Annotated in this window: 46 protein-coding genes and 1 pseudogene (2 of these 47 cut by a window edge); 21 read left to right on the forward strand and 26 right to left on the reverse strand. The window is 31.0% G+C overall.

Annotated elements, in window-relative coordinates; all coding sequences use genetic code 11:
• Window positions 1-824, forward strand: partial view of a hypothetical protein gene (locus tag AW729_RS00955; protein WP_112123316.1) — the end only. It extends 1435 nt beyond the left edge of the window; 824 of the gene's 2259 nt are visible here — the last part of the coding sequence; its start codon lies off the left edge, out of view; its stop codon occupies window positions 822-824.
• A 137-nt stretch (window positions 825-961) separates the two neighbouring features.
• On the opposite strand, the gene AW729_RS00960 is transcribed toward AW729_RS00955, so the two are convergent.
• The 3 genes from AW729_RS00960 to AW729_RS00970 form a co-directional block, all read right to left on the reverse strand.
• A complete protein-coding gene (locus tag AW729_RS00960; protein ID WP_162685704.1) occupies window positions 962-1324 on the reverse strand; it encodes a hypothetical protein in 363 nt (120 codons plus the stop codon).
• Between the two features lie 78 nt (window positions 1325-1402).
• On the reverse strand, window positions 1403-2218 hold the full coding sequence (locus AW729_RS00965; RefSeq protein WP_112123318.1) for a hypothetical protein: 816 nt from the start codon (window positions 2216-2218) through the stop codon (window positions 1403-1405).
• Between the two features lie 135 nt (window positions 2219-2353).
• On the reverse strand, window positions 2354-4801 hold the full coding sequence (locus AW729_RS00970; RefSeq protein ID WP_112123319.1) for an Ig-like domain repeat protein: 2448 nt from the start codon (window positions 4799-4801) through the stop codon (window positions 2354-2356).
• Window positions 4802-5384: 583 nt separating this feature from the next.
• On the opposite strand from AW729_RS00970, the gene AW729_RS00975 reads away from it, so the two are divergent.
• From AW729_RS00975 to AW729_RS00985, 3 genes are all read left to right on the forward strand, one after another.
• Complete coding sequence (locus AW729_RS00975) at window positions 5385-5708, forward strand: hypothetical protein (protein WP_112123320.1); 324 nt, start codon at window positions 5385-5387, stop codon at window positions 5706-5708.
• 491 nt (window positions 5709-6199) lie between these two features.
• Window positions 6200-6430: an AbrB/MazE/SpoVT family DNA-binding domain-containing protein gene (locus AW729_RS00980; RefSeq protein ID WP_112123321.1), complete on the forward strand. Its 231-nt coding sequence runs from the start codon at window positions 6200-6202 to the stop codon at window positions 6428-6430.
• Window positions 6431-6433: 3 nt separating this feature from the next.
• The gene (locus tag AW729_RS00985; protein WP_112123322.1) at window positions 6434-6823 is read left to right on the forward strand and encodes a type II toxin-antitoxin system VapC family toxin; all 390 of its coding nucleotides are present in this window, start codon (window positions 6434-6436) and stop codon (window positions 6821-6823) included.
• Window positions 6824-6883: 60 nt separating this feature from the next.
• On the opposite strand, the gene AW729_RS11735 is transcribed toward AW729_RS00985, so the two are convergent.
• The 4 genes from AW729_RS11735 to AW729_RS01005 all read right to left on the reverse strand — a co-directional run bounded on the left by AW729_RS11735 (window position 6884) and on the right by AW729_RS01005 (window position 13963).
• Window positions 6884-6976 (reverse strand): hypothetical protein, encoded by a 93-nt coding sequence (locus AW729_RS11735; protein WP_394339576.1) that lies wholly within the window; start codon window positions 6974-6976, stop codon window positions 6884-6886.
• A 768-nt stretch (window positions 6977-7744) separates the two neighbouring features.
• Window positions 7745-10459: a right-handed parallel beta-helix repeat-containing protein gene (locus tag AW729_RS00995; RefSeq protein ID WP_112123323.1), complete on the reverse strand. Its 2715-nt coding sequence runs from the start codon at window positions 10457-10459 to the stop codon at window positions 7745-7747.
• A gap of 255 nt (window positions 10460-10714) precedes the next feature.
• Window positions 10715-12325 (reverse strand): BCCT family transporter, encoded by a 1611-nt coding sequence (locus AW729_RS01000; RefSeq protein ID WP_112123324.1) that lies wholly within the window; start codon window positions 12323-12325, stop codon window positions 10715-10717.
• 627 nt (window positions 12326-12952) lie between these two features.
• Window positions 12953-13963, reverse strand: coding sequence for a DUF4013 domain-containing protein (locus AW729_RS01005; protein ID WP_112123325.1), 1011 nt, complete (start codon window positions 13961-13963; stop codon window positions 12953-12955).
• A gap of 294 nt (window positions 13964-14257) precedes the next feature.
• Between AW729_RS01005 and AW729_RS01010 the strand changes: the two genes are divergently transcribed.
• Together AW729_RS01010 and AW729_RS01015 are read left to right on the forward strand one after the other, a co-directional pair.
• The gene (locus AW729_RS01010) at window positions 14258-14986 is read left to right on the forward strand and encodes a hypothetical protein (protein ID WP_112123326.1); all 729 of its coding nucleotides are present in this window, start codon (window positions 14258-14260) and stop codon (window positions 14984-14986) included.
• A gap of 378 nt (window positions 14987-15364) precedes the next feature.
• Window positions 15365-16003: a 4'-phosphopantetheinyl transferase superfamily protein gene (locus AW729_RS01015; protein WP_112123327.1), complete on the forward strand. Its 639-nt coding sequence runs from the start codon at window positions 15365-15367 to the stop codon at window positions 16001-16003.
• Between the two features lie 24 nt (window positions 16004-16027).
• Here the strand turns inward: AW729_RS01015 and AW729_RS01020 are convergent, their stop codons facing one another.
• The 3 genes from AW729_RS01020 to AW729_RS01030 all read right to left on the reverse strand — a co-directional run bounded on the left by AW729_RS01020 (window position 16028) and on the right by AW729_RS01030 (window position 18831).
• On the reverse strand, window positions 16028-16327 hold the full coding sequence (locus tag AW729_RS01020; protein WP_112123328.1) for an STAS domain-containing protein: 300 nt from the start codon (window positions 16325-16327) through the stop codon (window positions 16028-16030).
• A gap of 222 nt (window positions 16328-16549) precedes the next feature.
• The gene (locus AW729_RS01025) at window positions 16550-17176 is read right to left on the reverse strand and encodes a stage II sporulation protein M (protein ID WP_112123329.1); all 627 of its coding nucleotides are present in this window, start codon (window positions 17174-17176) and stop codon (window positions 16550-16552) included.
• 431 nt (window positions 17177-17607) lie between these two features.
• The gene (locus AW729_RS01030; RefSeq protein ID WP_112123330.1) at window positions 17608-18831 is read right to left on the reverse strand and encodes a nucleotide sugar dehydrogenase; all 1224 of its coding nucleotides are present in this window, start codon (window positions 18829-18831) and stop codon (window positions 17608-17610) included.
• Window positions 18832-19323: 492 nt separating this feature from the next.
• Between AW729_RS01030 and AW729_RS01035 the strand changes: the two genes are divergently transcribed.
• The 5 genes from AW729_RS01035 (at window position 19324) to AW729_RS01055 (ending at window position 23147) form a co-directional block, all read left to right on the forward strand.
• The gene (locus tag AW729_RS01035; RefSeq protein WP_112123331.1) at window positions 19324-19971 is read left to right on the forward strand and encodes an HAD family hydrolase; all 648 of its coding nucleotides are present in this window, start codon (window positions 19324-19326) and stop codon (window positions 19969-19971) included.
• Complete coding sequence (locus tag AW729_RS01040; protein ID WP_112123332.1) at window positions 19949-20581, forward strand: HAD family hydrolase; 633 nt, start codon at window positions 19949-19951, stop codon at window positions 20579-20581. Before AW729_RS01035 ends, AW729_RS01040 begins: the two co-directional genes overlap by 23 nt.
• 347 nt (window positions 20582-20928) lie before the next feature.
• A complete protein-coding gene (locus tag AW729_RS01045; RefSeq protein ID WP_112123333.1) occupies window positions 20929-21648 on the forward strand; it encodes a hypothetical protein in 720 nt (239 codons plus the stop codon).
• The gene (locus AW729_RS01050) at window positions 21630-22268 is read left to right on the forward strand and encodes an IS200/IS605 family accessory protein TnpB-related protein (protein ID WP_162685705.1); all 639 of its coding nucleotides are present in this window, start codon (window positions 21630-21632) and stop codon (window positions 22266-22268) included. The genes AW729_RS01045 and AW729_RS01050 overlap by 19 nt, the downstream gene beginning before the upstream one ends.
• 432 nt (window positions 22269-22700) lie before the next feature.
• Complete coding sequence (locus tag AW729_RS01055; RefSeq protein WP_112123335.1) at window positions 22701-23147, forward strand: hypothetical protein; 447 nt, start codon at window positions 22701-22703, stop codon at window positions 23145-23147.
• Window positions 23148-24183: 1036 nt separating this feature from the next.
• On the opposite strand, the gene AW729_RS01060 is transcribed toward AW729_RS01055, so the two are convergent.
• From AW729_RS01060 to AW729_RS01085, 6 genes are all read right to left on the reverse strand, one after another.
• Window positions 24184-24540: a HEPN domain-containing protein gene (locus tag AW729_RS01060; protein ID WP_162685706.1), complete on the reverse strand. Its 357-nt coding sequence runs from the start codon at window positions 24538-24540 to the stop codon at window positions 24184-24186.
• Window positions 24533-24838 (reverse strand): nucleotidyltransferase domain-containing protein, encoded by a 306-nt coding sequence (locus AW729_RS01065; protein ID WP_112123337.1) that lies wholly within the window; start codon window positions 24836-24838, stop codon window positions 24533-24535. The genes AW729_RS01060 and AW729_RS01065 overlap by 8 nt, the downstream gene beginning before the upstream one ends.
• A gap of 921 nt (window positions 24839-25759) precedes the next feature.
• Complete coding sequence (locus AW729_RS01070; protein WP_112123338.1) at window positions 25760-26182, reverse strand: type II toxin-antitoxin system VapC family toxin; 423 nt, start codon at window positions 26180-26182, stop codon at window positions 25760-25762.
• 1 nt (window position 26183) lies between these two features.
• A complete protein-coding gene (locus AW729_RS01075; RefSeq protein ID WP_112123339.1) occupies window positions 26184-26414 on the reverse strand; it encodes an AbrB/MazE/SpoVT family DNA-binding domain-containing protein in 231 nt (76 codons plus the stop codon).
• 240 nt (window positions 26415-26654) lie between these two features.
• A complete protein-coding gene (locus tag AW729_RS01080; RefSeq protein WP_112123340.1) occupies window positions 26655-27395 on the reverse strand; it encodes a hypothetical protein in 741 nt (246 codons plus the stop codon).
• 1050 nt (window positions 27396-28445) lie between these two features.
• Entirely contained in the window at window positions 28446-28886 is a 441-nt protein-coding gene (locus AW729_RS01085; protein WP_112123341.1) for a hypothetical protein, read from the reverse strand.
• Window positions 28887-29075: 189 nt separating this feature from the next.
• Here AW729_RS01085 and bsh point away from each other — a divergent pair.
• From bsh to AW729_RS01100, 3 genes and pseudogenes are all read left to right on the forward strand, one after another.
• Window positions 29076-30082 (forward strand): annotated as a pseudogene (gene bsh, locus AW729_RS01090) (choloylglycine hydrolase).
• An 812-nt stretch (window positions 30083-30894) separates the two neighbouring features.
• Window positions 30895-31662, forward strand: coding sequence for a nitroreductase family protein (locus AW729_RS01095; RefSeq protein WP_112123342.1), 768 nt, complete (start codon window positions 30895-30897; stop codon window positions 31660-31662).
• 351 nt (window positions 31663-32013) lie between these two features.
• The gene (locus AW729_RS01100; RefSeq protein WP_112123208.1) at window positions 32014-33474 is read left to right on the forward strand and encodes a transposase; all 1461 of its coding nucleotides are present in this window, start codon (window positions 32014-32016) and stop codon (window positions 33472-33474) included.
• A gap of 90 nt (window positions 33475-33564) precedes the next feature.
• Here AW729_RS01100 and AW729_RS01105 read toward each other — a convergent pair whose 3' ends face one another.
• The 5 genes from AW729_RS01105 to AW729_RS11110 all read right to left on the reverse strand — a co-directional run bounded on the left by AW729_RS01105 (window position 33565) and on the right by AW729_RS11110 (window position 36227).
• The gene (locus tag AW729_RS01105; protein ID WP_112123343.1) at window positions 33565-33972 is read right to left on the reverse strand and encodes a pyridoxamine 5'-phosphate oxidase family protein; all 408 of its coding nucleotides are present in this window, start codon (window positions 33970-33972) and stop codon (window positions 33565-33567) included.
• Between the two features lie 423 nt (window positions 33973-34395).
• Window positions 34396-35031, reverse strand: a complete 636-nt coding sequence (locus AW729_RS01110; protein WP_112123344.1) for a queuosine precursor transporter — start codon at window positions 35029-35031, stop codon at window positions 34396-34398.
• Between the two features lie 320 nt (window positions 35032-35351).
• On the reverse strand, window positions 35352-35639 hold the full coding sequence (locus tag AW729_RS01115; protein ID WP_112123345.1) for a hypothetical protein: 288 nt from the start codon (window positions 35637-35639) through the stop codon (window positions 35352-35354).
• 11 nt (window positions 35640-35650) lie between these two features.
• Window positions 35651-35926: a DUF1874 domain-containing protein gene (locus AW729_RS01120; protein WP_112123346.1), complete on the reverse strand. Its 276-nt coding sequence runs from the start codon at window positions 35924-35926 to the stop codon at window positions 35651-35653.
• A gap of 163 nt (window positions 35927-36089) precedes the next feature.
• A complete protein-coding gene (locus AW729_RS11110) occupies window positions 36090-36227 on the reverse strand; it encodes a hypothetical protein (protein WP_162685707.1) in 138 nt (45 codons plus the stop codon).
• Between the two features lie 479 nt (window positions 36228-36706).
• On the opposite strand from AW729_RS11110, the gene AW729_RS01125 reads away from it, so the two are divergent.
• The 4 genes from AW729_RS01125 to AW729_RS11590 all read left to right on the forward strand — a co-directional run bounded on the left by AW729_RS01125 (window position 36707) and on the right by AW729_RS11590 (window position 43501).
• On the forward strand, window positions 36707-37294 hold the full coding sequence (locus AW729_RS01125; protein ID WP_162685708.1) for a restriction endonuclease subunit S: 588 nt from the start codon (window positions 36707-36709) through the stop codon (window positions 37292-37294).
• A complete protein-coding gene (locus AW729_RS01130) occupies window positions 37284-38582 on the forward strand; it encodes an N-6 DNA methylase (RefSeq protein ID WP_162685709.1) in 1299 nt (432 codons plus the stop codon). The genes AW729_RS01125 and AW729_RS01130 overlap by 11 nt, the downstream gene beginning before the upstream one ends.
• Window positions 38583-38994: 412 nt before the next feature.
• Complete coding sequence (locus AW729_RS01135; protein ID WP_112123349.1) at window positions 38995-43101, forward strand: Ig-like domain repeat protein; 4107 nt, start codon at window positions 38995-38997, stop codon at window positions 43099-43101.
• A 277-nt stretch (window positions 43102-43378) separates the two neighbouring features.
• Entirely contained in the window at window positions 43379-43501 is a 123-nt protein-coding gene (locus AW729_RS11590; protein WP_257791399.1) for a hypothetical protein, read from the forward strand.
• A 722-nt stretch (window positions 43502-44223) separates the two neighbouring features.
• On the opposite strand, the gene AW729_RS01140 is transcribed toward AW729_RS11590, so the two are convergent.
• The 5 genes from AW729_RS01140 to AW729_RS01160 form a co-directional block, all read right to left on the reverse strand.
• Window positions 44224-44928: a 2Fe-2S iron-sulfur cluster-binding protein gene (locus AW729_RS01140; RefSeq protein ID WP_162685710.1), complete on the reverse strand. Its 705-nt coding sequence runs from the start codon at window positions 44926-44928 to the stop codon at window positions 44224-44226.
• A 2-nt stretch (window positions 44929-44930) separates the two neighbouring features.
• Window positions 44931-46607 carry an FAD-binding protein gene (locus tag AW729_RS01145; protein WP_162685711.1) on the reverse strand — a complete coding sequence of 559 codons (1677 nt, stop codon included), beginning with the start codon at window positions 46605-46607 and terminating at the stop codon, window positions 44931-44933.
• A 21-nt stretch (window positions 46608-46628) separates the two neighbouring features.
• Window positions 46629-47192, reverse strand: a complete 564-nt coding sequence (locus tag AW729_RS01150; RefSeq protein WP_112123352.1) for a hypothetical protein — start codon at window positions 47190-47192, stop codon at window positions 46629-46631.
• A gap of 1 nt (window position 47193) precedes the next feature.
• Window positions 47194-47769 (reverse strand): CDP-alcohol phosphatidyltransferase family protein, encoded by a 576-nt coding sequence (locus AW729_RS01155; protein WP_112123353.1) that lies wholly within the window; start codon window positions 47767-47769, stop codon window positions 47194-47196.
• Window positions 47770-48380: 611 nt separating this feature from the next.
• Entirely contained in the window at window positions 48381-52985 is a 4605-nt protein-coding gene (locus AW729_RS01160; protein ID WP_112123354.1) for an Ig-like domain-containing protein, read from the reverse strand.
• 488 nt (window positions 52986-53473) lie between these two features.
• Between AW729_RS01160 and AW729_RS01165 the strand changes: the two genes are divergently transcribed.
• From AW729_RS01165 to AW729_RS01170, 3 genes are all read left to right on the forward strand, one after another.
• Entirely contained in the window at window positions 53474-53893 is a 420-nt protein-coding gene (locus tag AW729_RS01165; RefSeq protein ID WP_112123355.1) for a hypothetical protein, read from the forward strand.
• 947 nt (window positions 53894-54840) lie between these two features.
• The gene (locus AW729_RS11115) at window positions 54841-55017 is read left to right on the forward strand and encodes a hypothetical protein (protein WP_162685713.1); all 177 of its coding nucleotides are present in this window, start codon (window positions 54841-54843) and stop codon (window positions 55015-55017) included.
• A 679-nt stretch (window positions 55018-55696) separates the two neighbouring features.
• Window positions 55697-57671 carry the start of an Ig-like domain-containing protein gene (locus tag AW729_RS01170; protein WP_112123356.1) on the forward strand. The gene runs 2579 nt beyond the window's last position, so the window shows 1975 of its 4554 coding nt (coding positions 1-1975); the start codon lies at window positions 55697-55699; its stop codon lies beyond the right edge, outside the window.

A 57671-nucleotide genomic window follows, 5' to 3' on the forward strand; every position in this document is an offset into this window, starting at 1 on the left:
TAAAAAACGTGCTAATAGAAAACAATAACATCACTAGCAATGCTGATTATGCTCTTATAATTAATAAAACAGTAACAAATGTGACTATACAGTATAATTATTTAAGATCAGCTAATGGTGAGGGTATTAATGCTATATCCATAACATCCACGGATACAGATTCAATTATCATTAGAGATAACCCTTCTTCTCTATCAGATAACAATGTGAATATTCAATTAAGTGATACTGAATTAATTCCGGGGAAAACTACTGTGTTTACCGTGCAATTGTTTGATAATAAATTTAATAAGATAAATGTTGGAAAAGTGGTATTTAAAATCAATGGTAAAACAGTTAAAGATGCCAATGGTAAAGTTATCTATGCAAAAGTAGTTAATGGAACAGCAAGTGTTGCTTATGATGTTCCAAAAACTTTTGTAGATAAAAATGTAACTATCCTTGTTAAATATGTGGGATCTTCCAAATATAATTCTACACAAATCGAAAAAACTGTTTATATTGATAAAAAAGAAGTGAAATTGAATGTTGAGATTAATGATAATGTTCAAGAAACTTCAGTAATATCCTTAAAAGCAACTATTGAAAGTCTTGACAATTATACTGTTAATGAAGGTATAATAATATTTAAAATAGATGGTAAAACAGTTAAAGATGCCAATGGTAAAGTTATCTATGTAAAAATAGTTAATGGAGTGGCATCAATTGAAAATTATGATATATCTTCATTAAAAATAGGTACTCATGAAATTTATGCAATATATAATTCAATGTTATATGGAAAAATAGAATCCACTGCAACAAGTTTCAATGTAACAATTTAATAAAATTACCTTTTTTTTTATTTTTTTAAATAAAATCCTACACTATATTCTCTTATTTTAATCCTAATTACTTATGTAAATTTAGATATATAATTGAAAAAGGGATAAAGTAATGTTTTTTAAAAAAAATAAGGGGTTTATTTCATTTTATGATCAACATTATCTCCATGATAATCATAATAATGACCATTTTTATAAGTTACGGCACGTTTGTATTTACCATTCATCACAACCCAATTTCCACTATCATCTGGTGGTGCTAAAGTATTTCCTTTTGAATCTAATATGGAACTTCCTTCACCTGATGCCCGTGAAGATTGTTTGCTAGTTGATGATTTTTTAGTAGAACTTTGTATTGGTTTTTGACTATTTTTACTATCATTAATAGATGAATTATTGCTATCATTTTGGGTGCTATTGGTATTGTTTACACTTATGTTTTCCACGGATGTATTATTAGATTTGTTTTCTACATTTTTATTGAAATAATTACTTCCCATTATAAAAATCGTTAATAATAGAAGTATGACTATAATTATTATTGTTATCATCCTTTTATTTCTTATATAAATCACCTTTTAGTATGTCACATTTTTTGAATAGACTATTTGATCATGTTTTAAATCTTTAACTACTATTTCTGCTTTTATAGGCATTTTTGCATCCTTTTGACCATAATAATGTGAATCTAGTTGATATGTCTGGTTTTTCTTGATTTCACTTTTAATTCCGCTATCATAAGTTTCACTTATTTGAGTTCCAAGTTCATCATACCAATATGTTTTAACGGAAACACTATCAAATGTCTCGGAAGAAGTTAATTTACCGGTTATATTGACTTGGGGGTATCCATATTCTGATGTAGTTACAGCATTCAAATCAGTTATATTTATAGCATTAGCCCGGTCATTTACTTCCATGTCCGATACAACAGTAATGGATAAAGATAACAATATTATCAATATTAATGAGACAATTGGAATAAGTTTTAAGTTCTTTTCAGGAACTTTTTTTATTTCTTTAGGTTCATCTCCAAAAAAATGACTATCTGAGTCTATCAAATTTGTATTATCCGATTTATCTTTCTCATAATAAGCTAAAATTAACGCTAAAGCAAAGAAAACAAATGGGTAAATCCCTGTATAATGGCCCAATATCAATCCTATAATGGCAATAATATATAATGCAAGAGTAATTTTATAATCCTTATTAAATAGAATAATTCCTAATACTGCTATCAAACTAGCGACTATTATTGCAATTATTTTTAAGAGGTAACTATTTGTAATTTGATTAAAACTTAATGAGATGATTATTGATCGGAATATAAATATAATACCTATGATTATTGCAAGATAATTTAAATTATATCTTTTAAAATCGCTGACTTCCATATTAAACCTCCTAATTTTTTTTAATATAATTATAGTATATAACATTTTGAATATAAATAATTAATCTTAAAATAGATGAAGCAAAATAAATAACCAATAAATAAGTTGTCTTTAAAAAAAGTTATATGATGAAGATTAAGTCTCTCCACCATTATAATCATATGGTTCATACATTTTGACCCATTCTTTAGCTATTGGATTATATCTATATCCATCATACCATAACGATTTTTCTTCATCAGTTTTTTTACGGTATGTCGCGGTTACTTTTAATGGAGTATAACCGGATATCAATTCATGTGATAAGTATTCTTCTGAAAAATCTGTAAACTCTCTTGCGATTATATTTCCATTAGAATTCTTGAAATAGAACGTCGCATTTAACAGTAGATTCTGTGCTTGACCATCTATGCCCATATAGATGTCCTCAACATATACATATGCTCCTTGTGGCCATTGCCAGTCTGGTCTATATTCATAAAATGATCCGAATCTATCAGTATAAACAAGTATTTCATCAGATTTATCTTTATAGAAGTTTAATGTTAGGTTATATGTCTTCATTACAGTAAATGTATTTGAATTGGTACTTGTCAGATAGTTTTCATTTCCGGTTACAGTTGCTTCGACAGTATTTGTTCCGACTTTGGTGGTTTTATAGTTGAAAGTGTAATAACCATATTTATCTGTTTTTAAGTTGAATCGTTCGTTATTTATTTTGATTGTAATGTTGGCGTTTGCTATCATATTGTTTCTATCATTCATAACTCCACCGGATACTGTAATATATTCTCCTAATGATATGATATCTGGGAATGAATCTATAAATACAGATGATTCTCTCTTAAATACAGTGAATGTTTTTGATTTACTCACAGGGTTGTAGTATTCTGTTCCATTAAATTTGACTGTTATGTTGTTTTGTCCTGCCTTTTTTGTACAATAGATGTAGTGAAACTCTCCATATTCATCTGTTCGTGTGTAGTATGTTTCACCGTTGATGTTTAATATAACTCTAGTTAGTTTAAGTCTATTGTTGTCTTTATCTCCTAGATATCCATCAATTTCAGTATTTTCATCATAGTTTACATTCTTTACGGTATAATCTATTGTTGTAGGCATGTGTATAACCGTGAATGTTGTTTTATTGCTTGTTTGAAGGTAATTGCTGTCTCCATCAAACGTTACTGTAATGCTATTGGTTGCTACTTTGTTTGTCTTATTTGAATATTTGAAATTTCCTTGGTTATCCGTATTGATTTTAATTGTTGCTCCGTTGAAGTTAACCGTGAGTGTTTTGTTGTTTAACACTTCATTTGATTTGCCTATAATTTTACCTGTAAGAGTTACATTCTTATTAAATTCTACTTTATCTATGGAATCCAGTTTTATCTGTGTGTCTTGTTTTATTATGTTGAATCTATTTGTGGTATTTCTACCGCTTTTGTATGCTAGTCTGTCCTGTGTTACAACTTCAAGTGTGTTGTATTTGTCCTGTAATGGTAATGGGGTATTTTTTATGTTTAGTTTTCCATTTGTCGAGTAGTAGTACATTGCTTGTGTTCCATTTTTTAGGCTTACTCCATTTATTTTAATTATGCACTTGTTTGGCCCTGATACATAGTTTCCAAGGTAATCCCTGATTGATGTGTTAAGGGAGAGTTGATGTTTTTTGTTGTCGATTGTCACGTTGTCTATCGTGATTGTTATTGGTGATCTTTCAACCTGGAATGTACTGGTGTTTCTTATGTTTTCCTGATAGTTTTTATTGTAGAATCCAGCGAGTATAGTATGATTTTTAGGTGTTAATGTCTGTGCATCTGTTACTCCTGATAATCCAAGTGGTATTGTGTAATTTGTTATGGCTACTCCATTGGTGACTTTTGTTTTCAGTACTTCGCCCGTGGAGTTTTTAAGCGTTAATCCGTTTACTTTAAAGTATACGTATTCGTCCTCGAATGGGATTAGCTTTGTAGTTTTTTGATTGTTTGTAATGTCATAGATCTGTGCCTTAAGCGTTAGCTTTTGTCCCTGTTTTATTGTCTTTACATTGCTTGATACGATTATGGATGCATCTCTTTGCTTGATTTGTACTTTGGCTGTGTTGCTGCGTGAAGAATCATATGTATTTGTACCTGAGTATACTGCCGTTAGGTTCTGTGCATATCTCATACTTAGGTCTGCTGTTACGTTGACTGTTGCTAAGCCCTTTATCACATTTACCTTGAGTGGATTATCGGAGCCAGTTAACTTTTTATTGTCTTTAAGTGTTAATCCGTTTAATTTAAACAGTACATATCCCTCGTTGACTTTTTTGTTATTTGAATCATATACCTTTGCATTTAATTCAAGTGTTTCACCTATTGTACCATTGTTTTTTGTTACTGTTGTTTTTGTAGGAGTTTTTATCTCTTCTTTTTTATTAGTTTTATATTCCTTTGTCATATCGTGTTCTAAATGATTATCAGCGTCTTTTATGACTTCTGATGTTGGGATATCATTGGATATTTCACTGGCATATGAAATGCCTGTTAATATGACTATTAGTATTGTAAATAGGAATATTTTGTGAATAATTTTCATTTTGATTTTTCACCACCTCTTTTTCTTGTATAAATTATATATGCATAGCTTATATTTATATTGATGTTACAATCTTATTTTTCTTTATTATTCTTTATTTTGGATTTTTATTTAAATCCATTGGATTAAAACATGAGTTTTTTTTCATGGGATAAATTTAAAGTATATGTCTTTTGTCACGTATTAAGCTTTTTTATCTAAGAACTTTCGTTATTGTTGTTATTTTGCTTCTATGATATTTTATTATATGTTATATTGGTTATTTAACTGTATACTCTAATTTAATTGATATATGATTCTATATTGGATTGAAAACTGCTCTAAAAATGCATGTCTGTCTAGGAGTATATGATTTATCTATGCCGCTGATAAAGGAGCAGCACTATACTCTAATGGTAAGTTTTTCAGATACTCAAACAACATATTCACAAATAACCAGGCAAAAACAGGCCAAAGCGTATGTGTCGAAGGACCATATTACAGTTTATTCAGTGGATGGGACAATAACACCTATGAAAACAATTCATATTTAGACTATGGTGGAAATGCAGATTATACAATAAAACCTCATATTATAAGAGGTATGATAAAAATAGTTTCAATAAATCCTATCAAAAGTCCAAATAAAAAAACCATAATAACAAGCAACAACAAAGAAATACCAATAACAAACAACCAACTAACCCTTGGAGTACTAAACCAGATATTCAACCAAAACTTCACAAATGGACACCTACTTGTCTACATTGATGGAAAACTAGTCTTCAACGCTACAACAACAGACGACCTATCACAACTAATCTACAACCTACTTGATTTGTTAAGTGGAAATCATGAAATCAAGGTAGAATTCACTGATAATGAAAATCAGACAAACACTTTCAAGGAAAATATTAATATAGAATAATAATTCTTTTATTAATTCATTCCCCTCTTTTTTTTGATTTTTAATAGTGTGTGAGGCAATTATGAGAGTTTAACATAATCATCCCGATTATCCACAGAAAATTTTATTATTATCTTTCTAATTTTTAATTTAAATCTATTAATATTTTATATTATCTTTTTATTTATCTTCTTGTATTTAATTATCATTTTTTTTAATATAATAGAGTGTTCGAAATTCAATCCAACAAACAAAACTTTATTTCCAGTATAAGTAAAAATTTTGACTTGTTTTTTTTAATTTAAATGCTATTTTTCACTAAATATTAAGGTGTATAATTGTCATATAGTTTCTTAGTATTTGTAACTATCTTTGTATATATTGTTATTATCCTCATAACAGTACTTTTTATTTTTTGTTATTATTATTTTAATATAATTTTTTTTAATAATAATTTTTAAATAGTTGGAATTATATAATATAAGTAATTAAAGTATAGGTGGGTATGTGTTATGGTAATGACAAAAATAAGTAAAGGTTATAAAATAACTATTCCACGTGTTATTCGTCGTGAATTAAACATTAGTGAAGTTGATAACATTGAATGGAAAATTAATGAAAATATGAATATTGAATTAATTCCACATAAAAAGAAGTCAATGATGGATTTAATAGGGATAATAAGTGATGAAGAGTTGGATGCTGTAGAATCCTGTGAAAAAGCATCAAAAGGAGAATTATAACAAATGATACTGGTTGATAGCAATTATATGATAGCTTTAATGAATAATAAAGAAAAAAATCATAAAAGGGCAGTAGAATTAGCATCCAGAGTAGATAACGATGAAAAAGTAATGCCAATATTAATGTTGTCTGAAGCTGTAACAAGTATAGGAAGTCGAAAAAAAGGTAAAGAAGCTAAATTATTATATGATACATTGATTGATAATTTTGAAATATATTTTCCAACATTTAATGAAATAAATACTGCAATGCAGTGTGTACTTAAATATGATGGTACATTAGCTTTAGCCGACTGTTTAGCTATACTTATTATGAAAAAAAGAGGAATAACTGAAATAGTTTCATTTGATGATGATTTTGATAAAGTAGAAGGAATTGTACGAATTCATTAACAGATCCTTTCTCTTTCTTATGCAACAAGTATTGTCTTTAATTTCGTTCTCATTTAATTCTTATTTAATTAGTCTCCATACTTGTTCAATTGGATTTAAATGTGGTGAACGGATGGATAAAAAAGTTAAATCAATATTTAATATTTTTGCAATTCTTGCTATGAATTTGGATTTATGTGGTTTAAAATTATCTAAAACTAATTTTTATGGTTTTTTAAGCTTTTAATTTCTTTTGATTTTTAAATTCATGTAATAGCAGTTCTATTATTTGTCCATCTTTGTTTCTTCTTTTAGTTATATTGCTCAACAGTTGGTTTTTACAGTTTTTTCTAATTTTATCTGCTAATTTGTCGGTAGTATCATTTTTGTTGTAACGTTTAATACATTGATTTTAGTTTTTCCTGCCGTATCTAATAATATCTTAAAAGAAGTAATAAAATTTATCATTTTAGTTTGCTAATATACTATAATTTAATATTTTTTTGGATAGATTTGCATGTTCTCTATCCTTTTTGCTATTTACAGTTTTTTGTGGGAACGTTTTGGTTTTGTGGGTTCAAAATAGGATATATGTTTGTGGGAACAATACTGATTTGTATGTACAAAATATTTAAATGTGTTCTTCTAACTGTTATATGCCTGTATATGTGTTAAATATTTATTCAGATACTCCTGATGATTTTACTGTTTACAATACAATATCACCCAGTATATACTATCTTATCGACACTACTAAAGATATTAAAAATACGTATCCTGGAAACTAAAAGAACAAGCAAATAATAAGACAATAATTATTTCAATTAAAATGATGAACAAACAATTAATTATGGAATAAGTATCATAAACAAGATATGATATATTTAGGAGTGTTTCACATTATCAGAATACCAAAAAAAGGGTAAAAAATGGGGGGATAAGTTAATTTGCCACTCTGATAGTAGTGGTAGTGTTACGCTGGCTTTTATATGCCAGTCTGTCCTGTGTTACTATCTCGATTGTCTTATAGTTATTGTATGCAGGTATGTCAATGTTGTTAATCTTCAGGATACCATTGGTTGAATAGAAATATAATGGCTGAGTAGCATTTTTAAGGCTTACACCATTTATTTTAACCACGCACTTGTTGGGACCTGCCACAATGTTGCCTAGATAATCCTTGATGGTAGCAGTAAGTGACAGTTTGTGTGTCTTGTTGTTTACCGTGGCATTTGCTATCGTTATGGTGATATTTGACCTTTCAACCTGGAAAGTGGATGTGTTTCTTATGTCCTCGACATAATTCTTGTTGTAGAAACCTGCCAGTATGCTATGATTCTTAGGTGTCATGGTCTTGCCGTCGGTTACACCGGATAATCCAAGCGGTACAATGTAGTTTAAAGTTGCAACGCCATTTACTATTTTTGCCTTAAGCATGTTGCCTTTGGAGTCCTTTAATGTGATACCGTTTACCTTGAAGTAGACGAATTCATCCGCATATTTGACGATATTGGTACTTCGTGTACCGCCGGTTGTGTCATAAATCTGTGCTTTAAGTATTAATGTCTGTCCCTGCTTTATAGTTTTAACGTTACTTGATACTACTATCATGGCAGTTCTTGGCTTAATCTGTGCTTTTGCCTGACCGCTATCGGATTTGGCATAAAGTGTTGATCCGACATAGCTGGCTGTTATCTGTGAGATACTTTTCATGCTTATATCGGCTGTTATAGTGGTTGTAGCAACCCCATTTGACACGTATACCTTAAGCGGATTGTTTGAACCGGTAAGCTTGCCGTTATCTTTGATTGTAACGCCGTTTAGCTTGAAGATTACATTACCACCCTCAACGTTGGTGTTGGCATTGTCCTTCACGGTCGCCTTAAGGGTAATCCTGTCACCTATAAATCCGCTTACCGCTTGAACTGTTGTGGTCGTACTTACAGCTTTAAGGCTATCTTCAAATCTGTTGTTTGTAATTACACCATTGTTTCCGTTATTTTCTATCGTGGATGGATACCTGGTTCCATAGTAGTTGACGTTACCGCTTGAGGTTACGCCTCTGCCATAGTTGTTGACGTTGTAACCTACATCACTGGATGGGTTGGCCGTGAAGTTATTGTATCTGATTTTGAAATTGTTGCCGTCATTGTATATTGCCGAACCGCTTTCTGCCCTGTTTTTAATGAATTTATTATAGCATACATCAACTGATGAACTGTTGATATATATTGCTCCTCCAATGTTTGCAAGGTTATTGTTGAATGTGTTAAGTCTTATGGTGGTATTTTTGGCATTTTCTATTGATATTGCTCCTCCATATCCATCATATTCATTGGCATTGTTTGACTCGAATACGTTGCTTGAGATGACCGTGTTTGCACTGTTATACAGGCATATTGCACCACCCTTGTATGCTCCGAGGCTCTTTTTAAACAGGTTGTTTGTAGCTGTCAGGCTTCCTTCGCTTTGAATTATTCCACCCCAGCCGAGCACTTCATTATTGTACGTTTTGGAATTGACGATTGTCAGGGTACCCTTGTTGTATATTATGGCGTCTCCACATGCATTATCTGTTATTGAACAGTTGTTTATGGTTGTCTTGTAATTGTTTGCTATCAGTGAATCTTCAAAGAATTTGTTGTTGGTTATCAATGAATTTGCAATGGATAGTTCTGCTTGATTGGCCCTGTTATAAATTATAATTCCATGGCCTTCGGCGTAGTTGTTGTTGAATTCACAGTTGTTGATGGTGGCCTTCTGCAGGTTAAGTATTGCCGCACTGGCGCGTGCTTCATTGTTTTTAAATATTGTATCTGTTACTGTTAATTCCTTCTGATTGTATATTGCCCCACTATCTGTTGCCGTGTTATCGGTTATTTTTGAATTCCTGACTATCAGGGTTCCGATGTTGTAGATTGCACTGCCGTTTTTTGCATTGTTGGATTGGAAGTTACTGTTTGACACGGTTAATGTCTGTCTGTTGTATAATGCAGATCCTGTGTTTCCCTTGATGTTTATAAAGCTACAGTTGTCTACAATCATGTTTTGATAGTTGTTTATTATTGCATAATAATCGCCCGTGTATTTGATTACGTTTGAGTTTTTAAACACACAGTTTTTGATACTTAGATTTCCATGGTTTGAAATGATTGATTTGACGCTCATCCTGTCAAAGGTTATATCAGAGAAGGTTACTCTATGTCCGTTTGCTACTTGGAATACGTGGCTGTCATCCATTGCCTTTGATTCTCTTGTAAGAACGGTCTTATCATTTGATGTGATGGTAATGTTCTTGTAGAATATGTCCTGTGTTGTTGCTGCAAGAACATACTTATCTCCGGATAGGACGATCTTGTCATTATCCGCTGATACGCTTATGGCCTTCTGGAGTGAACGGTATGGCTTGTCGCTTGTACCAAGTCCGGTCGTGTCATTACCTGTCCTCTGGTTTACTATTATCTCCTTGTTTTGTGCTTGTTTAATGCTCTTATCATCCTTTACTATTGGGTTATGATTTGCTACTTCACTACTGTCCGTACTGTCTACGGGACTTGTATCGTCACTAATTGCTGTGCTGTTGTCAGTAGCACTTACAACTCCCATTATAAATACGAGCAATAATAGAAGTAATGTTATCTTATTAACATTCCTCATTTTATACTTTCCTCCATTGTCTTTTTGTTATTATTGAAAGTATGATTATTATTATGTTCCTTTTGATATTAATTTTATACTATTTGATTAGGAAAATAAGGATTCCGTTTTTACATTATAATATTATTTACTAAAAAGAGTTTAATTCGTTTTTTAAGATTAAATATTAATCTACACGGCTTATGTTTTTAGAAGATTACATGTCGTGTAATGTAAAGTTAAATAATTTAAAAAAAGTAAAAATGATGGGGTTTACTATCCATCTTCTGAAGGGACATCCTCATCTTCTGAAAGGTTATCCTCGTATGACTTGAACGGGTTGTCCTTGGTAGGATGCGTTTTTGCCTTTACGGTCAATCCCATTTCATCCTTCTCATATATAAGTTCCCTGAATACCGAAACCACTATCAGTGCCAGTATAATTGAAAATGGAAATGCCGTGATTATAAGTATGTTCTGAAGTGCATCCAGTCCACCATTTATAAGAAGTATCGTTGCAATACTTGCCAGTATCACTCCCCAAATAATCTTGGTCCTGTTTGATGCATTTTCATTTCCGTTCTCGGATAATATTGCCAGCACTACCGTAGCCGAGTCAGCCGATGTTATAAAGTATATGATGACCAATATTATTGCTATAACCGATAATATAATGGATAACGGGTATTGGTTGAATACTCCAAAAAGCATCTGATCAACAGACATGCCGATGATTGGATTTCCGGGTGTTGCTATATCCATTGCCAGTGTTCCGAATACTGAAAACCATATGAATGAAAACAGTGAGGGTACCAGTAAGATATATGTTAGAAATTCCCTGATGGTTCTTCCCTTTGATATGTTTGCAATGAATACTCCTACAAACGGAGACCATGAAATCCACCATGCCCAGTAATAAACCGTCCAGGTTTGGACCCAATCCTGTTGGGCTAAAGTACCTGATGCGGCAGTTCTGAAACTCAAACGGATAAAGTCATTCATGTAAGCACCAATGCTTTCAATAAAGAAATTTGCAATATCCAATGATGGACCTATTGATAGGGCAATCAACATCAGCAGAATAGCCAGTAGAATGTTTGTATTGGATAAAATTTTAACTCCCCTGTTTATTCCCGAAACAGCCGATGATAAGAACAGGACTGTTGCTATTGCTATGATTATGATTTGGACATTAATTGACTGGATTACTCCAAACAAATAATTCAATCCACTGTTAATTTGAACAGCACCCAAACCTAGTGATGTTGCAACACCCACAACGGTTGCAAATATGGTAAGGGCATCAACTACGTAACCTAATTTTCCTTCAGTATACTTACCGAACAATGGCTTTAAAGTCGATGATATATTGGGAACTTCCTTTTTCCTGTATTTGAAGTATGCTATGGCCAATGCAACCATACCATAGACTGCCCATGCGGAAATTCCATAATGGAAAAATGAATATTTCAATGCATCAAGCATTGCCTGCTGTGAATAAAGGCTTGCTTCAGGTGCACTTACCGCATAAAGGGATAATGGCTCGGTAGCTCCATAAAATACCAATCCTATACCCATACCTGCCGAAAACAGCATGGCTATCCATGAAAATGTTGAATATTCCGGCTTTGAATCAGGATCTCCCAGCCGAATCTTACCCATAGGATGAAATATTACAACTATGCTTATTACCACACACAGGAATACTACCATCAGATAAAACCATCCGAAGTGTATTCCCAGAAATTCCCTGATAAATGTGGTCGTTTGTCTGAAAGATTCTGGAAATGTCACTGCTAAAATCATTATAAACAGGAACGGTATGACTGCCAGCCATAGAACCGGTTTATTAATGTTGTCTGTCTGTTTAATGTTACCCTCTCCCATTGGAATGTATTATATATTATACACTGCCTTTTTTTTTAAGCATAAAACGTATTCGAATTGAAATAGTGATTAAAATTTATTACTTGATTATGAATAAACATATGAAATCACTATAAAAATTGGAAAATATTCATAGTGTCTTCTATAATAGTCTATTTGAATAACATCTAATAAATAGTCTATGATAATTGATTTAATCTAAAACGTCGTCTACATTCTTTTTATGTAAAAAAAAATGGATGTGTGAAGAGTTTTTTTAATGAATGGATATATATCTTTAACGGGCTTGTCATATATGATGAAAACTGAATCCATATATGCAGATATTTTTTAAAAAATTTTAACTATTCCTATAATTCAAAGTATTTCTTCAATGGCATTATTGAAGAGTTATGTTGAAAAACAATAATATTTTTTGAAATCCCTGTTTTTTCAAACATTAACTTATTTGTTATTCATTTATTTGCTTTTGAAAAAGATGATATATAAATTGGATAAATGATTTCATTTCAAATGTTTGGATTGTTTTTAAGAAAAATAATGTGAGTGTTGAATAAACATTTTGTTTGAGAAATTCTTACCTATAACTAGATTTGGGGGGTAAGGTAGAAGGATTTAATCATCCTCCTATAACTGCTTTCCACAGTTTCCACAATGTTTTGCATCCTCTGGGTTTGCAAATCCACATGCAATACAGGTTTTTGTAGGCACCTGATTGGATGAATTCTGATTGCCATAGTCCAATGGATTACTTTCTTGTTGATTGTTTTGCATTTGATTATCCTGCGGATAATAATTTGCTTCCTGATTATACTGTTGATTATCATAGTTCTGCTGGTTGTATTGCTGGTATTGATTTTGTCTTTCAAACTGTTTGTTAAAGAGTAATCCATTACATCTTGCACTGAATAACATTAGATACGTGTATAAAAATCCGATAGTAATGATGTTACCAATAACCGGAATAAATGAAACAAAACTACCTAATAATGACACTATAAAACCACAAACTGCTATAATTAATGCCATTATGAATAAATTTAACAATCCTATCTGTTTAGCTATATTCCAGATATTATCTATCTGCAATGATTGGCTTATACTATTTGTTCTAGCCAGCGTACCTAGAATTACAGGCATCAATAATGAAATGATAAATATTACTACATAAAATACTATTGTAATAATAACTACTATTACAGCAATTGCAGATTCACTTGCGTTACTCATTAAAGCAGCAAATAAGAATACTACAACAAGGTATATTACAATAGGTATGAGAACATAGATTAATATGGTAATAAAACTTTTAAAACCCATAACCAAATCATTTTTCACGTCAAGTTCTGGTAAACTGTTATTATGATTAATGGTATTTTTGATAACATCCAATGAAATACCTGAATCTAACAGAGCAACCACTATAAGAACTACAAGTAGTAAAATAACAGATAACCCTGTAGTCATGTAAATTAAATCTGAAATATTATTAGGTTGGAGTAAATAACCCATACCCAGCAGGGTTATTAATCCTATGAGCAATCCAAGTATAATATTAGGTATTGCAAGTCTTATGAATCTATTTGTATCATTTATAGGATAATATATAGCATCTTTAACAATATCTTCAAGGTCCATAACTTTTTCCTCCTATATAATTGTTGATAATTAATGCTTTGTAATTTATAACTTTATATATTTTACTTTTCTTAGAATCCCGTTATGTTTCAAGAAGAAATCAACTAATTATTTCTTGCATATTGTATTATCATCCTCATTTGCCATTTTTTTTTATAGGCGAGGTTATATGTCAATAGATAATTCGCCTATTTAATCGATTTGATTTTAATTATTTCCAATATTATAACTCCAATTGTTTACATACATTAATAAATACATCCTATAATAAAACAATAATTAGAGGTAGATACTATGAGACAAAATATCAAATTACTCATGATAGCAATTGTAATAATCGCATTGCTGGCTACAATAGGTGCATATATAGCATTAACACCTCAATATGAGACTATTGATGTCAATGGATATAAATTGGAAGTACCTAAGAGTGACGTGAATATTACAAGCGTAAATGACAATTTTAAAATATATGATGATAAGAAGGACAACATTACAATCAAATCCTATGCAATAAACAATGTCAACGAATCAAACTATACGGGAGCATTGGAGATAACAGAACAATTAAACTCGGACAAGGGACAAAACTGCACATACAATAACATAACACTACGCAATGATAGTGGTAACTACACCTACTTTGATGTAAACGACTATCAGATAATAGAAATAACAAGCAATAACCTGGATTCCATAACTCATCTTGTAAAAAGCATTAACAAAACCGAGATAAAGCCACAAGGTAATGTGACAATTAATCTAAAAAATATTACTAACGACACGTCTAATGATACTGATTCACAGACATATACCCAAACCAAGAAGACAACTGCAAAGAAAACCACAAGTTCTAACACTAAAGCATCAAGTAGTTCAAAATCAAAGTATACCGATGATGAAGTGTATGATGTTGTTATACCGGGTACTGGTGGAAAAACAACTAAAGCAAGAAGGACAGGTTTAACTGAGTATGGTAATCGATATGAAGAGGTTGGAACAGGTAAGGCTATATATGTTTAAACCTTTTCTTTTTCTTATTTTTATAACGACAATTGATTTTGATTAAATTAGTATCCAAAAATAGTAATAAATAGGGGATTAAATTATATGTTATGTTCGGTTACGGTTTTTAATGAACATCTTTACTGGGAGTTCATTTTTTAACAATCCGAATTATCTGATGAAGATAACAACTACTTTTTTGGGGGATTGTGATTTTTTTAAATCCATTAAATACGGATAAATTATTTTAATTTAGTATAATATAACTATCATATATATTTTCTAAAAAAAAATACTTTGATTAGAAGATAATGAGTATACATACCTAATCGGACATACAACTAATCAATGATAAAATAATTTCTTTTTAGTAACTTACTTGAAGGTCATAAAAAAATGATAAAGATTGCATATTCCAATGTCAAGAAACTGGATTTGAAAAAGGCTTATCCTTTTACATCACCCGATAGGCAAAAAAAGATTTCAAGATACCGATTTGATAAGGATAAAAAACTAAGTTGTGGTGCATACCTTCTCTTAAAAAAACTATTGGATGAGATAAACATCACAGATGCCATATTCAAAACAAAAAAATATGGAAAAGCCTACATCAGCAATTACCCGAATATCCACTTTAACCTATCACACAGCGGCAAATATGTAGCATGTGCAATAGCCGACACTCCCATAGGTGTGGATATAGAATACAACGATTGCGAGATTGACTTGAACATAGCAAAACACTACTTTTTTAACAGTGAATACAAAAGAATAATCGAATCGGAAAATCCTTCAAATGAATTCTTCAAATACTGGGTTCTTAAGGAAAGCTACATGAAATATACAGGACTGGGATTTCACTTAAGTCTTGACTCCTTTGAAATAATCATGGAAAATGATGATATAAAACTTAAGGATGATAAAAACAATATAAAATTCAACTTGTTTGATGTGGATAATTATAAACTGGCATTTGCATCAAATCAATGCACAAATAAAATTAGGGAATATGATATAAGTGAGTTATATCATTAATAATCTTTTTTTTAATATTCTTCTTTATTGTATGTCAAGTATCTTATCAAAACCGGACATGGTCAATATTTCACGTATGGATGATGAACAGTTGATAATTGTAAACGGTATGTTTTGAGGTTGTAATTTCTTCTGTACCATCACGAGTACACGTAATCCGGAACTGGAGATATATTCTAGCTTTTCACAATCTAATATTAATGAATCAAATTTTCCGAATTCATCCATTAATTCATTTTCAAAGTCAGGTGCAGTCACAGTATCAATATTCTCTTCAATCTTAACGGTTAATTTTTTATCATCATACTCTTTTAAAACTTTCATAATACTACCTACTCATTTTATAATACATTTTGACAATTACTGTTTAATTCAGTATGTATTTATACTGATATTCATAGTTCTATTTTATATAAATATATGATTGAATATATTATTATAGTTTATTTTTATAGGGTATTTGTACCTTCAATCAAATGGCAAATAATATATATTTTTAAGATAATCTCGAAAATTCAAAAATAAAAAAAAGGTTTAAAAGAAAAGTTAAATCATATTCAATAATGCAGGTGTAATGAATGTTTCTATAAATGCTGCTATAAGAAGCAATACAAACACGATTTCAGTACTTATGATTGCATCCTTAATCAGTTCGTTACAGTCATCAATTGCCTTTCTAACACCACTTCTCGTAATTATTGCCTTGATAACCCTAATTTCACTAATAAATAACATCAATCCTCCGGCCATGGCAAAAATACTGGATGGTATTTCAAATATTCCATGAGGGATAACGCCCAACAGCAATAATATCGGATTTCCCTTGACGAATAATGTTATCATATTCGTAGCATTGATGAAGGATATGTATAATGATGGGATAAACAGGAATAATCCTCCGATGATGGTTGTAAAATCATTGATGAAGTTGTGTATGAATAGGACTATAAAACCTGCAATGGATGAGTCTTTATATGCTTCGTTATTGCCATGGGATTGAATAACAGAGATATTCTTAGTTCCATCAAAATTCATTGTATTCGAATTGGTCATGGTTCCAATGAATCCTAAAACGATAAAGAGTATTATGCTTATAAGGAATATTCTTTTGTTTCTATTAAAATAACCTTTCAAATAATTCGTATCAAATATTTCCCTTAGATTTAATGACATATTATTTTTTCACCACTTTTAATCATTTTATCTTACAGATAATTGCTTTATTGGATTAAACACTATTTTTTAACTCTTTAAGAAGGTAACTGGTTGGAAAAATTTACAATGTATCATGATTCATCCATAGAATAATGTTTTATCAATCCTAATATTTGCTTATTATTCGATAATTAACGTAGTTGGTATACTGTTGCCAAATATGTTAATAAACGATTAACCATTACATAATATTATCTTGTTATGTAAAATATTTAAAAGTATCCGTTTTTTCCTTAACGGGTAAATCCATGAACATAACTATTTTATCTAGAAAATATGGGATATGCTCACATATCCTAAAAAAAAGATAATGATTAATTCTAAAATAATAAAATGGGGGTGATTAATGGGATATTCAATCACATTTATTGAAAGCTAAACAATTTACTTCAGTCCCTTCTAAAAAGATCCCTGGTATAAACCTTATCCACAACATCCCCCAGGATATCCGCGTCGAACCTGTTTGCTAGGATAACATCACTTTCACGCTTGAAACGTTCAATGTCATTGACAACTTCCGACCGGAAGAATTCACTTCCATCCTCCAATGTTGGTTCATATACAATTACAGGGATTCCCTTTGCCTTTATACGCTTCATAACGCCTTGAATAGCAGATGCACGGAAATTATCACTGTTACTTTTCATGGTAAGCCTATAAACCCCTACGGTATTTGGATTTTTTGAGATAATCTGATCGGCAATGAAATCCTTACGTACTGAGTTGGAATTTACAACAGCCTCAATCATGGTCTGTGGAACATCCTTATAATTGGCCAAAAGCTGTTTTGTATCCTTAGGCAAACAGTACCCTCCATATCCGAATGAGGGATTGTTGTAATGACCGCCGATACGAGGATCCATACAAACACCATCTATAATCATCTGCGTGTCAAGACCCTTTGTCTGGGCATAAGTGTCAAGTTCATTAAAGTAACTTACCCTTACAGCAAGGAAAGTGTTGGCAAATAGCTTGATGGCCTCGGCCTCTGTGATATTTGCCAAAAGTACAGGTATGTCCTCTTCAGGTGAAGCAGCTCTTTGCTGTTCTTCTATGGCTCCCTCCAACAGTAAATCAGCGAACATCTGTCCTTCCTCTTTCTGGTTGTCATCACATCCGACAACTATACGGCTTGGATGAAGATTGTCATAGAGTGCCTTGGATTCACGAAGGAATTCCGGACTGAATATGATATTGTCCACTCCATACTTTTGACGGACGGACTCGGTATATCCTACGGGTATTGTGGACTTTATAACCATCAGCACATCCGGATTTACCTTAAGGGTCCATTCGATGGCATCCTCCACGGCTGATGTGTCAAAGAAGTTATAGACATCATCATAATTTGTAGGCGTAGCAATAATGACAAGCTCGGCATTCTTGTATGCGGATTCTTTATCGGTTGTCGTATGCAGATTCAATTCGCGTTTTCCTTCACGTGCCTCTTTGAAAAATCTTTCTATCTCATCATCCTGTATGGGACTGATGAACTGATTCAGCATCTCCGCCTTTGATTCTGTTGTTGTAATTGCTGTTACGTCATGTTTTTGAGCTAGTAAAACAGCAAGTGAAAGTCCCACATATCCTACACCTGCAACTGTAATTTTCATTCAAATAATCTCCTATTTATATGTTTTTTTTTAAAATTTTATTTCATTCTTTAAATTTTTTCAGAAAAAGACTTTGGAATTAATCTTATTGGCACTGGTTAATGACAATAAATCCAGTGTTCTGACGGATGGACATGACAGTTTGTTGTCCGACATCCTATGAACAATTCATGTCTAATCCCTGAAAATTCAAATCCAGTGTTTTATGCTATTTACTTCAATCGTTTAGGTTATAAATTTCGAACTGAAAATATTCAAGTAAACATTAGAAGGTTTTCTTAAATAATCTATTAATAGTCTATTTTTTCTTCTTTAAAAAACTTTTTGAATAAAACAATATTGCGGATTATACGGCTTTTGTCATAAATGGGTAATATTAATCCACAAAAAGCAAATGCCGTAATGTTATAATTTTTAGCAATCCGATTTTTTTCTAATCCTATACTGTCACATGTTAAAAGTATTATATTTTCAACTACAAAATATAATAATATGAAACGATTATTTATATTCGACTTGGACGGTATGATACTGGATACGATAGAGGATTCATTTAATTGCGTCAATCAGGTACTGGTGGAATTTAACATAGCACCCTACGAGGCTGACTATAGGACCATGCATTATCCCACATTTAGAAAATATCTCAATGACAACAATGCAGGGAAAAAAACGCAGGTATATTCAAGATACATAGAGGTATTTGCAAATCACCCGCTGGATAATACCAAGGCATTTGATGGCATGACCGACGTACTGTGTAAACTTCAGCAATTGGGCGTAATTCTTGCAATATGTTCCAATCGTGATGAAAAGGTTGTAAAAAAGCTGACAAAGAGATTTTTCAAGGACATAGATTTCAAGTATATATCCGGTTTCAGAAGAGGTGTGCCAGATAAGCCTGATCCGTTCAGGTTAAATCAGATAATAGAAAGTGAAGGTGCAGAAAAAAGTGAGGTAATATACTTCGGAGATAAGGACGCCGATATCAAGGTAGCAGAGAATGCCGGAGTTGACCTTGTACTTGTAACATACGGGCAGGGAAGTCCCGAGGACTATGCCAGTACATACCCATTAAGAGTGATAGATAAACCGGAAGAGATAATGGAGCTAATCAATGAAGGAATTATACATATTTGACTTTGATGGAACACTGATTGACAGCTATCGTGATTCAATCAAATACTTCAACATAACCCTCAAACAATTTAATCTTCCAACATTTGACATGGAATTGGAGGGCCTGGACTATCAAGTATTCAGGGAATTTCTGCATAAACAAGTGGAGGGATTTGAAGATGAATTCATGGACGCCTTTACCATCAACTATAAGGACAGTCCACAGCATAACACCTTCCTATATGATGGTGTCCTGGAAGTGCTTAAAAGACTGCAAAAGGAGGGCATAACTCTTGCAATATGTTCCAACAGGGATGAGGATAATCTAAAGCAAATGGTTGACGAGTTCTTTGTTGGGGTTGAATTCGCTTATGTTTCCGGTGAAATAAAGGGACTTCCGAATAAGCCTGACCCTTACAGGTTAAACAGGATAATCATGGATGCGGGAATAGCCAAGGATAAGGTACTGTACTTTGGTGATAAGACGGCTGATATAGATGCTGCAAAAGCAAGCGGCATTGACATGGTGCTTGTATCATATGGTCAGGGAAATAGCCTGGCATACAATGACAGCTATCCGTTGAAGATTATAGACACGGTTTATGAAATACTGGATTTCCTATCATATTAGGGTACTGATTAAAATTCATGGTTTTTATATATTCCGAGTGTTGGCATAAATTATGTTTTTTCACTCTTGAGTAATACTTTTATACGCTTACATTTATTAGCATCTGTTTTAGTTAAAATTTAAAATAATTATATTATTAATACTTATCATGACTCCCCTTTGAATACTTATCAGATGCTCGCATTTTATTTATATAGTATCTATGAATAATATAATAATATAATCATGTAATATGTTATGTCTTTATAATGGGGGACTGTTATGAATGTTTATTGGGGAACATTTTGTTAGATATTATGTGATTATGTTTATTCAGTGATTATAGGGGAGGTGAACTAAGAGAGATTATGTCTGATGATTGTGTTTTATTAACTCAAAGTATTCTTATTCGTGGTCTTACTAAGAAACAATATAATGTTTTGGTGGATATTTCCTTGAAACTTAACTTTTTGAGAAATTGTGCTGTGGAAAAGACGCCATTTGTTAAATCTACTGACAGAAAGCATTTTAAGAAAATAAATTTTAAATCAATAATTAGCAAGGTCAAAGAGGAATTTAAGATGGAATATTCTTTTATTCAGGCTCAGTTAGCTAATACTACTATAAAAAAGCATGTTGAATCATTCAATGGCTATGTTGAGTTGAAAAATAAAAAAATTGATGGTGAATATGATCGAAAGGTTAATCCGCCTAAAAAACATGAGAATTATCGATTACATAATATCATAATTCCGAAAGAATCTATTACTTCTTCTAAAAAGAAGCTAAGGGAGGGTTTTATAGAATTACCATTAAGTAGGGAGTATAAGAAACTTTTGGAATCAAAGAATTGTAGACCTAGAATAAAAATTCCTGAGAATATACGAGATAAAAAGATTATTCAAGTGGAAATTATTCCTATAAATAATGGAAAGATGTTTAAGGCAAATTTCACTTATGAAGCTGAAAAAGAGCCACTGGATTTGGATAAGGATAAAATTATGGGTATTGATCCTGGTGTAAATAATTTTGCAACAATTGTTACAACCGAAGGGCCTCACGTGCAATTGTGGACGGGAGAAAATTAAAAAATCAAATATACTTCAAATGTAAGAAAACAGCACACTACCAATCAATTCTTGATAAGCAAGGACGTAAAACATCCAATAGAATCCGAAAAATAAACCAAAAATTCAAAAACATACAAGACAACTTCCTCAACCAAACAGTAAACTTCATCATAAAAAAATGCAAACAACAAGATGTAGGTACAATTGTGCTTGGATACAACAATAATTTCCAGCACAAGACCAATATGGGAAAAAAACAAAACCAAATATTTTCACACATAGCATTCAAACAATTCAAACAAAAACTAGAAACACGATGCCAAATACACGAAATAGACCTGATAATACAGGAAGAATCATACACAAGCCAAAGTAGCTTCCTAGATGAAGATATACTACCAGAATACCAAGAAAAAAAAGACGCTGAAAATAAGGGGGATAAAAAGAAGGAAGATAAAGTTAAATATGAATTTAAGGGCAATAGAGTCCAACGTGGATTATACGAAACACAAAATGGAAAAATTATTAACGCAGATGTAAACGCTGCAGCCAATATTATAAGAAAATGTAAGCATAGGTTCAATTTTGAGCTATTGTGTAAGTGGGTCCAGACTACTCCGTATAAAATCAAATTATAACCAAGACATCCAGATATATAATAGGTGCGGTATAAAAAAAATGTTTATCCCTTATTGTCATTATTGTTATTATCATATGTTTGTCGTTATTTGATTTGAACAAAGGCAAAAGAGAGTATTCCATGCAGTATGATTGTTTCTGGGTTTTAAATCTTTTATAATAAAAGAAAGAAAGGTTGTACTGTTTATTGTTTACTTGCTTTAAGGTGAAAAAAATGGTTGTATTATAAAATATATGTTTATGGAAGTTTTTTTTTCTTCTTGACTTATATGAGTAATACTTTTTTTTGTTTTAAAATACTTTTGGCCAAGTCTCATTCCATAAATATAAATTATAGCAACACGTATTGAAAAGTTTTTATATTCCTTAGAACATAATTTATTATTATATCAAATCTTTTTAAATTAATTTGATGGGAGTGTTTGATTAAAATGAAATTCAAGTCCATATTTCTTGTCGGTATTATATTATTGGCCTTGTTAAGTGTTTCAGCTATTTATGCTGATGATACAATTGTTTATGGCAAGTCTTCATTCATTATTCCAGAAGGATATACGCTTATGGAGAAAGATAATCAGATGGTAATGTATAACGAAGATAATGTAATAAGCATCTTTGAAGGTTCCATTAAGAATCCTGCTAAGGCTAAGGAAAATCGAATAAAGAATGGTTATAACTTTGTCGATGAGAAGAATATTACCGTTGACAATATTAAAGTAAATCAGCAGAATTATAAAAGCAGTGGTTATAACTGTATGTTCTATACTTTTAAGAAAAATAATAAGAATTATATTATAGGATTGGTTATTGATGAAAATAAACCAATTCCTTCCGATGATGATAATCCGGCAATAGGCATTATTCGTTCTTTAACTTAAAAAAACCATTTATATTTCTTTTTCTCTTTTTTTAGGATAATATGTTGGTTGTCCTATGTTTAATTACCATGTTTATGAATTGATTATTTTTTAACCATTAACTCATTTGATAATTCCATTTTAAATAATTAATTTTATGATTAATTATTCATGATGTATTCATATTAATCTATAATATACTGGCTGTTAATGATTATATTATCAATGCAGTAATTAAATATTAATAGTGGTCAATGTTAGATGTATATTTAATTATTTAAAGTAGCGGATTTGTGTGCAACAATTATGATGGTATAAATACTTGTTCTTTAATGCTATTTTTTTTAATATTTCTTCTATAAATAACTGATTTGATTTATAGTTACTTTTTTAAGCTTATGCAAATATGGGAAGATAGGAGGAACGTGTTTATTTATTAAGTCAGATTCATTAATATTTTTTTGTTCTTTTATAGTTATATGTCATGTATTTTTTTTCCTATGATTTATGCTGTTGGGCATGTTTTTGGTGATTTGTTTATTTTGATTGGAAAAAAATATTATTTTTGTTTTTATTTTTTTTCATGTTTTAATTCTTTTTGTTTAATGTATTTTTGATATTGTTGTTGTTTTGTTTATTTTTGGTGGTGTGTTTTGTGTTGTTTTGTCGTATATTTGTATATTGTACGACAAGATTATGAGGAGTAAAATATTAATAATGAATAAATAGGGTTATCTCCAATTTCAATTCTATTTTTTCCACATTTGTAAATTTATCCTGTTTATAATTTTTTATATAAATTTTTTAAAACAGCCTATAGAAATAAAACAATAGAATCTTAAATGGCTGGTATCAAAAATTAAATGTAGTTTGAATAATCTGGAAAATTTATAAATTTTATAAAAAGTAATTTTTAAACCAATGATTATGCAGTTAATTGTTGCAATGAATTAAATCCATATCATCAATGATTTAATTTAAATGAATATCATTTTATTTGATTTAAAAAAAGAGAATATTAGTTAAATATGATTTTTAATCAAAAATATTTATCACATTATGCGATGAATTTCTCACATTCTTCCATTTTATTTTTTGCCAGTTCTTTAGTTATATAATCTCTTGCATTATAATCGACTTCTTGTCTGAGATCTTGAGTTCCAGCAAACTTTTTATAGATATCTAAATTAAAACCTTCTTCTAGAACAAAATATTGATTAAATCCATCAAGTATTCCCTTTTGTTTGTTACTTTCATAGTTTTTAGTAAGCAATAACGCATTTGCTGTTAAAAGCATGGCATAAAAAAATTGAGTAATTGAATCACTGTAATATTCATTTTCATATAATAACTTTCCAGAATCAAGTTTTCGTTGTGCTTTAATTCTATAATCCTTTATTTCTTGTTTATCCAAGTATAATCCCATCCCTTATCACATTAGTTATAAATGAATAATTTTTTGTTTCTTCGTAATGCTTTTCAGTAATTATATGTGCTGAAATTAATTCCCTATATTTTGTTATAATATTGTATTTTTCATCAGATATTTTATCTTCTATTATTTCTCTGTTGTTGGAAATAATCAGTATATCTATATCTGAATCGTCATTGTCTTCTCCTCTTGCGACTGATCCGAAGAGGATTATTTTTTTAATGTATTTGTTTTTGATTTTATCGGCAAATTCTTGAGCAATTTCAATTCTATTCTTCATAAAAAATCACTCTCTTTATAAACTATTATGTATTATATACTATAAATATTTAAACAGTAACTCAATATTTTTAGTCATAGGTATTGACATTATAATAGTTATTAATTTCTAAAGAGGTTATTAACATATTATATCGTGTTTTTACTCATTGGTTAGTTTTTATATTCCAATTGAATTCTGATATATTCATTATTAATTTCATATCCCATTTTCCTCTTTTTTTGCATTGTAATTTTTTAGTCCTAATATAATTTTTTTTTATAAGGGACTTCACCAAAATTATAATAATATTTTTTCTAAAACATGTTTAAACTTCTCAAGAAACAACATAAATCCTATTTCTTTTTGAAAATTTGGATTTTGGCGAACCCCCCAAAAAATTTTAAAACATCCTTATGTATATTATTGATAGAAATATTTATGTGTTGTTATGAAAAAGAAGTTAAAACACTACCAGTAAATGTATCAAAATCTATATACTATAATTCTTCTCTTAAATTTTGTCTGCTTGCGGTAATTATATAACTCATCACTAAAATTATCGTTATATAAATAAATAACACATTTCTTATCCATTTACAAACCATGGTACAGAATCATCAAACAAATCAAGTATTAATTAATTTATTAATAGCGTATATTATAATATTGTACGACAATAAATAAATTCTAATAAAAACAAAAACCAATAATAGAAACTATCCGGATGAGATAAACTATGTGAAGGAGTTCTTGGGGCATGAAAACATAGCAACAATACAGATATACATTAATCTAAAAGAAAAGGATGGTGGAGAGATTTAAAGGGGTTAATATCTTATGATTCAATCAAAACTTTTCAAAATCATTGGTTAATTATATTATCGGTTGTTATTATCATATTTTTTAATATTAATTAATTATATTCGCTTTTTATATTTATCATTTATTGATGACATCAATGGGACATTTTTCAGATAATTGTTTATCGAAGGTGATTAAGGTATCTATTTTGTAATATTTAATTAATTCTATTATTGATGTGTCTGTAAAGCCTATTTTTTGTTTGTCGTTTTTGTTTTCTGTTTTGTATGTGTTCATTACTTGTGAATTGAAATTGGGTATATGGTATTCGTTTAGTATTGTGAAGTTGTCCTTTATCATCAGATATGTTTGGTATGCTAGTTTTGATCCTTCGTATTGGCCTATGATTGTTATTATTTCATCCAGAACGTGATTGGATATATAGCAGTCCTGATTTTCAAGGTCATATTTGTCGAATACCTTGATTGCATCTTTGTGTAAGTCATCATATTCCAGTATGTATCCGACAATTATATTTGTGTCTATAAAGTATTTGGTCATTTTATCTGTAAAGCTCCTTTTCTAGTTCTAATGCATTTGTATTTTTACTAGTTTTTCCAGCACCTTTCATCTCGTTTAATGTAACTTTTTTTCTGAAGTTTATATGTACCGTGTTGTCGTTGGATAATACCCATTCGATTATGTCATCTGCTTGTAGGCTATGTGCATTACGAATTTCTGCCGGTACTGTGGTCTGATTGTTATTATATAACTTAGTGTCAATCATCATCATCATTAATCACCTACTAATTTTATTTTACCTATCTATTATATATTTACCAAGTAATATAAATAACTTACTTAACTTTTTTATAAACAGTTAAAGATAATATTATTTTTATCTGTTGGTTTTCAAAACTGATTATATTGAATGTTGAAAGTAAGATGAAAAAATGCTTATAAAAAAAATTAGAATGGAGGGGAAAGTTAATATAAGAATCCAAATAATTTCATTAGATTCAATTATCTATTTTTAGTTTACAGTTAGAGTTTTCGTATCTTCCAAGCAGTCATAGTCTGAGGATATGAATACGGCTGTGAGGTTATACTCTTTTGCCTTCATGTCACTTGGCAAGGTGTATGTAAAGTTTACCTGATTATTGGATACTTTAGCATAGATTACCTTGCCGTTAGCATCTTTGACTGTTTTACCGTTTATCTTGAAGACTACTTTACCATTGTTGATGACATTGTCACCATCTGTTATTGCTGCTGTTAGTGTGGTTGGTGTGTTTGTGAGTGTGGTTACATCTTCTGTGGTGATGTTTGTGTTTATTATGTTGTTTTCTATTATTGCATCTTCTGGTGCTAGTATTGTTTCGTCTCCGTATCCTGTGCTGCTTGTTAGTTGGTTGTTTTTGATTGTTATGTTGACGGATTCTTCGCTGTGTATTGTTGTGTCTTTTTGTTGGGTGTCTGTTATTTTTATTTTGTTGTTTTCTAGTTCTATGTTTATGGGGTCTTGTTGTATTTTGATTCCAGTGTTTTCTGGTTGTATTTCCTCGGTTACACTATTTATTGGTATGGTTGAGTCATCGTTTATTGTTATTGTGTTTTCTGTTGCTGTGCTGTTTAGGCTGTGTGCGTATCCTATTTCCATACTTTTTGATCCGTTGAGTGTTATGTTGTTGTCTGTTATCTGTGTGTTGGTTGCTGTGTAGATTTCCATTCCGTAGTTTACTATTCCGTTTATGTTTATGTTGTTTTGTGACATGTATATGTGGTGGTTGTTTTTTGGTGTTTTCGGTGTTTTTTCTTGTTTTTTTGCTATGTTGGTGTTTTTTGTTGGGGGGGTGATTGTTTGATTTTTACTTCGTTATATTATCTATAGCAAAATAAAATATATAATTCATCAGAAAAAGCATATCTGGTCCTGAAATCCAACACATTATTCTGTAATCCACATCCAACAGATTATTATCCTGTTTCATATGTTTACTATGACTAATATGTGAATATTATTCCATTAATTAAAATAATATTGTTACATTAATTATGTTCTTTTTATTGTCTGGTTAATGATATGTTGATATTTGTGAAAAATGGAATTGCTGCATAATTAGTATGTTATTTCATGTGTTTAGATTATTGGGGGAACGTTTTGGTTTTGTGTACATATGTATTTATTTGTTAATCGTGTTTGTTGGTAAGTTTAAAATGGGTGACTTGAATATTCATTAATTGATTGAATTTGTTGTGGGAACAATTGTGTATGGAGGGGTACATATTTTTTTTGGATTACTGTTTTTTGTGGGAACGTTTTGGTTTTGTGTACCTATGTATTTATTTGTTAATCGTGTTTGTTGGTAACTTTAAAATGGGCGACTTGAATATTCATTAACTGATTGAATTGTTTGGGGGTACAATTGTCTATTGGGGGTACAAGATTTAATTAAATATTATTATTGTGGGAACAATGATAATTGTGTGTACATAATTTTAAAATGTGTCCACGTTAAACCAGTACATAATTGTATATGTGTCAAGGATTCATTTAGATACTCTGGATGGGATAATAGTTACAATGGAAAGTCATTCTTGAGATGCAACTCAATCAATATAGAATATGCTAAGAATACATGTCCTAGAAACTAAAAGAACAAGCAGATATTGGGATAGTAATTATTTTAATATTGAAAAATAGAACAAATCATTCGATAGATTGTAATGTTGAATAACAAGATATGCTAATTTCCTGATTGTTGCACACTCTCGTTTTTAGTAAAAATATTTGAATTGAAAAAAAGTTAAAAAATGGGTTGAATTACTGTCGTGATCTGCTATTCATGTATTTATAGTGTTCCCCGGACATGTGGTTAGGTCCTGCATAATAGTCATAGTGGCCGGAGCCGTAGTATGTATATTCACCATCACTTTGCTGGACGGTAATAGGATTATCTACCGTAGCAGTCTTGTGTGAAGCGTCACGTTCGGGGTCATAGTCAGGATCCGAACTTTGGCTGCCTGATTTGCTGCTTTTCTTACTTGATGTTTTCGTGTTGGTCTTTGCAGTAGTTTGGGTAGTAGTATTGTTGGTGGTATTGTTTGACTCATTTAGAGAAACGTTCGTTGAATTGTTTGAAGCAGTAGTGTTATTTGTATCGTTGGTATTGTTATTATTACTGCTTAGTATAAAAGCAGATGATGCGGCTATTATGCATAATAGGACACATACTCCTATAATCATTATGCTTCGCTCTCTCATATGTTAACCCCCATAAATTAATTCATTCGGGTATGTTTTCTATTATTTCATTAATTAGTAATATAGTTTTACCATAACTCACACTAAGTAAGATGATATTTTTCATCAATAATTATTAGAAATATAAATAATCAAAAAGATATATAAATAAAACATAGTATGAAAGAATAATTTTTCAGGTGAAAATATATGTGTACAGCAGCAAACCTTCAAACAGAAGACAATCATTATTTTGGAAGAAATTTGGACTTAGAATATTCATATAACGAAACGGTAGTAATAACACCACGAGAATATGAATTCAAATTCCACCAGGTTGATAACATTGCCTCCCATCATGCCATAATAGGCATGGCATATGTTGTGGAAGATTACCCATTATATTATGATGCATGCAACGAGAAAGGACTGGCAATGGCAGGATTAAACTATCCCGGAGCCGTCTATAAGGATATGGCTGAAAACAAGGATAACGTTGCATCATTTGAATTCATACCATGGATACTCTCCCAGTGTGAAACGGTACCTGAAGCGATTGAATTGATAGAAAAAGTCAATATACTGAACCTTAACTTCAGTGAAAAGCTACCTGCAACACCACTTCACTGGATGATATCCGATAACAAGAATTCAATAGTTGTGGAAACAGACCAGAAAGGATTAATGATATACTTCAATCCAATAGGGGTAATGACCAACGCTCCTTCATTTGATAAGCAGGTATTCAATCTAAAGAATTATAGAAACATTTCAAACAAAACATTGCCAAATCTCTTTAGTCCCAATGTGGATTTGGAAGTTTATTCAAGAGGTATGGGTACTATAGGATTACCGGGGGACTTGATTCAGCTTCAAGATTTGTCAAAGCAGCATTCACTTTACAAAACAGTGTCATCGGAGAAAATGACGAGGAAAACGTGAACCAATTCTTCCACGTTTTAGGTAGTGTAACCCAGCAGAAGGGATGCTGTGAAGTGGATGAAGATAAATATGAATACACAATATACTCATCATGCATGAATGCCACAAAGGGAATATACTACTACAGGACATACAACAACTCACAGATAAATGCCGTAAGCATGAACAGTGTGGATTTGACAAATGATGAACTGATAGTATACCCGTTAAATGACAGTCCTTCAATCAACTATCAAAACATTGATGATGAGGATGAAGAGGTAATGTACAGTTAATTGCATTGTCCTATTTATTAAGCAGGGGATAATGTTATTCATTGACATATCTCTTTTTTTTGTTTTATTTTTATTCCTTTAATTTTTTTCTCATATTACCTTCAGGTGGCATTAATTGTTTTTTTTACTATTTTCTGAAAAAAGGATGAATGCTATGATTAAATATTTCACTTCTATCATATTTGCTGTAATTGAATTTAAGTCAATTGTAATTACCATGAATAAATATTCTTATTTCAGTTTACACACGAAAAATATAAATAGAACAATAAATAAAGTATGTATTGTATTCTTATTCATGTTTTATCATCTTCTTTTTTTATGTTGATAATAAAAAGGGGATTATGATAATTTAGTTAATTGGATATGATTAAATGGGATTGGATTAGGGGTATTTCTCTCATATCATATTCCATTAACTATTTCTTTTCTAAAACCCGATTATAATTAAGACTGTTTAATAAAATATTAACTTTTACAGTTTTTAACAGATATCATCTCCATATAAACAGCTTATTCTCTTTATAACTTAGGCCGTTTATCATTTTTATAATGAAAATTAAAAAGGACTATAATCATCCTTGATCTTTTTGTGCTACATTTTCCGTTTTTCTTTTTTTTGTGCTACATGACTTTTCACCCATATATCCAATTATCAAAGACAGATAATCTCCTCATTAACATAATAATAATTTAAATAATGGAATAATCAACTCTTTCAGGATTGATAAAAAATCTGAAAATATCGGAACAACTATAACTATTATAAAATATAAAAAACATAATTTATGCCTATATAGGGGTATAAAAATATGAATCCAATAGAAATTGACAATGAAAAATGTGTAGCATGTTTATCATGCGTTTCTGATTGTCCGAGTTCTTATCTTTATCAGGAGGACAATATCATTAAAACACAGGACAAGGGATGTATAGAATGTGGCCATTGCTATGCAATCTGTCCAACCAACGCTATAAAAATGAGTGGTTATGATTTAAATGAGCAACCGGTAGTTTCAATGACACAAATAGATAGTGATATCCTTCTAGAGGCCATCAAAAGCAGAAGAACAATACGTAAATTTAAGCCACAGGCAATCGACGAGGAGACGATAAATAAGATTCTGGAGGCGGGAAGATACAGTCCAACCGGGGGCAATTCACAGAATGTATCATATACCATTCTCGCATCCAAACAGGATATGGCTGAAGAAATTTGTGTAAACCTATTTAGAAAGGGAAAAACAATAGGCTCACAATTAATAAAGTATTTGAAAAGAATGGATATTACAGATGACTTCTTCTTTAAGGGTGCTCCACTGGTAATTGTCGTATCCGCTAAAAGCAATATTGATGCCGGTCTTTCCAGTGCATATATGGAGATTATGGCAAACAGTCTTGGGTTGGGCGTATTGTACAGTGGCTTTTTTGTAATATGTACAAAGTTAAGCAGAAAACTAAAAAATCTCCTGGAACTAGAAAAGGGTTATAATGTAGTTTCATGTATGGTAATAGGATATCCTGATGTAAAGTATCAGAGAATAGTCCCTCGAAAAGAGTTGAAATATAAAAAATTATAGGTTGGCAATTAACCACTAGATGATAATGAAGGGTGGAATAATTTACTTCCATAATCTATTTTTTAACAAAATCCGTTGATGTGACATACGTACATTTGATGATATAATAAGGGGGCTGTTAATTGTAATGTGAGATTTGATATCTTATCTCACATCAGGCTCTTCATGAAAGGACATTAGTACAAATCGGTCACCTGAAAAAAATACATTTTTTAAAAACTATGCTGAGGGTATTAAATTATTTATACTATTTTAATGAAGGTTGAAATTTTATATAAAAAAATGGTAGTACCCCATAGAGGATATGAAAAATAAATAATTATTTATAGTAAAAAAGGAATAGATATTATTATGTACAACGAAATATCTGATTCCTTAAGTAGTAATTTGTCTTCCATTCAACTTAATCTTTTCGATTTTGGTTCAGATAATGCAAAAGAAAATGTTGTTAAAAGAGCTTTAAATCAGTCTTTAATAAAAGATATGAATGAAAAATTAAGTAATTTGGATGATAATCATTTTGAATATGTTAATCCTGTTTGTCCTCATTGTATTAAAGAAAATATGAGAGGAAGTATCATTAAAAAAGGATTTAGGCCTAGAAAAATAAGAATAAATGGTAATGAAAAATTAAATCCTTACGATAAAAATAAAGAAAAAGAAATAATTAAGCAAACAATAGAAAGTATAAACGTTTCGACAGTATTAAACACTTTAAATGATTTTAATGAAAAAATAGAAGTTAATTACATACATAATTTTATTAATGAAGTCAAGTATTATGATGTTCAAGATGATAAGAATATTACTGTTTATTTAAGAAAATATAAATGTAAACGATGTAAAAAACACTTCCAAACCGAATTAACAAATGTTTATGATAAATATAAACGTTATGCAAAGTCTTTTTTTAACAAAATAGATGAAATAACATATTATTCTCATTATACACCCTCACAATTACAAGACGTACTTAAAACTTCTTTCAATAGAGAAATTAATCTTAAAACTCTCTTCGACTGGACAAGAACAGCATCCAAAATAAGTAGATCCAACGATTACGATGGAATAACTTATAATTCCGATGAAAATCTAATTTTAAACCTAAAAGAAATAGGTTCAGGCATATATAATTATGATGAACAATATTTATCCGAAAACAAGAAAGATGGGCTACGATTAACATTATCTGATACTAAACTCAAAATACCCATTGCTGAACAGATAATAAAAAGAAATACTATTCATAAATGGAAAATAACAAAAGAAGAAGTATCTAATTTTATAAAAAAAGCAACAAAAGATAGAGCATTTCATGTCTTAATAACAGATGGACGAGCCATGTATAAAAAAATAGCAAAAGAATTCAATGTAGAACACCAATTATGCATATTTCACGCAATATATAACAACAAAAACGATGCAAAAAACGAATGTAAATCACTAAGTAAATCAACACTAGATAAAATGACAATATTCAACTACACATCACAAATAAATGAAATAGTAAGACAACTAAGCTTAGAAGATGCCAAAGAACAATTAAATGAACTAAAAGAAATACAATCAACCATAGGCTTACCCAAAATCAATAAAAAAATGCTCGAAAGAACAGAAAAAAACTTCTATCAACTAACAACACACTTAAGACTAAACGGAGTACCCAGAACCAACAACAACGCAGAATTAACCTATAACTTATCACTACAAAAATCAGAAAAAAGAAAATACAAAACAGAAGAAGGAATAATCTCAAAACTAATCACATACATGAAAAACAAAACATTACAAAAAGTGACCGCAATGTACTAATGCCCATGAAAGAAAAAAAGTATAAGGGTTAATCCCAAAATTTTTAGGATTGTTCTTCAATAATTGAATTTTATCATTTAAGTTTTTTCTCTAATAATTAAATTCGTATGTTTCTTCTACTTCCATCATGTTTCTGATTTCAGCTGTAGCATTGTCCAAATAAAAGATTCCCATTTCCCAACCGTTTGCATTGTATAACTCTGCCACTTCAGGCATGAGACTTAACGCTTCTTTAGCTATTTCTTCCTGTTTATCAAGATTTGCCACACCATAATATCTTAAAAAGTGCTCCCCATCCCATGCGGCTATTTCCACATTTGGATTTTCTTCCATCTGTTTATAAACCGTTTTGAATGTTCCCACTCCAAAATAAATCTTATCCTCCTTCAATAAATGAAATCCTAACGGTCTTACCTTTGGCTTATTTCCATCAACCGTTGAAAGATAGAATACTTCTGCTTTTGTTAATAATTCATCAACTTTTTCAATATCTGACATTTAATTCTCACCTCTATAATATTAGTTATATAATTGTTTTATTAAATAAGTATATCTGCCGATGAAAAATAGTCTTGATGCTTTTCAAAAACTGGTCTACAGCAGCACCTATTTCTTTCAAGTCTATATTTGATTATCTTAAATGCATCCTGAATAAGATATTTCACATCTTCCTTTAAATGTTTGGCCAATAATTTAATTATCCTGTTTTTGATGGAGAATATTAATAGAAGAAAATTAGTGGAATTTAATTATTTCCATTTATATTCTTAATAATCTTTTTATTATATTAATAATTTTATATGAAATTAAACTTGTTTAAATCTGAATGGATATAAATATAACTATTTTTTGTAAACAAAGGGGGATAATCCAATCAATAAAAAAAGAAATAGATTTATGCTTTAATTAAAAGCATTTGAACTAATTTACGGGTAATTTTTTAATGTAGTTGATGATTACTTTCGTTAATGGATATACTATAATTTCATAAACCGTTTTGAATGTTGCCTGGGTGAATATCATCATAATCAGTGACGTTAATGGCATGGCTCCATAGAATGCTATTGTGATAAATAGAATGGCATCTAATCCCTCACCGCAAATTGTGGATACGATACATCTTATGAATAGGTATTTTTCCGCTTTCTGTTTAAGATAGCTCATTACATAGGCGTTGAGTATGCTGCCGAAAAGGTATGCCATGAAACTTGCAAGCAGGACCCTGAAACTGTTGCTAAGAACCATTGCAAATGCTTCGGATCCTTCAAAGAATACAGGGGCAGGCAACATTATTGCAATGTTATACACTATCACGGCAACAAGATTCATGACAAATCCAAGATATATCACTTGTCTTGCCTTTTTGAATCCGTATATCTCTGCAAGTATATCATTAACGATATAGATTATTGGAAATATTAGGACACCACATGGCAGTATGAAATCAAAGAACATGAACGTTTTAAATGCCAGTATGTTGCTGATTATTAAGGTTGATGTTGCAATACCAGTTAGTATTGCAAATAGTTCCGTCTTGTTTAATTGATTTATCTTCATCACCTTTTATTTAATATAGCTGTCTGTATTGCTTTTATTTATTAATCTGTTTATTTTAGTATTAATGTATTATTTATATTAATAAATATATGTATTTTTTTTTAGGTGGTTTAAATGAAAAGAAGATATATCATACTGATTTGAAGCACTTTTTTTCTATTGTAATATTTTACAAAAAGAGTTTGGGATTCATAGGCTATTTTATGTAAAAAAAGTAAAGTATTGAGTAAATGAATAATGATGTAAAATAAGCGTATTCGATGGGGATAGGTTATAAAAATTAAAAAAGGGATGCCTTTCAAGTAGGTGTGTATAAATGGTTATTGTATGCTGAATACCTGGTATCGATAGGTGTTTTCCTTTCTGTAATCGGTTTTGTTTCGACCGAATCGGCTTGTAATCACGTATATGTCATCACCAGGCTGTAGTGTTATATCCCTTTTTCCAACTTTTTTTCTTAGCATTCTTGCTATCCTGGATGAACCTATGGACGTGACGGCATCCTTTGTGTTTTTTATCAGTTTGCTTTTCTTTATCTTTTTGGTACTTATCCTGTATGTTTTATCTTCAAACATTTGCATTGAGAAGTTGTCTGTTAGGTATATCATATCCTTTCACCTCATATTCTTTGTATTGTTATCTTTCGATAGTTGAATTTTTCATAATCATCCTTCTGTGGTGATACCAAGTATAGTGTATCGCCTTCATCAAGTAGGATGTTTATCCTGTTTTTTTCTATTTGCAGGTGGTCTGCTATGTTTTGATGACCTATTGAACTAATCAGATCATTTCTATTTTCCTGTATTTCATCATAGCTTGATAGTTCTATGACGAAGTTTAATTCTTTCTTGGGATTAAGCATTTTTGGGCTGAATCCATTTGATATATATTTCATTTCATTTTATCCTCCTTATTGTTTGTAAAAAATATATGAGCATAACACATGCTCCTGGTGGAGTTTGTGTCATACTTTCCCTTTTTTGGACTTTCGTCCTGTCAAAAAGACTTCTAAAAAAACAAAAGGTGTTAAAAATGTATAGATGATATTCGTGGTTGGTTTACATCTTCATCCCCTCCTCTGATTTTTTTTGGTGCTTCCGATAAAGAAATAATCGAACATGCATGACATCCTCATTGAATCCGGAAGCTTGTTCTCTGATGTCATGTCCCATAGTAGCTTCTATAGCCTTGCACATAAACTAATTTTAAAGAGTGATAACTATGAATAAATGATTCTTACTTCTTTAGATGATAACACCTCCATTTTGTTGGATGCGTTTGTTTTTAGAGAGATTTTTAAATGGATATTATTGATATAGTAACATTTGTTACTACACCAGCACAGTTATTTGTAGATTTGTGTTACCTACATAGCACTTGTGCAATATACTTTTTAATTTTCATAGTATATAAAGGTTTTGTATGTAACAATTATTTACATCATATTTTTACAGATTATAAAAAAATTAAAAATGTGTAAGTAATGTATTTTAATAGCTTTATTTATAAAATAAACCTTAAATAATTAAATTTTAATATTGAAATAATTATTAGTAAATAACAAAAAACTTCATAACAGTAAAAAATTGTAACAAATACTTAAATGATACATTTATATAATAATAAGAATATAATCATATGTAAGTAACAGCAACTTATTTCGGAGGGAAATATATTGCAAACAAGAAAAGTCAAACTGCAGGATATAGCGAAAATAAGCACGGGTCTTCCAATACAAAGATACATCGATAAAGAAGACATGAAAAAACAAAAAATAATAATGAACATGCCCATGCTGGACATAAATGAAGAATTTCCAACAGAAGAGGAAGAAATACAGGATGGCATAAATTCCCGCTTCTTTTCAAGAGAACATGACATATTGTATAAGGTACAACAACAATGCTTTGCAAAGGAAGTAACAACAGAAAGCGATGCAATCATAACAAACAACTATTTAATTATCAGGATAGATGATTTTAAAGAGGTAAATCCCACATTCTTAACGTACTACCTTAATGATCCAAGAGTAGAATACCAGATACAAAGAACGATAGATTCAACAAAAATAATGAAGGTAAGTACCAAAATACTAAAGAACCTGACAATAATGCTGCCTGAAAAAGAAGTACAGGACAAGCATGTAGAGCTAATAAACAAGATAAACCAAAGAATCGAACTCAAGAAAAAGTCAATAAGATGCGATGAAAAACTAATAGACTCATTATATGATACGGTTATCGGTGATGCATATGAGAATTAACCTTAAACGTAGACCCAACAGTATAGACTTACCCCGGCTATTAGAACGTATCGACTCAAAAGTCGATGTAATCCCCTTCATTACAATGAAATACTTGTCACAAAAACAAGAGGCATCAGACAAAAACAGTACGGAATTCCAGGAAAAGTATGGGATAACCTTCCGTGATTATGAATTATTAACAAACATCATTAAAAAACAGGAAGCAAAGGAAGATTCCTGTCTATCTGATGTTAAAAGTGCATTGAATGTTCTAAAAAACAGTTCCAATGAAGACATCAAAGAAATATTCTCCCGAGTAGACGAGGAAAAAATAACCAAGGAAATATTTGATGACATCGTTGAAATACTGGAATCCGAAGATGACCTTAAAAAATTATTCAAACAGGTAAATTATCTTCAATATGCCATAAAAAATGAGGACAACAAAAGAATCATACCGCCAACGGTCGAATTATTGTCCAATCTGGCCAGCACAAATCGCAAAACCAACAATGTATATGATCCATCATCCATTGATGCACAGACAATCACCGAACTGGACGACTTTAATCACGCGACAATTCACATCAAAGATGAAGAGGACTATTATCATGCAAAACAGAACATCATACTAAGTGACATATCACCTGATAAGGTGTCAATGTGCAATGATGAAATATTAATAGATGAAGACGACAAAAAGTATGATACGATAATATCGGTACCATATTCCAAACAGAAGATTAAAAATGAGAATATTGAAAGATATGCCGAATATGAAAGCAAAAATCCAAAGTTAATTCACCTGCTTAACATGATAGATCACCTGGACAGTGATGGATTACTTGTTACAACCACTACCCAGGGCTTATTGGTAAAAAAGGATGCACTTAAACTAAGAAAGTATCTGATTGACAATAACCTCTTGGATGTGGTAATCGAGTATGAAAGCGGCTATAGAAGTCGTGACATAACAATACTTGTAATAAACAACAACAAAAAGACAGATGACTTCCTATTTATAAAACCACCTGAGATGTTTCCAACATTCCTACTGCCCGCCTTTAATGAAAACATCCTGGAAATCTACAAAGAAAGAAAAATAGAGCCACGCTTAAGCAATATAATCAATAAGGATGAAATAATTAAAAACGAGTACAACCTTAATCCTAAACGTTACGTCTACACCCTGGACTATAAGAAAGTAGCCGTTGATGATATCCTAAAAAACCAAAGAGAGTACTCCGATGAAATCAAAAAGTTGGATGATGAGATAGATGATTTGTTAAGTATGTTAACTGATTAATAAATAAGGTTCTTTCATACTTATTTTTTAACAATTTTTTTTAGATATCTTCAGTTGTCATAACATCTTGCTTGTATACTTTTTAAATCCCTTAACATTCCCACCTCCTTCAGCGTTAATCAAATTTATTACTGTATTTAACATTAATCAAATTTTATTACCATTTAAACAATAATTACTATTTTATGCATATTAAATTTAATGATTTTTCATAAGCAATAATAAAAACATATACTGAATACAATTAAAAAAAATATGATTATTTCACTTAAAATCTATTAAAATATTCTCAGAAGTGATAAAATATGGTTTAAATAAATATAATTTTTTTAAATATAATTATAATAATAAAACTTAAATATTTTTCATTACAAACATTAACACAAAACATAAAGGAGAGTAGTGAATCGAAATGAAAAACATTAAACAATTGCTATTGTTTGTTACTCTATTAGTACTTTTAATAGGAATAGCAAGTGCATCCGAAGTAAATGTGGATACCGCAACCAGTACCAATGATGTACAGACAGTAGCAGATGATTCAACAGCAGTATCACATGATATTGTTACACAAGAAAAACAGATTATTAAAACTGAAAAAACGGATACTCCGATAAAAAAAGCGGCAAGTATTGAAGTTACACAGGAAAACTATGATACATACTTCCAGGATGGAGTATATAGTGATGAAGCCTCAGATATACTATTATCAGGACAATTCAATGCTAAAGACTTTACATTTGCATCACCAGTATCCATCACGTCAAAAGACTCAAATACAAAAGTTTATAACTCTTCATTCAACTTCTTTACAGGAGCAGATGGAAGTTCATTAACAAACGTTTACATAGAAGACAAAAACTATACTAATGCAGTTATACTGCTAAGTGAAGTAAACAATATTAAAATTCAAAACAATACAATCATACAACATAACGATGAAGGAGAAACACATGCAATAACAATGGATCTTTCAGACAACAACCTAATATCAGACAACAACATAACCGTCAGTGGAACAGAATATCCTGTAAAATATGAGGATGGATATATGCCGATAACCAGTTTATCTGCAATTCATGCTCATCAAATAAACTATAATAGGATAACAAATAACAACATTACAACCAGAGCAACTAATAGCAGTGGTGGAGAAGTAGCAACTACTGTAGGAGTTGATTTCTATGCAGATCCAATGTCTGCTTATATGGATGAACATGATGGTTCTGAAAACAATGAAATAAGTGGAAACATCATAACAACTGAAGCAATAAAATATGCCTATTCAATCAGATTAAACAACATTATGAACAATAACACCATAAAAAACAACAAAATAACTTCAACAAGTTTCTATGCTTATGGAATTGAATATGCATTTGGAAATTATTCAAAAATTATAGAAAATAACATAACATGTAATGGAAACCTGTCTTATGGTATAATTTACACTACAAACGGTATGGGCGATATTAATAATGGTTTAATTGAAAACAACAATATACTCGTAAATGATGCAGACGTAGCATACCTTATAGAATTCTATGGAGGAGCTCGTTCATTTGACACGGTAATAAATAACAACACTTTAACGGCAACAGGCGGACAAGTAATGGGTATAGGTGGATCTACATCCAACAGACTCAACATAACCAACAACAAAATCATCATCACAGGAAATTCAACAAGAACATTAAATGGTCTTTCTGAAGATATTTTACCAGAATTAACAGGTATAAAAATCGCAAAATCAAGTGATAAAGTTCTAATATCAGAAAATATGGTTAATGTAACAGATTTATCTGATGGAGATATTAATTCATTAAACCTAATGATAAAAAATAGTAAAGTATTGGATAATGAAATACACGTATCATCTTATGTCAATTCCAGATCATTTAATATAACAGGTACAAATAATACAGTAGAAGGAAATTATCCATTTACTCAAGAACCGGTAATATTACAAATGGATTCATTAGTTACAGAAAAATCAATTTCAACAAACGCTTATTTAACAGTAACAGATAGTAAATCAAACGTATTCACTCATGGAACAGTAACTTTATCCTTAGATGGCCAAGAAGTCGGAAGTGCTCCAGTTGAAAATGGTAAAGCAAAAATTGTATTCGTTCCGGAAGTGAATGAAGGAACTTATGTAATAACGGCAACTTACCAGGCAGATGATTGGTTCTTTGAAAACAGTACAACTGCTGATTTAATAATTTTAGCTCCATACAATGGAATTTACTATGTAAGTCCTGATGGTTCAGATTTAAATGATGGTTCAATTAACACACCTAAAAAAACAATTAACGCCGCTATAGAAATGGCTTCAAATCCGGAAAAAAATCATAACATAATCATTCTGGAAGGAACATATCAGATAACAAATGTAGAAGTCCCATCTGCATTAAATATTACAGGTGAAGGAAACGTAGTACTGGATGCAAATCATGAAGGATTAATATTCACCATAAAAGCAAATGATACTGAAATTAAAAATATTAAATTTATCAATGGTATCAACAAAAATGGTGGAGCAATTAACACAACTGGTAAATTAACTCTGGAAAATGTTACATTTGAAGACAACAATGCAACTTCATACGGTGGAGCAGTATATTCTGAGGGTGATTTAGTAGTTTCAGATTCAAAATTCATTAACAATAATGCTTCTACAGGTGGAGGAGCAATATATGATGTTAAAGCTACTGTAACAATCACTGATTCAGAATTTACGGGTCAATATTCAAGTGGTGGAGGAGCAGTATACTCTAAATTCATGACAACAATAGATAATTCCGTCTTCACCGATAACCGAGCAAAAACGGGTGGTTCATTATACATATCAGGTAATGGTACAGTTACAGATACAAACTTTACAGCTTCAAGTTCCGACAATTCCGGGGCAGTATTATACCAGAGTGATATTCGCAGTTCAGTAAACCTTACAAATGTAAATGTTAAAGATTGTGTTTCAAATACGTCATTATTCCATTATAATAATGAAAAATCAGTTTTAGACAAGGTAAACATCACTGATTCAACAAGTACACAATATTTAATATACTTAAGCAGAGGAAACTTAACGATTACTGATTCAAACATTAAAGACAACAACTGTTCAAAATCACTAATCAATTCATATGACAGGACAAATGCAAGATTTGCTGTGCTGACTGTAGAAAATTCCAATATAACCAACAATACTGCTTTAAACATCTTTGATGCAAGAGGAGAAATTGATCTCATATCAAATGAAGTATGTGATAACACGGCAACCAGTGGTACATTCTTCAAAGTAACCGGTTCAGGAGTTTACACTGCCGAAGGAAATACCTTCCTAAGAAATAATATAGCCAATTTAACTGTTGATTATTATCAGGATGATGCAATCAATGCAGTAACAATTGATGTATCGGTAAAAGCAAGTATTTTAGATGAAAACAATATACCATCAGGTAAAATTATATTTATTAATGGTGAAACCCAAACAGAATATTCTCTAGATGAAGGTAAAGTATCCATACCGTTCACGTCATCTTCAATGATTAACCCGGTAACATTCAAATATGTTGATAACCGAATCAATTCTCTTGAAGAAGAAACCTCATTGGACATAATCATACTTAGAACTACAGATATAATCTATAACATCATCAATAATACTGAAGGTAATGTACAGATAAATCTCACAGTTATCGATGCAGAAAATCAGGAAATACTGCCAGATTCCAGTATCAAAGTAACGGGTGATATCACAGCAGATACCACAAGCGGAATATTAACTGATACAACACTCACCCCTGGAGATTACACTATAAACGTACAATACCTTGGAAATGAAACTCACAAATCATCACAGACGACAATAACATTTACAGTAAAAAAAATACCACCAACACTCATAATAGATCCAATAACAGCTACCGTAGGTGACATTATAAACATCACGGCAAGAATCACCGAGCATGATGGAACAGTAGCCAACATCAACAAAGGAAAAGTAACATTTAAAGTCAACGGAAAAACATTGAAAGATGCAAGAGGTAAAGTTATCTATGTTAAAGTAGTAAACGGAGTAGCAACAATTGAAAACTTTGAAGTACCAAGTGAATGGACAAAAGAAGACACCACTATCGAAGCAGTATACTCAGGATCCACACAATGCGAAAAACTAAGCAGTGAAAAAACAGAAATAACCATAGAAAAAGCAGTGCCAACACTAACAACAAGTGACATAACAGCAACAGCAGGTGAAACAATCACATTAACAGCACAAATAACAGACAACGACAAAGTGATAAACAATGGTAAAGTAGTCTTCAAGATAAACGGTAAAACAGTCAAAGATGCTAACGGTAAAGTCATCTATGCTAAGGTAGTAAACAACCAGGTAAGCGTAGAGTACACATTACCAGCTGATATGAAGTCTAATAAATACAATTTAACGGCAATATTTACATCACCTGACTATGAACGTTTGGAAGATACAAAAACACTTACTATAGAATAATCACCAGAACAATATGGGAGTAATAACTATTTAACTCTCATTTTACACTTTTTTTCATGCAAAAAAGGATTGCAACTATTTATTATTGGATTGTAAGTATTATAATTACACATTCTAAGCAATATAATAGCATTAATTATGGATTATATGCACAATATTGGTAAAATCCTATTTTAAAGATTCCGAAACTAAATGTGGTATGTTTCAACTTTTAATTTATTTTTCGAGTAATTAAATATTTATCAGTAGTAACTAATCTGGATGAAACAACTAAAAGATGACACCGGAGCAAAGATATAATTATCTGAAGGACAGGTTATTTGAATGTGCAAACAATCAGAACATTAGAATAGAACTTCGTAAAGGAAAATATAATAAGAAAAGAATAACCTTTGATTAGACACATTCTCTTAAAATATCAATATATGTATAAAGTGTATGGGGAGATGGTAACAAATTTTTTGAAAAGCTTTAAACCTAACATTTCATATCCAATAATAATAAAAAATTCGATTAATTAAAATTATACTTATAACTAAAAAATACATAATTATAATTGATTTTGTGATAATTATTAAAGGTAGTTATGTATTTATTATTTATAACTTTTATGAGCTACATATACCCGTATATTATTTTATCATTTTTCTATTTTTGATAAGTGTGAATATGCTATGTGTACTTGGATGTTAAGAGATTGGATTAGATTTATCCATTATTTTCAAATCCTTGATTATTGAAAAAATAATAATGGGAAATCTTTTACTAAGTTGAATCTAGTATGGTTGACTATAGTTTGTTTTCGGGGTATAATAGGAGCATGCCAATATTCAAAGAGCCCCGTATTATCTACAGCCGCACACATTTATCTATCGATATATTCATTAACCTATAAAACAGAATATTTATCAAAGGGTTTTTATTACATTATGCTGGTGATCAATTCAACCATTACAAACGATGCAACAATACAGAAATGGATAAAAAAATGTTTAAAAATTTAATTGGAATGCATTTAAAAAAATGTTGGGGTGGGGGGTGAAGATACTTATCTTTCTTCACTTTCGGTTAATCAGTAAGTTTTATCGGATAATTACATTTCAAAGTGGGAAAATTATTTTGTTATCCTCTTTTTAGCAGATGATAAAGACTCCAGACGGATGTTTGATTCATTCGGGATATTGCCCTTTGTGTTGGTATTTCCATTGGACAGACATCCTCGCAGACTAATGACTTGACACAATTGTTATAGAAGTGCTTTTTATGTATTTGTCTGTGAAGTTTTAGTTTTTCCTTGCTTGTTTCCTGGGCGGTGACCTTTGATGATGATACAGGTAATATCACTCCCATGAAATTATCCTCTCCATTATAGTTGGGGCAGGATTCAAGACAACAGCCACACATTAGACATTGGGATACTTCATATTCGAATTGAATGTTGTCGGGATTGATTTTTGCATTCTCATCTAGCCACTGCTGTGCCTTTTTCATGTTTTCATATATCATGCTTCTGTCGATGATAAGATCTTTGACGATTGGAAACTTACTTAACGGTTCTATCGTTATCTGATGAAAGTAATTCGTCATAACCTCTTTGTTGACGAATGTCTTGCATGCTAGTTTTGGCCATCCGTTTATGAGCATTGCACAGCTACCGCATAATCCCTGAAGACAACTGGATGAATAATGTATCTTCGTATCATGCGTATGGTTTATTCGCTCCAGCAGGGTTGTAACCGGGATGTTCAAGTCATCGGCATACTCAAATTCTCTTATGATTTCTTCATCATTTTCTCGTGTTTTAATTATAACTTTTAATGTTTCCATGATTACCATCCCATCTTCTCATCAGTATCATTAAATGACACAATATATTCATCATCAATTTTACGTATAACAGTTGTTTTCAGGTATTTGTCCTTTTTTTCTGGATATTCAATTCTTTGATGAGCTCCCCTGCTTTCTTTTCTTTCCATTGCACATTTAATTATTGCCTTTGATAAGGGTATTAATGACTTTATCAGAACATATTCATAGTAACTATCATGGGAGTAAACCTCTTTATCTTCGAGTTTTTCCAATTGTACCAGTGCATCCTTAAGTGTTTCCTCTTTTCTATAGATTCCCATAGCATTGTTCATTATCCCTGCCAATTCTTCTTCAATAACATATGAGGAAGTGTGATTTCTTGTCTGGTTATTTTTCCATTCAACATATGCATTTTCATGCCTTTTAAGTTCATTCAATATTATATCATCATGATTATCTGAAGTAACATTTTGTCCTGTTATCTCTTCTGCCGCAACATATCCTCCATGTATGGCTCCAAGAAGTGAGTTTCCACCAAGCCTGTTTGCCCCATGGTACTGTGCCGAACATTCGCCTATCGCATACACGTTCTTGATACTGGTTTTATGTTCGTCATCCGTTAATATACCACCCATAAAGTAATGTATACCTGGATATACCGGTATTGGCTCAACTGTCGGATCAAGGTTCATGTATTTCATGCAGACATCATAAACCTCATCCAATTTGACCTTTACGGTTTCTTCGGGTAAAAATGACACATCCAGATATACGATGTTTTCACCATTAATACCGAGGTCATACTGATTGCAGACCTTATAGATGCTGCGTGATACAACATCACGTGGCATCAACGCTCCAAGTTCCGGATACCACTCCTCCATGAAGTACCATCTTTCATCATCCCTAAGTGTGTACAGACGACCACCTTCACCCCTGGCAGCTTCGGTAATGAGCATGTTCTTCACGGGAGTTCTTATCGTGGTGGGATGAAACTGTATCATTTCAAGGTTTGCAAGCTTAATATCCTGCAAGAATAGCCTGGCTGTCGTACCTGCATCATTTTGCAGTGAACCGGATATCTTTCCGAATACCTTGTTCATACCACCACTTGCTATGACCACATAATCTGCGGCAAAGGACCTTATTTCATCTGTAAGTTCATTGATTAATACCGCACCAACACATCTGTCATCATCATCCAAAACAAGTGACAGGAATCTCCATCCAATGTAACGTTTTACAAGATTTTCATGCTCATATTTTCTAAGCATCCTAGTTATTGCAGATAATACCTGTTTTCCGGTACGTGCCCCCGCATATGCAGTTCTCTGTTTTTTCTGTCCACCAAAATATCTTTGATCTATGTTACCGTTATCATCTCGTGTAAAGCTTGTTCCAATATCATCTAACCACCTGATGATATCCGGTGCATCATCAGTTAATTTTTTCACTGCCCTATGGTTATTTATTTCCTGGCCACCACTTATCGTATCAGCATAATGTTGGCTTGGAGAGTCATCCTGTCCCTTGGTATTTAAAGCAGCGTTTATTCCACCCATAGCCATCACGGATTGTGATCTTTCAGAGGGTGAAGGAGAAAAAAGACAAACGTTAACTCCCTTTTCTGCTAATTTCACGCTGCAGGTTAAACCTGACAATCCTGCCCCTATAACCAATACATTCTTCGTATCCATATAATCATTACCTCCCATAGCTTATAACAGATAATATAACACTTCTGCAATTAACAACAAAACAAATATCACTTTAAATATTACTGATGTCCAATATGAAAACTTATCAAAAGAGTTTTCTTCGGTTAAGAAACCAAATGATACCATTAATCTTGGAATACTTATTCTTAGATGAATCAATAAAGAACAAAACAGTAGATTATCAATAATCAGGTGAATAAATACCATATGATTACCAAGTACATTAACTGGTGAAAGCGAATATGTGACAACATGCAATATGACAAAAACTACAATTGCAATTCCGCTAAGCATTTGTATTCTGGTATCATTGTTTATATTATTATAATTCCTATATTTACGGTTGGCATGCCTATCCCTAATAAATAGGTATAAGCTAATTATCATATGAATCATTACCCATATGAATAATCTTCTGCCGGTAACCCGTAAACTAGGAGAATATGGAGTTATCCCAATCAGGTATAAAAGTGATTCAAATGCATGGCTTAACAGTAAAAAAATGATTACCAGTAAAACCAATGAATTAATCTTTCTTAAAGAAATTCTATCCAATAAACTCATATTACTTCCTACTTTCAACTATTCTTGTAATGGTGGATAATAATGATAAAATCGTAGTAATTAATGCAACTGCATTAATAATCAATACCAAATTGTCTATCCTATAATAACATAATATGCAAACTATTCCTGGAAACGCTATCCAAAACTTTGACACATTCTTTCCCAAGCTATCAAATACCAGTTTACCCGTATTCTTTTTGCCTGAAGTATAAATAAACTCAACAAACTTAAATATCAATACGAGAATAAACAATGGATGAAGCAGGCTATTCAATGATAAAATCAAGTATGAAACCAGTACAAAAAACATATCTGCACTAACATCCAGGAATGCACCCATATCCGTAGTGTTTGAAGTTTTTCTCGCAATCATCCCGTCAAGAAAATCAGTGGCCAATATTAAAATAAATATCAATATTGGAAGGATAATTTCCTGATTATGGCTTAATAGATTGTTTAAATACCAACCAAAGACAACAGACAAGAAAATTCTTGAAACGGATAGAATATGTGGTATGTTTTTATAATTCATGATAAAATCCTTATTTTCCATTAATATTATTATCTTAAACATATCTAATAAAAGTTATGCAAATGCAGAAAAATATGAGATAATGTTCATCGGGTTTATTGCATTTAAAATTACCTTTTGTTTATTCATAACGACTAAAACATTACAATGAATGATATTAAACAACAAATGTAAACATAAGAAGTATTTGGATTAAAAGGCAAGATAAATAGATTGATATTTAAGTTTTTAAAAAAAGGGGATAAAAGAGGGGTTTAGGTTATTGTAACGTTTTTGGTGTATCTTTGTGTTTATGGTTTCATGGTTTATTGGAATTTCTTTGTTAGATTTTACTGTAATTTAAGGCATTATCTTAAATTTGAAAATATCTGATACATGTCTGTATGTCATATAATAGATTGTTTATCAATTATTTGATAACTGCTTTTAATGTTGATTCTAAAAAAATAATATTCCGATTTATCTTCTATTGCCGTTGAAACAGGATTTTTTTGATAATGAAGATTATTTCTAAAAGGCAGTTGTAATGTATTGTCTAATTTAATGCTTTGTTTTATTAAAATGCAGGATTATGGTTATGTATATTATTATTTGGGAAAAAAATAGATATGGTGGAGAATATTATATGCTATTCTCCAATGGTATTGGGGGGATTATGATGTTACAAGTAATGTTTTGCTATCTTCTACTCTATCATAGTCTGTTGATGTAAATACGGCAGTTATGGTATATTCCTTGGCTTTCATGTTATCAGGGAGGGTATATTCAACCCTTGCAATGTTATTTTCTACATTTGCATAGATTACCTTGCCGTTAGTGTCTTTTAGTGTTTTACCGTTTATCTTGAATATTACTTTGCCTTTGTTTATGATGTTGTCGTTGTCGGTTATTGTAGCTGTGAGTGTTATTGTTTCACCTTTTTGTGCTGTTATGTCATTTGTTGTGATTGTCGGCGTGGCTTTTGTAACGGTTGCCGTAATGTTAGCTGTGGCTTTGTCGTATCTGGTTGATCCGGAGTATGATGCCGTGATGTTGATATCCTGACCGGTAAGATTAGCCGGTACGGTGTATTCAACGCTTGCGATTCCGTCAACCACCTTGGCGTAGATTACTTTGCCGTTAGCGTCTTTTAACGTTTTTCCATTTACTTTAAATGCGACCTTACCCACGTTTAATGCAGTGTCCTCTACTGTATTTATTCTTGCGGTTATGGTTGTTGTTTGGCCGGCTATTAACGTGACCGGATCAATTGTCATGGCTGTCTGTACCTTATTTTTCGTCATTGTTATGGTTGTCGTTGCATCATTGTATACTTGACTGTCCGTGTATGTTACTGTGATTGTAATTGGGGATGTTGGTATGTTCGTATCATATATTATAACGTCCACGCTTGTAGTATCCTCCTCTATGATATATGATCCGATAATCCTGTTGTTTGCCAGTACGTTTACGACTCCGTCATTTACCGTAGCGTTGAACGTTACGGTTAGGTTGCTTGTCTGTTCATCAATTGTGATGTTTATATCACCGGCCGTCATTGATACGTCCCGTTTATATAACGTTAATGTGGCGGTTGCCGTTGAGTCTTCGAATATTTGGCTGCCCGTGTATTTGACTGTTACCGTGTTTTCACCAAGATTATAGTTTGAGGTGTCAACATCTTCTATGGTGATTGTTCTTCCATCAAATTCTGTGATTGTCGCTACGGGATTTTCGTCATCATTAATAAATGCCTCTATCATACCGTCTGTTATTGTATTGTTTAGGCTTATGGTGATTGTTGTCCTGTCATCTTTTGGAACACTTTCTGCTTCAACAGTCATGCCCAGGTTATTTTTCTCTACATTGAATCTTATTATGTCTGACCTTTGGTTACATGTTGTAATGTAAAAGCTGTATTGTCCTAATTGTAGATTGGATAATGTTATGTTTTCATATCCTGTTTTGATTTCTTGGCCGTTTAGGTATAGTGTTATGTCTTTGATTCCCTCATTGAAATCTTTATAATAGTGTGGATTTTCCAGTATGATGGTGTAGTTTATGATTATATCCTCACCGTAACCGAATATTTGATAATCTTTTATGTTTAGCTTTATCGTGTTAAGTTTCATGTCTGTGGAGTTATATGTGTTACCTTTAAGTATTCCATTTGTATATCCATATAGTTCAATCGTTTCCCGATAGTTTGCATGGTTATTGGTAAAATTGTTGCCTGTAATATTTATGTATCCATAAGAGAATATTGCTCCACCAGCATTGGTTGCACTATTATCTGTGAAATTTGAATTTAGTATATAGCTAAATTCCTCATTAATATTATTATTATAGAGTGCTCCTCCTATAATTGCAGTGTTATTCTTAAGTACCGAGTTGTTCATTGTTAATATTCCAAAACGATTATATATTGCTCCTCCGTCTTCTTCTGCCTTGTTGTTTTGTAGGGTGGAATTAGAAATTGTCATGTTTTCAACATTATTGTATATTGCTCCTGCCCACGTTGCAGTGTTATTTTCAAGTATTGTATTTTCGATGACTACTATTCCATATTCATTGTCTATTGCTCCTCCATAGTCTGCATGGTTGTTGTAGAATTTGGAGTCAGTGATTGTTAAATTACCCTCACTTAAGATTGCTCCTCCATATCTTGCCGTGTAGTTTGTTAATGTTATGTTTTTCAGGGTTAAGTTGTTGTTTTCTGTCATATTGATGAACTGGTATGTGTTTTGTCCGTCGAGTGTATTGTTGTTACCGTTTATGATAATATTTGTGGTATTGGAGTTTTCCAAGCTCATACTTTCTGTTGCATTATATTTTCCAGGGAGTAAATTAATCGTATAGCTAGAATAATTTTCATGTGTAAGATGTGTCACTGTTTCTACTAACTCTTCGTAACTTGAAACGTTTGTTTCTTCAGGACCAATTACCTTGAATGTTACCGTATTGGATTGTTGATTACATGTGCTAAAGTAAACTGTGTATTCTCCGGCTTCCAGATTGGGTAATGTCACATTTTCATATCCCGTTGTAATGTTCTTTTGGCCGTTTATGTATAGTGTTATGTCTTTGATTCCCTCATCGAAATCCTTATAATAGTTAGGATTTGCAGGTACTATGGTGTAGTTTAAGATTATATCAGCATCGTGGCTGAATAGGTGTTCATTATCCTTTATGCTTAGGTTTATCGTGTTAAGATTAATGTCTGTTGAGTTATATGTGTTAGTGTTAAATTCTCCATTCTCATAGCCAAATAAATCTATTGTTTCTTTGTTGGCTGCATGATTGTCGGTAAATGTGTTTGCCGTAGCATTCAGGTATCCATGAGCGTATATTGCCGCACCACTTTCGGTTGCAGTATTTCCTGTGAAACTTGAATTTATTATCTTGTCAAAGTTCTCACTAGATACATGATAAATTGCTCCTCCTAACTCTGCATGGTTATTGTTAAAACTGGAGTCGGTGATTGTCAGATTACCAGTACTGAATATTGCTCCTCCACGGATTGCGTTGTTGTTTTCTAGGAGGGAGTCTGTCACGTTTATAGTACCGTTGTTATATATTGCCCCTCCTTCTGTTGCTTTGTTGTTTTTAAATGTGGAGTTTATGATTGTTAATAATCCATCATTAAATACTGCTGCCCCATTTGATGAGGTGTAAGAGGATATGTTAATGTTTTTAAGTGTTAGGTTGTAATCTTTGGCTATTTTTATGAATTGGAATGCGTCATCTCCATAAAGTTCAAGGCCATTACCATTTATAGTAATATTACGGGTAGCTGAATTTTTCCAGTCAATACTTCTAGTTGCATAATAATCACCTTGAAGTAAATTAATTGTAAAACTGTTAAATTTCATATTTTCAGCAAATTCTATTGCTTCTTTTAATTCAAAGTAATCTGACACATTTACTTCATATTCAGGAGGATTAACATAGAATGTTACCTGGTTTGATTGCTGATTACAACTGGTATAATAAATATTATATTCTCCAGGTTCCAAATCGGATAATGTTATATTTTCATATCCTCCCGTCATATTCCTCTGACCATTTATGTATAGGGTTATATCATTAATTCCATCTTCAAAATCCTTGTAATAATGGGAATGTGATGGGTTAATGCTAAAGTTTAATGTTACCTCCTCATCATAGCCAAAAGAGGTTCTGTCATCTTTTATGCTTATGCTTATCTGTGAAAGATTCATGTCTGTGGAGTTATAGGTGTTATCATTAAATTCTCCATTCCAATAGTTGTATAAATCTATCGTTTCCTTGCTGGCTGCATGATTGTCGGTAAATACATTACCCATAGAAATCAGATGTCCATTACCACATATTGCTCCACCAGTATTATTTGCATTGTTAGCTGTGAAACTTGAATTTATTATACTAATAAATACATCAGTATTAGTATCATATGATATTGCTCCACCATGATTTGATACATTGTTGTTTTCGAATGTTGTGCCTGTAATGGAAAAAGTACCAAAATCACTGTATACTCCCGCTCCATTTTCTGCGGTGTTGTTATTTATGATGGAATCTGTTATTGTCAGTATTCCGGGTCTTTCGTTGTAGACTGCGGCCCCACCATATCTTGCATTGTTGTTGCTTACTGTGGAGTTTTTGATTGTCAGAATACCCTTGTTGTATATTGCTCCCCCATACATATAGGCATAGTTGTTGTTTAGGTTGGAGTCTGTGATGTTTAATAATCCCAGGTTGTATATTGCTCCTCCATTGGAATCTTCATTTTTGGCATTTGTTATGCTTATGTTTTTAAGAATCAAAGAAGCACCTTGATTTATATAAAATGCTTGCTGCTGATTTCCATCTATTGTTTGTCCATTACCATCAATCGTTAATACGATATTGGTATTTGTCAATTGAATCGTAGCGGTATTTGTATAAGTACCATCCTGTAATGTGATGGTAGTATCCTCTGTAGCTGTTTGAATAGTATTGGATAAATCGCTCCAAGTGGATACCGTAGCGGATGCTTCTTTGATGTTGTTATCATTTGAGCTACTTTTGTTAATGTTTTTACTTTTCTTTTGATTTTCTAAATTATTATCATTTTGAATATATTTTGTATCTAATTTGTTTATCGTATCATCCTGTGATACTATTTGTGTATTGTCTAATACATTGTTTACATCATCGATACTGCCTGTTGTATCTGACATGGCATCTGTTGCACTTGCAATACCTGTCAATAGCACTATAATAATTGTAAACAGTATTAGTGTTCTTATTTTTTTCATAATAGGCAATCTCCATAGTTTATGCTAATTTATATGTATTGACTAATACTTAAAATTTCTTGTATTATTCATGTAAAACTAGTATGTATAAATTAGTTTTACTTAGAATAACCGATGATTTAAACCACTTTCCACTATCTTCAAAAAAAACATGTGAGAAAAACTAAAATAATAAACTAATAAGATAAAAACATCAAAAAAAACCTGTTTACAACAAATAAAAACACACCTATAAACACCATCAACAGAAAAACAAAAGATTAAACAAACACCCTCTAAAAGCATAGAAAACCATAAAAAAATATAAAAAATCAAACAAAATATTTAAAATAAAATAATCCTTAGATAGATAACTTTTTCTAAAAAAAGTATTTATATATTTTAAAGCAATAAATATAAACAATCACCTATAAAAGGTGATTAAAAAATAAAAATTATTTATAAAAAATGGGATTAAGTTAATAATTCTTTAAAAAGGTGATTAACTCATGAATATGAAAAAAGTAATCATACTATCCTTATTGGCATTAATGGTATTAGGATGTATCAGTACTGTTAGTGCAGGAATGTTTGATTTTTTAAAACAGGATACAAAAATAGATATAAATAATACATCCAATGGTTCATTATATGTGGATCTTAAAGGTTCAAATGAATCTATAGCAAATAAAACAGTTGCTGTAGAAGTTGTAAGTCATAATGAAAGTAAAAACTATACAGTAAACAGTAGCACTGAACCTGTATTGGTTTGTACTTTAATTCCAGGTGAATATAACATCACAGCCAAATTTGCCGGTGATGATCAATATAAAGAAATTTACACAACCAAAAGTATAAACGTAACAGAATTATCACAGAAAGCAGTGGAAGAAACAGTAAATGACTTATCAAAAGAGGTAAATAAATAAGGATTACATTATATAATATTAATCCGGATAAATTTATTCTCTTATTCCATTTTCCATTCACCCCCAACATATTTTTTTTTTATCAGTAACTTATTTATAGGATTAAACAATCATTTTCCTTTCCACCAGTCCTGATTACCATTAAAATTCAAATAGTTCAATATTCCATTTCTAGTTTTGATGTTTTTTTTAATTATTATCGGAATTTCTTTAAAATGGCAATTCATTTAATGATTTGAACTCTTTAATATCTGCTAAATGAGGTTAATCTTACACAGGATTATGTTTTGACGAAGCAAAAGATACTGATTATACTGAGGGTATTATAATAAATATCGTGAAAAGATTGTAATTAATGGTAATGACCATATTATCAATGCAGGCAATAAGTGGGTAATTTTCAAATTAAATTCTTCAAAGGTTGTTTTTAACAATATCATATTCAAGAATTCAAATATAACAGCTATTGAGGTAAGAAATTCAAGTTTAAATTCAAGCAATAATATGTATATCAATAATTTGAATATTTCAAGAGCAATAATGGGAGTTATTGGCAGTAGTATCTCGTATCAATGATGGTTTTGTGGACAACTATAATTAATATGGTTCATCCATAGCAATATCCAATTCTGATTTAACAGGGTTGATGGTTATTATTCCAGTGGTGGGGCATTATACATTGATTCTTCGGAACTCACTATTGAAGATTCCAAATTCACAGGTAACTATGCCGAACATGGTGAAGATATACTGTTGTATGATTCCAATTGTGATATTTCGGCTTCGTCCTGCAAAAATTATCGTTAAACAAACACCCGTAAAGTTGCCATGAAAGTAAGCTATCCTGTATATAAAATATACAAAAATGATAAGCTTGTAAGCAAATCAAATACGATTACTATCAATAACTGAACATCCTATTTTGCCAGTCATTCACAAATGGTCACTTGGTAGTATACCTTGACGGAAAAGTAGTGTTTAACGGTACCCTGACGGATGATATTTACAGGATAATACTTGAAATTACAAGTAAACTCCTGGGCCAACACGAAATAACTGTTGAATTTACCAACAACAATAATCAAACACAAAGTTATACAGAAAACATCATAATAGCAGTGTAATATTTAAAATATTGAAATCACCCCCCCCCCCCCTTCATTTTACCTTTTTTTAGGAAGTTATTCTATGGGAAATCCTTTAATAACTTCCAAAGAACTTAAAAAAACATTTACAAACCAGACAAAAAAATTTATTTCATGCCAACATTCATCATGATTAAAAAACATTTAATCAAAAGATAAAAAATACTATAAAAAAATATTAAAAAATGGATAATTATATGTTTATTATAAAATAAAATGATATAAATCCTTTAAAAAATATAATAATAGAAATTTCCCCCCCCCCCAATTAGATTAAACAGGATTATAAGTATTCAAACAGATTATTAATGAAAAAAATTCAATCAATAAAAACAAACAAAAAAATCAACTATCTAATTAAAATAAAACATATTATACTCTTTCTAATATATAAATAAAAACCGTATATTTATTAATTTTCAAAATTAAAGATAGTAACAATAATAAAATTTATATTATTTTACATAAAAAATCATTAAACGCTAATGTTTACTTAATATTTTTCAAAAAATACATCTCAATTATGAGATTAAACAAAACAATAACAAATATAGAAATGAATCCTACAGAATGCAACACTCTTCTAGTGATTTGCATAAATTTTATTATTAACCAAAAAAAATAACTCTAAAAAAAATAATTATGAGGCTGAATACAAATGAATAAGAATGTAAAAAGTATATTCTTAGTCTTGGCAATATTAACACTACTTGTCTCTGTAGCCGGTGTATGTGCAGCAGATGATATCGATAATACTGATGAATCAATTAGCACGCTACAAGATACCAGCAGTGATGTGATACAAAAACAGACAACAAGTCCAAGTGATAATAATAACCAGGACACAAAGAATATTGAAAAATCAATTAAACAATTAAAAGAAGATTCAATTACAATAGATGATATTGAATATACCAATTCTATTGAAAATGAAGAAATTGATGAAATTTATATTGAGGAAAGTACATTCATTAATAATGTTCAAATATCTGACTCACTAGAAAGTGAAGCACCTCTTTATATTAATAACTCAATTATTAATACATATTTTGGTATTTATGGCAATGAAAATACAATATTTATACATAATTCTACATTGAATTGTGAACTTTATACTGAAAAAGATACGATACTTATAATAGATGAATACACCACATTAAATGATGATTTTTATCTTGATAATTGGGATGTGAATATTTACACCAACAATAGCGAAATAATAAATTATTTCAAAGACAGTGGTGTATATATCGGCAATTCAATTATTGAAAATGAAGAAATAAATGATTATATAACAAATAATGGAAACTTAACTGTTAGAAATTCAACATTAAATGGGGAAATAGATAACAAAGGTACTCTAAGAATAGAAGATGATGTAATATTTGGAGATGAATTCATATATGGTGGTAATGGTGAAATAATAATCAACGACATTAGTAGACTTGCACCATATATGAATGAATATAATAATAACTATGCATTCAATAATGTAATTATAAATAGAAACAAATTCAATCATGCAAATATCAGCTTTACTAATTCAACATTAAACTCAACAATTTATAATATGGGATCTATAACAATTAGTGATGATACCATATTTGGAGAAAACTTTGCAATTGGTGGTGATGGTAAAATAATTATCAATGATACAGATAAAATCTTCCCATATCTTACCACATATGATGGAGATTATATGTTAGAGAACATTACTTTTTCCGGTAATTCTAAAACAAATAATGGTAATATGACTCTTGTTAATAGTGTAATAGATTTAGGATATTGGACTAATTCATGGGGTTGGGAATATTATACTATAGGTACATTGGTCAATAACGGTAATCTTACCCTGATAAACTGTACTCTTAACTGCAGTATAACTAATACTAATACTGGAAACTGTATAATTGATGAATGTCTTATACCTTCAAGTGGTATAGGAAATACCGGTAATTTAACCATTAGAAATGTAGAATGGGATGGACTATTTGGAATGTCAAGTCAAAGTAATGTTGAATCACATGTTAAGATAATGAATTCCTCATTTTCAAACAATGAAGGAATATTCTTTGCAGGTACATATGGAGCCAACATTGAAATATACAATTCCACATTCAATAATGTGACTACTATTGCACAGAATGCCAATATAATAATAGACAAATGTAATTTCACAAACTGTACTACTGGAAATAACTTCATTAGAGGATATAATGTATCTGTATCAAACTCAATATTTGATAATAATAAGATTAATAATAGGTTCAGTTTAATTACAATCACGAATGATTTGGGAAACATAATAAACAACACATTTTCAAACAATTACATGAATGCTACTGATTCATGGAATTACTATAGTGGAATAGCAGTATATGCATTCAAATCAGGCGGTTATGAAGGTATAATCAACATTTCAAACAATAAATTTGAAAACAACTACATCAACGCTATAGAAGGACAAGTATTACCATATGATTGGCATGACTATCATTCCAATGGTTACGGAACAGATATACGAGTAGAAGCAGAAAATAATCTAATAATAGCTAATAATACATTTACAAACAGTACCACTACACAAAAAGCAGGTTCAATTTATTGTAATAATATAAAAAATGTAGAAATTT

Origin of the sequence: Methanosphaera sp. BMS, assembly GCF_003268005.1 — an archaeon.
Classification (GTDB): domain Archaea; phylum Methanobacteriota; class Methanobacteria; order Methanobacteriales; family Methanobacteriaceae; genus Methanosphaera.

What these genes read in the sequence shown, in the direction of transcription:
- AW729_RS01030 (WP_112123330.1), bottom strand. Translation starts at nt 18,831, where the DNA reads ATGAAAATTACAGTTGCAGGTGTAGGATATGTGGGACTTTCACTTGCT.
- AW729_RS01035 (WP_112123331.1), top strand. Translation starts at nt 19,324, where the DNA reads ATGAAACGATTATTTATATTCGACTTGGACGGTATGATACTGGATACG.
- AW729_RS11110 (WP_162685707.1), bottom strand. Translation starts at nt 36,227, where the DNA reads ATGTGCAAGGCTATAGAAGCTACTATGGGACATGACATCAGAGAACAA.
- AW729_RS01135 (WP_112123349.1), top strand. Translation starts at nt 38,995, where the DNA reads ATGAAAAACATTAAACAATTGCTATTGTTTGTTACTCTATTAGTACTT.
- AW729_RS01085 (WP_112123341.1), bottom strand. Translation starts at nt 28,886, where the DNA reads ATGAGAGAGCGAAGCATAATGATTATAGGAGTATGTGTCCTATTATGC.
- AW729_RS11590 (WP_257791399.1), top strand. Translation starts at nt 43,379, where the DNA reads ATGACACCGGAGCAAAGATATAATTATCTGAAGGACAGGTTATTTGAA.
- AW729_RS00960 (WP_162685704.1), bottom strand. Translation starts at nt 1,324, where the DNA reads ATGGGAAGTAATTATTTCAATAAAAATGTAGAAAACAAATCTAATAAT.
- AW729_RS01140 (WP_162685710.1), bottom strand. Translation starts at nt 44,928, where the DNA reads ATGGAAACATTAAAAGTTATAATTAAAACACGAGAAAATGATGAAGAA.
- AW729_RS01155 (WP_112123353.1), bottom strand. Translation starts at nt 47,769, where the DNA reads ATGTTTAAGATAATAATATTAATGGAAAATAAGGATTTTATCATGAAT.
- AW729_RS01015 (WP_112123327.1), top strand. Translation starts at nt 15,365, where the DNA reads ATGATAAAGATTGCATATTCCAATGTCAAGAAACTGGATTTGAAAAAG.
- AW729_RS01110 (WP_112123344.1), bottom strand. Translation starts at nt 35,031, where the DNA reads ATGAAGATAAATCAATTAAACAAGACGGAACTATTTGCAATACTAACT.
- AW729_RS01120 (WP_112123346.1), bottom strand. Translation starts at nt 35,926, where the DNA reads ATGAAATATATATCAAATGGATTCAGCCCAAAAATGCTTAATCCCAAG.
- AW729_RS01145 (WP_162685711.1), bottom strand. Translation starts at nt 46,607, where the DNA reads ATGGATACGAAGAATGTATTGGTTATAGGGGCAGGATTGTCAGGTTTA.
- AW729_RS01070 (WP_112123338.1), bottom strand. Translation starts at nt 26,182, where the DNA reads ATGACCAAATACTTTATAGACACAAATATAATTGTCGGATACATACTG.
- AW729_RS01010 (WP_112123326.1), top strand. Translation starts at nt 14,258, where the DNA reads ATGAGACAAAATATCAAATTACTCATGATAGCAATTGTAATAATCGCA.
- AW729_RS01165 (WP_112123355.1), top strand. Translation starts at nt 53,474, where the DNA reads ATGAATATGAAAAAAGTAATCATACTATCCTTATTGGCATTAATGGTA.
- AW729_RS01025 (WP_112123329.1), bottom strand. Translation starts at nt 17,176, where the DNA reads ATGTCATTAAATCTAAGGGAAATATTTGATACGAATTATTTGAAAGGT.
- AW729_RS01000 (WP_112123324.1), bottom strand. Translation starts at nt 12,325, where the DNA reads ATGGGAGAGGGTAACATTAAACAGACAGACAACATTAATAAACCGGTT.
- AW729_RS00975 (WP_112123320.1), top strand. Translation starts at nt 5,385, where the DNA reads ATGATAAAAATAGTTTCAATAAATCCTATCAAAAGTCCAAATAAAAAA.
- AW729_RS01130 (WP_162685709.1), top strand. Translation starts at nt 37,284, where the DNA reads ATGAGAATTAACCTTAAACGTAGACCCAACAGTATAGACTTACCCCGG.
- AW729_RS01115 (WP_112123345.1), bottom strand. Translation starts at nt 35,639, where the DNA reads ATGATATACCTAACAGACAACTTCTCAATGCAAATGTTTGAAGATAAA.
- AW729_RS00995 (WP_112123323.1), bottom strand. Translation starts at nt 10,459, where the DNA reads ATGAGGAATGTTAATAAGATAACATTACTTCTATTATTGCTCGTATTT.
- AW729_RS01095 (WP_112123342.1), top strand. Translation starts at nt 30,895, where the DNA reads ATGAATCCAATAGAAATTGACAATGAAAAATGTGTAGCATGTTTATCA.
- AW729_RS01040 (WP_112123332.1), top strand. Translation starts at nt 19,949, where the DNA reads ATGAAGGAATTATACATATTTGACTTTGATGGAACACTGATTGACAGC.
- AW729_RS00985 (WP_112123322.1), top strand. Translation starts at nt 6,434, where the DNA reads ATGATACTGGTTGATAGCAATTATATGATAGCTTTAATGAATAATAAA.
- AW729_RS00965 (WP_112123318.1), bottom strand. Translation starts at nt 2,218, where the DNA reads ATGGAAGTCAGCGATTTTAAAAGATATAATTTAAATTATCTTGCAATA.
- AW729_RS01150 (WP_112123352.1), bottom strand. Translation starts at nt 47,192, where the DNA reads ATGAGTTTATTGGATAGAATTTCTTTAAGAAAGATTAATTCATTGGTT.
- AW729_RS01045 (WP_112123333.1), top strand. Translation starts at nt 20,929, where the DNA reads ATGTCTGATGATTGTGTTTTATTAACTCAAAGTATTCTTATTCGTGGT.
- AW729_RS01005 (WP_112123325.1), bottom strand. Translation starts at nt 13,963, where the DNA reads ATGGACCTTGAAGATATTGTTAAAGATGCTATATATTATCCTATAAAT.
- AW729_RS01100 (WP_112123208.1), top strand. Translation starts at nt 32,014, where the DNA reads ATGTACAACGAAATATCTGATTCCTTAAGTAGTAATTTGTCTTCCATT.
- AW729_RS01160 (WP_112123354.1), bottom strand. Translation starts at nt 52,985, where the DNA reads ATGAAAAAAATAAGAACACTAATACTGTTTACAATTATTATAGTGCTA.
- AW729_RS01075 (WP_112123339.1), bottom strand. Translation starts at nt 26,414, where the DNA reads ATGATGATGATTGACACTAAGTTATATAATAACAATCAGACCACAGTA.
- AW729_RS01020 (WP_112123328.1), bottom strand. Translation starts at nt 16,327, where the DNA reads ATGAAAGTTTTAAAAGAGTATGATGATAAAAAATTAACCGTTAAGATT.
- AW729_RS01065 (WP_112123337.1), bottom strand. Translation starts at nt 24,838, where the DNA reads ATGAAGAATAGAATTGAAATTGCTCAAGAATTTGCCGATAAAATCAAA.
- AW729_RS01055 (WP_112123335.1), top strand. Translation starts at nt 22,701, where the DNA reads ATGAAATTCAAGTCCATATTTCTTGTCGGTATTATATTATTGGCCTTG.
- AW729_RS00970 (WP_112123319.1), bottom strand. Translation starts at nt 4,801, where the DNA reads ATGAAAATTATTCACAAAATATTCCTATTTACAATACTAATAGTCATA.
- AW729_RS01080 (WP_112123340.1), bottom strand. Translation starts at nt 27,395, where the DNA reads ATGTCACAAAACAACATAAACATAAACGGAATAGTAAACTACGGAATG.
- AW729_RS00980 (WP_112123321.1), top strand. Translation starts at nt 6,200, where the DNA reads ATGGTAATGACAAAAATAAGTAAAGGTTATAAAATAACTATTCCACGT.
- AW729_RS01105 (WP_112123343.1), bottom strand. Translation starts at nt 33,972, where the DNA reads ATGTCAGATATTGAAAAAGTTGATGAATTATTAACAAAAGCAGAAGTA.